Origin of the sequence: Arthrobacter sp. 2RAF6 (genome assembly GCF_052115205.1) — a bacterium.
Taxonomy (GTDB): Bacteria; Actinomycetota; Actinomycetes; order Actinomycetales; family Micrococcaceae; genus Arthrobacter.
The window spans coordinates 1-47,794 of the sequence record NZ_JBFRGF010000039.1; the positions used below are offsets into that span (position 1 = coordinate 1).

Below are 47,794 nucleotides of genomic sequence, written 5' to 3' on the forward strand. Positions count from 1 at the left end.
AGCTACAACACCACCACCAACACCGCCACCTTCACCCCCACCGCGGCCCTGGCCAACAGCACCACCTACACCGCCACCATCAGCGGAGCCACCAACACCGCCGGCCAAACCATGACCGCCCCCTACACCTGGACCTTCACCACCACCGCAGCACCGGCCTGCCCCTGCACCGTGTTCAGCGCCGCMTCCAACCCCGCCACCGTCAACGTCAACGACCCCAGCGGCGTGGAACTGGGCATGAAGTTCCGCTCCGACATCGCCGGCAACATCACCGGCATCCGCTTCTACAAAGGCAGCCAGAACACCGGAACCCACACCGGCTACCTCTGGTCCGGCACCGGATCGCTCCTGGCCTCCGTCACCTTCACCGGCGAAACCGCCACCGGCTGGCAACAAGCCACCCTCGCCAACCCCGTCGCCATCGCCGCCAACACCACCTACCTCGTCTCCTACTACGCCCCCAACGGCTTCTACTCCGCCAACAGCGGCTACTTCAGCAGCGCCGCCGACAACGCACCCCTCCACGGCCTCGCCAGCGGAACCGACGGACCCAACGGCGTCTACAACTACGGCAACGCCGCCTTCCCCACCAACAGCTACAACAACACCAACTACTGGGTCGACGCCGTCTTCACAGCACCGTAGCCGGAGCCCTGTAAGCCGGTAAGAAGGGATGACTCCGCGTGAAAACAGCTCAAGGCCTCAAAGTGATGGCCGCCAAGCTCTTGATTCCGCCAGCCGCCGGAGCCCGGGCCGTGGCCGGCACCATGCCGGCGCTCCACGGCCGCACAGATCACGTTGTTCCTGAAACTCGTGTTTCCCGGACCCGCATTCGTGACCATCGTGTTCCCGGACAACATGTTCCTGAACACCACCCGGGCAACTCCGCAAATGCCCCATCGGGACGGGTACTCCTTGGCGGCGCTGTGGTCGACCTTCTAGGCTTCTCCGAGGCCATCGGCCTAATTTCTGCGCGGGCGACCTCCAGGGAGTTGCCACCGCTGGCGATTGCCTCGGCCAACCTCGACCACATCAACCACTTTGGCGTCGGGAGCAGGTGGGCTTCCGTTCTCGCAAACGGTCGCCCACGGTTGGACGGTTCCCCGGCTATCAATTGGCTCACGCTGCTCGATGGCACCCCCCTGGTGTCCGAAGCGCAGCGCCTGACCGGGCGCAGTTGGCCGCGGCTGGCCGGCAGCGACCTGATCGGGCCCCTCCTGGATGCCGCCACTGACCTTCAGCTCCGGGTCGGCTTCCTGGGCGGGGCAGAGTCCGCGCACGAATCACTGAAGTCGAGGTTCTCCCGCGAGCGGCCGGGGCTTGTGGTGGCAGGCTTCTGGTCTCCCAGCCGCGACGAGCTCACAGATCCTGCGGCTTCGATCTGCCTGGCAACAGCCATCGCGGCAGCCAAGGTGGACGTCCTCGTCGTCGGACTCGGAAAACCAAGGCAAGAGCTGTGGATTGCCGAATACGGGGCGCTCACCGAAGCGCGCGTCCTGCTGGCCTTCGGCGCCGTCGTGGACTTCCTTGCTGGCCGCATCCAGCGGGCCCCGGAATGGGTGAGCTCCAACGGTCTCGAATGGGCCTGGCGCCTCGCGCTGGAACCACGACGCCTCGCCCGCCGCTACTTGGTCGACGGCCCCATGGCCTACGCGTCGCTTCGGTCGAAAAGCTCCGGCCCGGAGGAACTGCCCGGCGACGCGCCACGCGATCCGGCCGAACGACCCGCGCCACCCAGTATCGCGCCACCCCCGGTAGGCAACAGGGCCTTTGCCGCCCCCGGGCAATCCGCGGATGTCGCCGTCCTGGTGGTCACTTACAACAACGCCGACGACATCGAACCGCTGATCGAAAGCCTGCGGTCCGAGGCCGCCGACCAGTGGCTCCGGGTGATCGTTGCGGACAACGGCTCCTCGGACGGTACGCTGGATGCCCTCTCCCGGTACGACGACGTCATATCGTTCCCCACCGGGGGCAACCTTGGCTACTCCGGTGGCATCAACGCCGCCCAACAGCTCAGTGGCGACGTCCAGTACCTGCTGGTGGCCAATCCGGATCTGGTCATTGAACGCGGCTCCGTCGCGGCGATGATCCGTCGGCAACGCCACTCCGGGGCCGGGATTGTGGTTCCCGCGCTTTTGGACGAAGACGGCTCAATCTATCCATCCCTGCGCAGGGAACCGACCCTTCCGCGCGCCTTGGTGGACGCCGCGCTGGGCTCTCGGCTACCAGACCGGCCTGCCTGGCTCTCGGAAATCGACTACGACCGGGTCAGCTACCAGCATGCGCACCCAGTGGAATGGGCCACCGGCGCAGCATTGCTGATCGACGCAGGCGTGGCGACCGAACTCGGGCCCTGGGACGAGCGATTCTTCCTCTACCTGGAAGAGACCGACTTCTTCCGGCGGGCCAGGGAAGCCGGGTCGGAGGTCTGGTTCGAACCCGCCGCCAAAATGCGGCATCGCAGGGGCGGCTCCGGTAGTTCGGCGGCGCTCACCGCCTTGATGGCGGTGAACCGGACCCGCTACGCGGAAAAGCACCACCCTCCTGCTACCGCTGCCGCATTCCGCGGTGCGGCGGTGCTCTCTGAGGCACTACGCGCATACCAGCGCGGCCACCGGCCGGCGCTTCGGGCGCTCCTGAGCAAACGGCTCTGGGAGCAACTGCCCCATGCCGTGCCCGCTCCACAAGCAAACCACGACGACGGCGGTCAACTCAGGGACTTCCCCGCCGGCTCGATCATCATCCCGGCGCATAACGAAGCGGCGGTCATTGACCGCACGCTCAGCGGCCTTAAGCCGCTGGCGGCCACTGGCGCCGTGGAGATCTTCGTGGTGTGCAACGGTTGTACTGACAACACCGCCGAAATAGCCAGCCGCCATAGCGGCGTCCAGGTAGTCGAGGTCGGCGAGCCATCGAAAACCGTCGCGATGGACACCGGCGATGCGTTGGCCACGGCCTGGCCGCGGCTCTATCTTGACGCGGACGTGGAGATAGACCCGGTGGCCATCGAGCAGCTTTTCAGGCGTCTTGCACAAGGCGACATCCTGGCGGCACGGCCGGCGTCGCAGTACGACACCGGCGGCGCCACGGGCCTCGTGCAGGCCTTCTATCGTGCACGGGGCCGCATGGCATCGACCAGGAGCGGCCTATGGGGCGCGGGGGCCTTCGCCCTGACCCGCGAGGCCCGTGCCCGGTTTGGCACGTTTCCGCAGGTACAGGCCGACGATGTATTCGTTGACCGGCACTTTGGCGCCAACGAAAAGGAAATTCTCACCTGCCGGCCCATCACGGTCCACACCCCTAAGGACGCCCGCGCCCTCGTCACGGTTCTGGGACGAAATTACCGGAGCAATGTGCATCTGCTCAATATCCAGCCGGCCGAGGGCGGTAGCGGCACCGGCCAAAGCCTCCGCGAACTCCTCGCTTCAATCCGCGGTCCCCTCACGGCGTTCGACGCCGCCGTCTACGCGGGCTTTGCCGTCGCCGCCCGGCTTCGGAAGGGACCCGCGGCTGCGACTACATGGGAACGGGACGAGAGCAGCCGGCGCTAAGAGCCACCCGGCGGCGCCGGCTACTGGCCGGCGATGCCGCAGGCGTTGCCGCCTTCCACCCGATAAATATGCACCGCGTTACTGTCGGCAAAGGTGTCGGTGAAAGAACCGTCAACCATAGCCAGGGAGCGGTTTTCGCCGAGCACCGTTACGCCGGTTCCGCCGCCACATTTGAGGTTCAAGGCGACAGATTGCGGTCCTGTCTGTGTGGACCCGGCAATGATGTAGAAGCTGCCGTTGTAGGCCTTTACTGCGGTATCGATAAGGCCACTGGTGGTTGCTACACCATCGACAAACGGCGAATTGAGCACCGGGGCCAACTCCGCAAGCTGCTGGTTGACGGCTGTCACCGTCGGGCGGATCGCGGCGCCGCATGCATCCCGCAAAACGTGTTGGGAGATACAACTCCCACCAAAACTATGGTTGAAATACGTGATCCCGCGTGCACCATGAATGATGCTGCTCCACACTGCGGCCCTGATTTCCGGTGCCGTGATGGTAGGAGCGCCAGCTTCCGTGAATGGGTGTCCCAGCTCAACAAAGGCCCAGACAGGCAGGTTCCCCTTTGGGCTGACGAAGGCACGAGTGCGTTCCATGGTCCAGCCGTAATTTGAGGCTTTGCGGCACTCAGAGTCGGTCAAGGCACGGGGAGTCGCCAGCATCACTCCGCCTTCAGTCGGAGCGCAGATGTTGGGATCGGTGAACCAGTAATTGTCGGCGGAAACCACCTGCTGGTAGTTATTGACAAATTGCCCCGCTTCAGCCGTCGACTCCCAGAACGTCACGCCTTTCCCGTAATTCGCATAGACCATGGTGTTGGCCGGGGCTTTACTAACAAGGGTTCCCTGCACCGTGTATCCGCACTTGCTTTCGGCAGGAGCACAAACCGTCCCGGCACCGGGGTAATTTCCGGTCCAGCTGGCAGAGCCGGGCCCGGCCCACATGTCAGACTCGTCCGAGAGCAGGAACCCGGAGGCAAGCGGCGATGTCCAGGACGGGATCGCATAAGACCCGGCGTCCCTGATGTACTGAACATTCGAGTCGGCGGTTAACTCGACGTACAAATTGATGCCCGCTGCCCTGTCCAAGGGAACATCGGTAGGAGCGAGGACGCTTTCGAACCAAATGCCCACGGGAAAGTAGTTTGCAGTGGCGGGCAGGGCGTTGGGAAACTTTCCGTAGTACTGCGGGCCCCCGTCAACCGTGCGGACGGTCACTCCGGCCGGCAGCGGCACAACGGTCGGCACAGTGGAACTCGCCACCGAGGCTGAGAGGGCCAGGAACGCGGCCAACAGGACACTCGTTCGGGCGGAAATGTTGTGCTTCGTCATCGCCATCGGCTCCCGTTGATTCATCGGAAAATTCACAGGCCACTCTTGTGGAGCCCGAAACGGAGACCATCAGCTACGGAGTTCGTCCCAAAAGATACCACCGATCAAGGTGCGGAAAACACCCTTTCCTGCCGATAGAAGTGCCTTCTCGCCGAAGTCGAGTGCTAAGCGAGCCGAGCACGGGCTTCCGGGTGGGAGGTGAGTACCGGACCGTCGCGAATGCGGGTACCAGCCACTCGTGCCTGGCCTTCTACCCCGCAAATAGGCTGAGGCGAGCATTCATGCAAGCGTTCGATCCCGGTTCTCAGGATGAAGGGAAGCAACCACCATGACAAGCAGGAAGCTGCGAGTTGCGCTGATCGGGGCAGGTTACTGGGGGCCGAATTTGGCCCGCAATTTCAGAATCAGCGGGGACTGGGATCTTGCCGCCATCTGCGACCTCGATGCCGACCGGGCCAGGAGGATCTCCGAGCAAGTAGGCAACGTGCCCGTGGTGACGGATCTGGATGAGCTGCTGGCTTGGCCCGACCTCGAAGCCGTCGCTATTGCGACGCCCGCACGAACCCACCACCGGATTGCGCTGGCGGCAATGCTGGCCGGGAAGCATGTGCTGGTCGAGAAGCCGCTTGCGGATAGTCGCGAAAAAGGCGAGGAGATGGTGGAGCTCGCCCGGCAAAAGGGATTGGTGCTGATGGCAGATCACACTTACTGCTATACGCCGGCTGTTCTGAAGATCCGGGAACTCATCGCTGACGGGGCGTTGGGCGACATTCTTTTCATCGATTCCGTCCGTATCAACCTTGGCCTGATACAGCCTGATGTCGACGTATTCTGGGACCTCGCCCCGCACGACCTCTCGATCCTGGACTTCATCCTTCCCGCAGGACTGCAGCCCGCCCATGTGTCGGCGCACGGCGCAGACCCGCTCGGTGCCGGCCGGGCCTGTGTAGGTCATTTGTGCTTCCCCCTGGCAGCCGGAGGATTGGCGCACGTCCACGTCAACTGGCTCAGCCCAACCAAGATCCGGCAGATGGTCATTGGCGGATCGAAGCGGACGCTGGTCTGGGATGACCTGAATCCACAGCAGCGGCTGAGCCTCTACGATCGGGGCGTCAATCTGCAGCATCAGCCCTCCGACGGGGCCAACCGGACGGCCGCTACAATCTCGTACCGGCTGGGAGACACCTGGTCCCCTGCTTTGCCGGAACATGAACCGCTCGGCCAAATGGTCAGCGAGTACGCGGCCAGCATCCGTGAAGAAAGGCTCTCGCGCACCGACGGATCGGCAGGCCTGCGCGTCCTGTCCGTACTCGAGGCCGCTTCGCGGAGCCTGGCCGAGGATGGTCGCACCACTCTGGTTGATGGTGCCGAACTTCAGCTTGAGGAGACGGCATGAGCAATCTGGCCGGAGCACAGGTTCTCGTCACGGGCGGTGCCGGGACCATCGGTTCCACCATCGTGGATCAACTCCTCGACGCCGGCGTCGCCCGCATCGACGTACTGGACAATCTGGTGCGCGGGCGCCGGGACAACCTGAGCGATGCGCTGATCAGCGGCCGCGTCACGTTGGTGGAGGGCGATTTGCGTGACCGGGACCTCGTCCACGATTTGACCAGGGGCAAGGACATCGTCTTCCACCAGGCCGCCATCAGGATTACCCAGTGCGCGGAAGAGCCTCGGCTGGCCTTGGAGGTCCTGGTCAACGGGACGTTCAACGTTTTCGAAGCCGCCGTTGCCCAGAAGGTTGACAAGGTGGTTGCCGCCTCCAGCGCCTCTGTCTATGGCCTCGCGGAAAGCTTCCCCACCAATGAACGGCATCACCACCACAACAACGACACCTTCTATGGGGCCGCCAAATCCTTCAACGAAGGCATGTTGCGCAGCTTCCGCGCCATGGACGGACTGGACTACGTGATACTGCGATACTTCAACGTCTACGGTCCGCGCATGGATGTCCACGGGCTCTACACCGAAGTCCTGGTGCGCTGGATGGAGCGAATTGCGGACGGCCAACCTCCGCTGATTTTCGGAGACGGCCGCCAGACGATGGACTTTGTCTTCACGGGCGACATCGCGAGGGCCAACCTGCTCGCGGCCGCCAGCGACCTTACGGAGGGGGTCTACAACGTCGCCAGCGGAACGGAAACAAGCCTCTTCCAGCTCGCACAGTCCCTGTTGCGCGCAATGGACTCCGGCCTTGCCGTGGAACATGGACCGGAACGGGCGGTCAACGGCGTGAGCCGCAGGCTGGCGGATATCTCCGCGGCCCACTCAGACCTAGGCTTTGCGGCCGAAGTCTCCCTCGACGATGGGCTTCGGCAGTTGGTGCAGTGGTGGCAACCCCTTCGAGCGGAAATTGCCGCTACGCGAACCGCCGGGGTGCCCTCATGACCCGCATCAATGTCATGCAGCCGTGGTTCGGAGCAGAGGAAGTAGCCGCCGTCAGTGCAACGATCGAGTCCGGCTGGGTCGCTCAAGGTCCCCGGGTTTCCGAATTCGAATCGGCCTTCGCCCGCAGCCAACATGCTCCTTTCGCGGTCGCCACCTCGAATTGCACGACGGCGTTGCACCTGGCCTTGGTAGTTGCCTCCATCGGCCCGGGCGATGACGTCGTCGTTCCATCGTTCTCCTTCATCGCCACCGCGAACGCTGCCACCTATGTAGGCGCGCGGCCGGTCTTTGCCGACGTGGACCTAGCCACCGGCAACCTCACCGCAGAAACGGTCCGCGCCGCGTTGACGGACCGTACCAGGGCTGTCATTGCCGTGGACCAGGGTGGAGTTCCAGTTGATCTGGATTCCATCCGTCGGCTGTGCGACCCGCTCGGAATCGTCGTCATTGAGGATGCCGCCTGCGGCGCAGGATCGAGCTATCAGGGCCTGCCGGTGGGGGCGGGGGCTGACGTGACCGCGTGGTCCTTCCACCCCCGGAAAATCCTCACCACAGGCGAGGGAGGCATGTTGACCACACCGCACCCGGACTGGGCTGATCGCGCCCGCCGGCTGCGCGAGCACTCAATGAGTGTCTCCGCGAGCGCCCGGCACGCCTCCGTGCTGGCGCCCGCCGAAGAGTATTTGGAGCCGGGTTTCAACTACCGCATGACTGACTTGCAGGCCGCCGTCGGCTTGGTCCAGCTGGACAAGTTGGCGCAGGTAGTCCGCAGACGCCGGGAAATTGCCTCCGAGTACAGCAAGCAGTTTGCGGATGTCGAGGGGATGCGCGTGGTGCGGGACCCGGCCTGGGGTACCAGCAATTTCCAATCCTTCTGGTTGGAGGTCCTCCCCGGATCCGCCGTCGGCCGTGAAGGCGTACTCGAACATCTGGCCGGGGATGAAATATCAGCCCGTCGGGGAATCATGGCTGCCCATCGTCAGCCAGCGTATCGAGGCCGGGACACAGGAGAGGCTCCGCTCCCCGTCACCGAACGCCTCACGGACAATACCCTCATCCTTCCGGTTTTCCATCAGATGACCGAGTCGGAACAGGCAAGGGTTGTGCACTCCGTGCGCGCCGCGGTAACCGGGGGACGGTGAACCGTGCAGGAGTTGATGCTGATCGCCGCAAGTGGACTGGCCCGGGAAGCACTGGCCGTCATCCGGGGCTCCGATCAGTACCGCGTGGTCGGCTTCCTCGATGATTCCTCCATCATCCAAGGCAGGCTCGTTGGCGGGGTTACCGTCCTGGGCACCATCGCGGACGCCGCGCTGTACAACTACACCCAGTTCCTGGTCTGTGTCGGCTCTGGAACCGCGCGACAGCAGATAGTACAGCGCCTGGCGCATCAGGGCATCACCGGCGAACGCTTCGCGACTGTCCTGGACCCGGGCGTGCGGGTGCCGCCCGGATCCACAGTGGGCCGCGGAAGTATCCTGCTGAGCAATGTCGTGCTGACCGCCGACGTCACGGTGGGGACGCACGTCGTCGCCATGCCGCAGGTAACGCTGACGCACGACAACGTCGTGGAGGACTTCGCGACCATTGCCGCAGGCGTGACCCTGGGCGGCGCTGTGCATATTGGACGTGCCGCCTACCTGGGCATGGCGTCCTCTGTCCGCCAGGGCGTTCGCGTGGGCGAAGAGGCAACCCTGGGAATGGGGGCCGTACTGCTGCGGGACCTTCCGTCCGGTGAGACCTGGGTAGGCGTACCCGCCGCTCCGATTCGCTTGCCAGTCATTGACAACCAACAAGAACAACCCGCATGAAGCCACTGACGGAAGGTAGAGCTGATGGATGCATCCCTGGCGGCGAACATACCCCTGGTTGACCTCGCGGCACAGCATGCCGAGGTCGAGAGCGAGGTCCTCAGCGGCTTGGAGGGCGTGTTCGCGACCACGGCGTTCATAGGAGGGGCCGCCGTCGGGCAGTTTGAAGAAGCCTACGCTGCGTGGCTAGGCGTGGACCACTGCATAGGTGTTGCCAATGGCACCGACGCGCTGGAGCTTGCCCTGCGGGCAACAGGAGTGGGGCCAGGCTGCGAAGTCGTCCTGCCGGTCAATACCTTCATTGCCACAGCGGAAGCCGTGGTCCGGATTGGTGCTACCCCGGTGTTCGTCGATGTGGATCCGGTCCACTTGCTCATCGATCCCGCGCAGGTGGCGGAAGCTGTCGGGGACCGAACGCAGGCCATAGTTCCGGTCCACCTATTCGGTCAGACGGCGCCCGTCGAGCAGCTGCGCGCCCTGGCGGAGTCCTGTGGAGCAGTGATCATCGAGGACGCGGCACAAGCCCAGGGCGCAACCCGGCACGGAAGTCCGGCGGGATCCCTGGGGGCGGCCGCGGGGACCAGCTTCTACCCCGGGAAGAACCTTGGCGCCGCAGGGGATGCCGGCGCGGTTACGACTAACGACCCTGAAATAGCCCGCCGCGTCCGGATGCTTGCCGCGCACGGCAGCGCGACGAAATACGTCCACGACGTTGTTGGCTTCAATTCACGGCTGGACACGATCCAGGCGGTGATCCTCAATGCCAAGCTTCGGCGTCTGTCTGCTTGGAATGATTCCCGCCGGGAGGCCGCGGCAAGATATAGCGAAATGCTCGATGATGTTCCCGGAGCCTCCGCGCCCATCAGTGCTGAAGGCAATGACGATGCATGGCACCTGTACGTCATCCGGGTGGCAGACCGTGATCGCGTCCTTGCCCGCCTGAACGGCGCGGGAATCGGAGCGGGGATCCACTACCCAACGCCCCTGCATCTGAGCGGAGCCTTCGCCCACCTGGGTCTCGGCCCAGGAGCCTTCCCGGTGGCGGAACATGCAGCAGGCGAAATTCTGTCCCTGCCTCTGCACCCGCACATCACAATCGCGCAGCAGAAGTTCGTGGTTGAAACTCTTCGGGCCACCCTGTAGCGTCCGGGCCGCCCATATCCAGCCCCCCGGCCAGGGGCAGCAGCCCCGGAATGCGGCTGTCCTCTCGGTTCGCCGGATCCCGTCATCGCGACGGTTCGCCCACGGACTCTGCCTCAAGAACTTCCCGGGTCTCCCGACCGTGTGGCCCGGAATCCCGACGGCGGCCGCGGACCGCGGGGAACGCGGCGAGTTCGGGACTCAGCCACCCATCCGCGGTGGATCCTCCGTCCGATGACAATGAATCGTGCTCCGGCCTGCCTCCTGCGTCCGACGCCGCACGGGCAAGCAATGCTGCCTTCCGCCGTCGTGCCAATCCGACCCCGCGGGCTGTGGAGACGGCCCCGAACATCAGGACCGCACCGCCCACGAGGACGGCAATAAGGGAGCGCAGCCGGCTTGAAAACTGCTCAGTAGCCTTGTCCGGGGATGCGACGACCAGCGACGAGAAGAGATAGGTATCGTCTGCGCCGTCGATCTTCTGAATAGTGCGGAGATTCTCCGTAAGCAGTTCGCCCAGCCGCCGCGTCGTAGCGATCGAGCGGTCCGGCGTCGAACTGACCCCTGTGATGTCAACGAGGAATGAGTACTGTCCGCCAACCGCATCCCGGGTGACATCATATTGTTTGCTAAGCCCTTCTGCGGTGAGTTCGTCAGCTGTCGAACCGTCCTTGAGGCGCGTGATCAGCACCTGCACAACCAGCGTGGGATCCGATGAACGCAAATAGGGATTGCTTGAATTGAGATCTTTGAGCGCCGGGTTCTTTATTTTGTCGGCCTCGGTCGGAATACTCGGGTTGATCAGGGCATACGTCATCGTGGATTCGTAGGAACGGGGCGCGAACTGGAAAACGTAGATTGACGCAATGAGCGTAATGAAAAGTACAGGCAAAGTAACAGACTTGTAGTGCCAAAGTGTCTTGAGTACTGCTAACGGATCCATCGTCTTCCTTCCGGGGTGGAACGTACCGAAACTGGGGTCTTCCGAAACGGTGGGCCATTCCCCTTGTGGGGTCCGAGCAATTCGATCTCGCGTTTGACCATTATCCAGACGGCGCCGGCCAGCCCGATGAAAAGGGGGTAGGTCAGTGCGAAGACCGGGAACGACAAGGAATCGAACGTCAGCGAGCACACCGCTGCCACCAGGCCGCCGGCTGCCACTGCACCGGCGAGGCCTTTCAGTGCCTGGGAGCGTGCGCGGCGGGCGACGCTCACGGTAATGGCTCCTGGCAAGACAAAGTAGGCGGTGATGGCGACCAGGCCCACCAGGCCCAGGGTGACCGCGGAATTCAGGTATTGATTGTCCAGAATGTGCAAAGCGTTATCCGGTATGTAGTTGCCGGGGCCAAGGCCAAGTATCGGGTTCTGGCCAACCATTTCGATGACACGCGGATAATTGTTGGTGCGTGTGGAAATTGACGGGTCGTTTTCAGCTGTGGTGAAAGAACCTGCGATCGTGGCGATAAGGCCCGGCACCGCGAGGAAGAGACCGGCTGCGGCAACCGGAACGATGACGAATGCCCAGCGCCGGGCCAGCTGCGGCAGGAACGGAATGAAGGCAATCATCCCGACCAGCAGTCCAATAATGCCTGCCCGTGAGATCGTTGCGGCAATGGCAAACACCAGGAGGCCTGTTCCGGTCCAATGCAGCCATTTTCGGCCCACCGGATCAAAGAGGCCCCGCCAGATTGAGAGCGGAAGCAGCATGGCGGACACCACGGCCAGCTCGATGGAGTGAAAGGTACTGCCCGATACACGGACCAGCGTGCCACGGACTTGAAATGTCGTGCCTGCCCCGTTGTCGGTAAATCCAGGCATCGCCAGTTGGAACCAATCCATCGGATTGATGTGGAAAATGAACTGGACCGCAGCGACTGTGCAGCAAAAGAAGGCCCCCGCCAGTACCGCCCGGATCAGTAACAAGACGTCGCCGAGGGTCCGGACGACCTCCGCCGTGACAAGGATGATTCCGGCGCTGGCAACAAGCAAAATCACCCATCGATCCGAGGCCGCCCGCGCCGCTATTGAGCTGCCGCCGGTCAAGCCCAAGTAGAGCGCAACGTAGGAAGCGCAAGTCCCCAACAACAGTAGGGCCAGCCCGATTCTGCCCGGATGCCGGAATTTGAAAGGGTCGTGCAGGCCAAAGAGGACCGAGCAAAACCAGAGCGCAAAGAGGACCAGCGCGAGTATCAGAGGCATCGTTCCCGCGGCCCCTACCGGCGCCAGGACCATGCTCGAGGGAAAGAAGAAGATGCTGAACGCGACGACCCGTAGGAAAAGCGGTGTTCGGCCGGGCTTGGACGTCTGAGGGTCGAAATCGAGCAACGTGACCATGGGAGGTTTCGGGAACACCAATGGGCTCCGGGATGACCGCTTGGCCCTCCTTTGGCTCTTTGTCCCAGACATTTCCTGGCTGGCGTTCACGGGGCGCGATCCCCGTTAAGAACCCCGGCACACGCTGTCTCAATGATGGAAGCGAGCTGCGCCTTGGTTTCTTCCCAGTCCTGACGCTCTCTAGCGGCCACTCGCGCAGCCCTCGCCTCGACGTCGGTGGCCTCCACCGCCGCCGCCAGTGCGTCCGCCATCCCGCACGGGGTGGGACGCCCCCAAACGGCATCATCCGTGGACAAGACAGCCCGGGAATAGGCGGACTCGTTGAGCACCGGGATATTGCCTGCAGACATCAGTTCTTCCGGAACCAACGAAATGTTCGTAAAGGATATGGCCAGACCCGCGAGGGTGCGGTTGTAGAGCTCGTTCAGCTGTGTTGGAGTCAAGTTTCCGTGGTCCGTGACAGGGATGGACCAACCCGATACCTTGTCTCCGTAAACGTGGATCTCTTGTTCCGGGTGTGCCTGGTGGAACCGCTCCAGCGCCAGCTTCGCGAGCAAATAGCCTCTGCGGTCTACGTTTTTCTTTGCGTAGAAGACCACCCCGCTGCGCGATACGGCGTCGCGTTCGGGAAGAATCCGATAGATGTCATTGTCGCAGCCGAACGGAACAATCGCGTCCGGGGACGTCCCGACCTCGTTTTCCATCACCCCGGCGATCATCTTTCCCAGGGCGATGTTCTTGAAACCGAACCGGTAGGTGTCCTCGGCCAAGGCATAGAAGGTGCCGCGCGGGTAGAAAAAGGGCTCGTAGTCCTGAATGAAGTAAAAACGGTGGGCCTTGGTGATCACGCGGGATGCAACGACGTGCGCGGTTGCCCATGAGCTCGCAACAACCGCGTCCACGTCTTCCATGCCTTGGGTGGCACTACGAACCTCTGCTCGCATCCCGGGCCAGTTGCGGCGGATGACTTCTTCGTGTCGCGCCACATCGTCCGCATACCGGTCGTAGAGGAACAAGGTACAGCGATGGCCCCGCTCCTCCAGGCCTTGGACCATCCGAAAGAGCGTCGTGTGCCCGCCGGATCCGGCAGCCGGTGGCGTGCATACCCAGCCGATGTGCAGTTGGTCCTTCGAGATCTGCCGCGGCGCCGGCAAGCGCAGATTGCCGGAGTCCGCGATGTCTTCCTGGCGCAAGGGAAAATCGAATTCTGCCCAGGAGAGCCGTTCACCCAAAGCTTGAAAGAACCGTCGGCTTCCACGCCGGCCGAAACTAGACCACCCTTCATTCCTGAGGTGCGAGATCAACTGGGTTGCATCAATGCGAGAGAGCACGGTCAACTCCTGTTCCCTGTGCGATCAGTGCCGGCCAATACGGGATTCCTGAGGGTGGCCTCGCCTGCCGATGCCTGTTTGATGTCACGGAGCAACGCCTGCGCCCAGCGAAAGGTGACGAGGGCATAGACGACGAGGCCAGCGAACGCTCCGGCCAGAACCGCGAGAAGAGCAAACGGGATCTGGGCCGCTACCAGCCACGCCAGGACGCCGCAAACAGCGGCCGCAGCTGCAGCCGGGAAGCAAGTACCCAAGAGGGACAGGATTCTTGCACCGGTGGATTTCGCAACCAGCACGAGATAAACGGGAATAACGACAAACCAGGTCACCACGACGTGGGCGAACCCGGCACCTGCAATGCCCCATAGGCGCACGCCGACGAGCATTGCCGGAACAAGGGCAAGGAGCCAAATGACCTGGACCCAGAACAGGCCAACGGTCTTGCCGGCACCCACACAGAGATCAGCGAACATCTCTGAGAGGATCCTCGCGGCCCCAAAGATTCCCAAACTGACCATCGCGACGGCTGCTCCATTCCATTTGTCGCCGTAGAAGGTGACGATAAGGGGTGCGCCGAGTCCTGCCAGGAGGGCTGAGACCGGGAAGCCGATGTAGGCAATTCCGGCTGTGACCTTCAACGCCGCCGCGCCGAGAGTTCCGTTTGCATTCAGCCTGCCGAAAGTCGGCACGGCAACGGTCCGGATAACGGCGGTAATCACGCTGCTGGGCATACTCGCCAAGTTGAAAGCCAGCAAATACAACCCGAGCTGCACTGGTCCCAGCTCCCGGCCGATGATCATGTAATCGAGATTCAGGGTGACAAAAACGACCAGATTGGCCATGGCCAGTGGAAGCCCGAGGCGGAGAATCCCCTTGGCTTCCACGATATTGAAACCTGGCAAGTAGCGCTTCGGGCTGATGATCCAGTAACCGATGGTCGCGGTCAGTTGCCCTCCCACCCGTGAGAGCGCCAAAGCCATCGCACCCCAGCCCCACAGCGCCATGGGAACGACCAGGACCAGGGCAACGACAGTGTTCAATACGTCAACCAGGATCCTGCGCTTCTGCAGGAAGTCGCGCCATATCAGTGCAGTAGGAACGGACGTCATTCCAGAGAGCAACACCGTCAGCCCCATGACCTGAACGACCGGGGTTGCACCCGAATCCCCCAGTGCGGCGGCAAGCACGGGTGCCAGCAGGATGACGAGCGCAGTCAGCAGGACGCTCGTGACCAGCGAAATGGTAAAAACAGTCGGAGCGATCTCATCCGGATCACGGTCACCGCGGCCGAGGGCAGCCGTGGCGCCAAGCTCGGCGATGTTCGCGGCAATTACCTGCACGACGAGCGCCACTGCCAAGGCGCCGAAATGCTCCGGCGCAACAAGACGGGCGACCACAAGTGTGGTGATGAATTGGAGGACGCGTGATAGCCCAACATTGAGGGCGCCCCAGAGCGTGCCCCTGCGCAGCCTGGCAGCCAGTGTGCCGGTCCCTTCTCCGAGAGCGCTCATGAAATCCCCACCATCCGCCAAGCACGCCAACGCACGCGGTCCACCTGGGTGCGGAAGATTTCGACAGTCCGCTGCCAGAGCAGCGGCGGTTTGCCCTCATCAGCCCGTACCAAACGCCAGCGGACTCCACGGATCCGGAACGACGCCGGTTGTCCCGGCCAGACTCGCAACGCGAAATCTTGCAGGGCCGAGGCGTCCGTGGCCGAACCACCTGAGTCGAGTGTGCGAGCCGCGAGAATAAGTGCCTCACGACGCAATGCGCGCTGGGCTCGGTCCAGCAGTCTGTCCGCTTGGGGTAACCCGCGCAAGACCTCCGACGTCAGCAGCACCCGGAAGGCCTCGAGCCGATGCCGCAGATCCACCACCATAGTGGCAAACGAGATCAAATGCATATTGGCGCCATGGACCCGGTAGAACGCCTGGATCGGCCCGTTGATCCTGCCAACATCCCAATGGGCCGCGGTACGGAGCCAGTATTCCAAATCCCCGGAATGGGGCAGCAATCCATTGTAAAAGCCCACGTGTTGCAAGACCTCGGTGCGCATGACCACCTCTGGGGACAAGATGAAGCACCTCCCCCGCCAGCAGGCCCAATTGATCCATTCGTGACCCGCCCAAACGGTCCACGACTGCCACCTTGAGCCGGCGGCGCGGGGCAGTTGATGCTCATCGGAGAATTCCAGTGGCCTCCCGTAGACCATCCCCACCCGCGGGTTGGCGGACATCAAGTCTGTGGCCCGGGACAGTGCCCCAGGGGCCAGCAAATCGTCTGCCGAAAGGAGAGCGACGTACTCGGTGACCACGCGCGACAACCCGTCGTTATACGTGGCTATGTGACCCATGTTTCGTTCGTGGACCACCACAGTGATCCGAGGATCGCGTACCGCCAGATCACGGGCCACTTGGGCCGAATTATCGGTCGATGCGTCGTCAACAACGATCACCTGTGCATCGACGCCGGCCTGGGACAATACTGACGAGATGACGGCCGGCAAGTATTGTGCGTAGTTGTAGCAAGGTACGACGATGGTTACTTGAGCTGTGTTCCGGGCGCTGCGCGGTCTCATGATTCTCATGGTTCCCCCGCATCCACGTATTTCATGGTTAGAGCGTCCCCTCCAGTTGAGACCGAGACCGAAAGCCAGATCGAACATTGGCTTCAGCCTATGGATGTCCGCCCCGTGGAGCGCGAGTACCTGTCACTTGAATTGACTTCATCCGCCACTCGTCCGGGCCGGAACGACCACTCAGCAGGAACTCGATCCAGCTCTGATCCTTAAGTTGTTCAACGGTCCCAGCGCCTGTGGGTGCGGCCTAGTATGCGCCCACAGGCCGGATCATCGCCCTTGCCGTCCGCCAGAGAATGATGATGTCGCCAACGATCGACCAGTTTTCGACGTAATACAGGTCCAGCCGGACGCTGTCCTGCCAGTTCAGCTCCGAGCGGCCGTTGATTTGCCACATTCCGGTCAGTCCGGGCTTGATATAGAGCCGACGGTGGACGTGCCTCTCGTAGCCATCGACCTCCCGCTGAAGGGGTGGCCTGGGACCAACGAGACTCATGTCCCCGAGAAGCACATTCAAGAACTGCGGGAGCTCATCGAGGGAATAGTGCCTCATCCATCTACCGACCCGGGTTACCCGAGGGTCGTGTTCCATCTTGAATAGCAATCCGGCCCCCTCATTCTGCTCGAGCAACTCGGTCAGGTCATGCTCCGCGGTCTCCACCATGGAACGGAATTTGAACATCACGAAGGTTTGTCCTCTTCGCCCGATGCGCTCCTGCCGGAAAATTACGGGCCCCGGGCTGTCCCGCCGGATCAGCACGGCGAGCACCGCAAAAACGGGCAACAACACCACCAAGGCGGCGGCCGAGAGAATAATGTCGAGCACCCGTTTCATCGCATGCTTGGCACCGGCATATTGCGGGAGCTCAACGTGCATGAGCGGCAAGCCCTCCACAGGACGCGAATGAATCCTGGGGCCGGCCACATTTGTCAGTCCGGTCGTCAGGATCAGCTCCGTTGAACTTTCCTCCAACTGCCAGCCGAGTTCCTGGATGTACGTACTGCCGCCTTCAACCTGCCCGGCAATGATGACTGCATCGGCGTCGGTCGCCGCGACCGCGTGCACGACCGAATAGATGTCGGCGACGACGGGCACGGCCTTTCCGTTGACCATGAGGCTTGGCGGCTGCTGCGGACCCTGAAGCGCAACGCCAACTACTTTGTAAATCGGTCCGGACTTCTTCTCAATCTGGTTGATGACATATCGAACTTCTTCGGGGGCGCCCAGGACCACGACTCTGGAGAGGTAATGCCCATGAACCCGCTGGCGCGTCAACCACCGCCTCAACGTCCAACGGGACGTCATCAGTCCCAGGCACCCCAACGGAAACACGAGCGCAACGTAGCCGCGCGCAATCTCTATCTCAAAGACAACGCACGCCATGTTGAGCAGCCCGAGAAGGACAATGGTGGCGCTAAAGACGCGTTTGTACTCGTCCGGGCCGATTCCAACGACTTGCTTGTCCCTGCTGCGATAGACACCCAAAGCGACCATCCAAGCGCCGGCGATCGCAAGCGAAATCGGAAAATACCCCACGCGAAAGCCTCCGACAATAACAAAGGCATTTTCGAATCCAAATCGGGCCACCTGCGCGAAAGCAGCGACGGAAAAAACGACTATGGCGTCGACGAGCCACAAAAGACGGTAGTAGCGGCGAGCCCAAAACACACCGGACGCAGCGCCGGCATAACGTCTACCGTCACGCCGGGAACGGTCGAACAATGGATCTTTGACGAAAGATGCACGAAGCCCGAACCCAAGGTCACCCGTTGCAGCTTCTTCCGAGGGGCTCACGGCCGCACCATCTTCGCCTGAAGGGTCTGCCCGCTACACCTAGGGGCTATTGTTGCCACACTTTTCGACACAAATTGGCAGCGCACTATTATCACAACCGTGTTGCAGGGCACATCAACACCCGCTTCTTCCACAAGTTCTTGGTCTGGCTGGCTCGACGTCGGAAATTGCCAACCGAAGGAACTTCAGGCTATGAAAAATCGGCTTCCCCCACACGAGTAACCCCCACCTATCATTTCCAATCGAAGACACCGAAACGCCCGCCGCCGTACCTGCATCGCACTCGAGTACTCTTGCTTTCCAGATCCGGCCGCCAAGCGATGGAACCCCGGCAAAACGAGTAGTGGCCCGGAACCAAAAGGTTCCGGGCCACTACAGTTATTTAAAAGAAAGGACCACCCGAAACGAGTGGTCCTTTCAATATCAGGAACTCGGAGCTTACCGAAACACGGAACACACCCATGTTTCGAACAAGGCCTCCAGAGTGGAGCTGAGGGGACTCGAACCCCTGACCCCCTGCATGCCATGCAGGTGCGCTACCAGCTGCGCCACAGCCCCGAACTTTGCCCGCAGGGACTTCGATCCCCGCCGGAGCAACTCGTCAATACTAAACCACAACGATGTGAGATAGGAAATCGAACACGGCTGGCTCGAGGACAGATGAGGTGCGGTCGATTGCTCGGCCGCACCTCCCCCCATTACTGCCCTTCAACTTGTTGCCGCAAACGCAACGAGCCACTGCACTGAAGTGTAGAGACTGATAGTCAATTAAACAAACCGTTCAACCGGTTTATGACCGATCGAACTCCCGCGGAACTTGGTAAGCGGAAGAAAATTCACCAAGGGCACTGTTGAACGTCTCGGGTTGCCGCCCGGAGATCCGCCAAAGACTCTCAGAGGAATACCAGTGATCCTTCGTCACCAAGTCAATCTGATGGCCGCTGAATCCTGCAGCGCGCAAGGCCGAGCCGGCACGTTCGTCATCTCCCAGGAACTTCGGGTACTCCACTCCGAACACCCGGGCAACGCTCTGCAAGAGGAATGACACCCGAACAGGTTCCGGATATGCAGCATGGAAAGCTTGCCCGGGTTGCCCGGGCGCCAGCGCAAGCCCGGAAAGCAGCCTTCCCAGCGCCTCCACACCAATAAGCGAAAGCAGTGCCGAACCATCACCCGGCCACCCTCCAGCCACCTTCATCAGTTTGAGCAGGCCCGGAACAAACCAGCGGTCCCCCGCGCCGAACACGAGGTTGGGACGAACCACTTCGCCGCCGTAGCCGAGAACCAGCTGCTCGGCGACCGCACGGCTGGCGCTGGCCACCGAGGCCGGGTGATATCCGGCTCCGGATTCAAGGATGCCGCGATGAGGGCCGCTCCCGTAAACACTGCAGGTACTGACATAGATCAGCCGGGCAACTCCGGCTTGCCGGCACTGCTCAATGACGTTGTCCGTGCCGATCTCGTTGATCGCATGGGCGAGACGAGGGTCGGAGCCGACATACGAGGCGGCGTGGATGACAACATCCGTATCGGACAAGAAGGGGATCAGGCTCCCCGGGACGGAAATGTCGGCGGTCGCAATGGTAGCGTTATTGTCTCGTAGTCTTGCAACCGGTTTTCGTGAGAGTGCCACAACGTGCGCCTCTCCGGATCCGGCGAGTGAGGCTACAACCCGGCTTCCAATGAAGCCTGACGAACCCAGGACCAGGACCCGGGGCACACGGTCAACACTTGTTGGCATGGCCCTCACTGATCCTCAGGGTTCGTCAGTTTCATGTACTCAAGTATCCCGGACGCAGAAACCGGAGAGGTCTCCACGCTGATCATGCAACAACGTGCCAAAGCCACCCGAACAGCAGTAATTGAGGGAGCAGCGTCGATCTTTGAAGAGGTCGGCTACGGAAATGCAAGCCTCAGCGACGTCACTGACCGCGCCTCGGTCACCAAAGGCGCGCTCTACTTCCATTTCAAATCGAAGGAAGACCTCGCGCTTGCGGTCATCGCCGAACAGCACAACATCGTGCGTATCGCGGGAGAGAAGATCGCCGCCGCCGGGCTGCCCGCACTGGAGACCATGATTGCCATGTGCCGGACATTCGGGCAACAGTTGCTCGACGAGCCAATCGTCAGGGCTGGAATCCGGTTGACATTTGAAGCTTCGGCGTTCAATGGAGACGTCAAAGGTCCCTACCAGGACTGGGTCACGACCATGGAGATGCTGACGCGCCAGGCTCAACTGGAAGGTGACGTGCGGCCCGAAGTTGATGCCGCAGACTTCGCACGGTATTTGGTTGCGTCTTTCACCGGCGTCCAGATGGTTTCCAACGTGCTGACCGAACGACTTGACGTTCTCAAACGGATCGACGACATGTGGCGTTTCATGATGCCGGCCATCGCGCCGATTCACCCGCAAGGCCCAGGGACCCCGTGAACTAACGCGGCCTTTTGACCCGGGCCAGCAAGGACATGAGGGTCTCTTCCTGGTGCAACAACCGGACCCTCGTCACACCGTGGGCATTATGTGGTTCGAGCTGCGTCACAGCAACATCCACGGGATAGTTGAACTCGACCAACTTCGTGAATTCCGCCTCAAACAGGGCAAAATCGGCATCCGGTCGGGAAGACGCTGCGCGCACAGCCTGCCTGGCAGCCTCCACCAGGAGCATTCCCGGGACGTGGTCCAGCGGATGGTCGAAGAAGATGGGGTGGGTTGGATCAACCCGCAGCGGCCAGACGAAGGGGCGCGAACTTTGCCCGAGCATCACGTTCCGCTGGGTGGCATGCCCGACGTCGGCGCATTCCAGCAAGTCTTCGCCAGCGGCGGGCGGCTCAGTGGGGACCTCGCCGCGGAATCGCTCATACGTGGCAGGATTCACAATGCGGGCAGCCGCCGTACCTTCCCCTATGGGAGTGCCGTCAATAACGAACCGCGCAGAAACCGTCAGGGCCGACAACTGCCCTCCACTGAGCTTCATATCCTTCACGTCGAGCTCGACAGCAACCTGCGCGGGCACCAAGGGATCCAAAACCGCGGCTTCCACGGAGATGCTCATGTGCGGCATGAGGAACTTGTGCTTGAGGGGCACTCCGCACAAATGGGACAAGAAGATCACTGCCTGCCTCAACGTCTCGGCCATGAGGGCCGAATCAGGCGAACCGTCCGGCGATCCATAAAAAACGTGCCATCGCGGCCATTGAGCTCCCGCAACGAACCGCCTGGAACTTGATTGAACAAAGTCAGTCAAGAAGACTTCCGAAACGGAGCGCTTATGTACGAGCTCCCGATTGACTGAAGCCTCGAAGAGCGCTTCATCGCGCATTGGGTCCCCACTCCTCCCAGGATCTGCCAGAGCAACGATCGTTGCTGTTGCGCCCCCATTAAACGCCCAAATCTTACCGGCAAGCCGGGCCCCTGGAGCTACCGGAGGGAGTGAACCGGCCTAAATTGACATACCTACTGGTCGGTTTGTAGTTTGGTCCTATGGAGATCGGCGACACCGGCAGCACGCCCAAGGGCGCAGCCACGCGTAGTGAGATCCTTCGTGTTGCCGCGGATGTTTTTGCGCGCAAGGGTTTCGAGCAGACCCGGATGGACGACATCATCCGCGAAGTCGGGCTTACGAAGGGAGCCATCTATTTCCATTTCTCTTCGAAGGCAATGTTGGCCCAGGCCGTCGTCGACGAGCAAAAGGCGCGTTGGCTGCGTCGCGTCCAAGAGGAAATTCTCAGCAAGAACAACCCTCAGGAGGAGTTGCGCCATCTCGGGGAGTTCATGGTCAGAACAGTCCTGAGCGACTCTTCCGCCTGGGGCGTGGTGCACTTGGCGAATCAACTGGCATCCACGAAAGAGCACCCCGGCGGCACCTCTCCCCTGGCCGCATGGGTGGATCTCGTTGCCGGCATCCTTCAACGGGGCCGCGCAAGCGGCGCTTTGACGTTTTCAGGCGATCCCGGCGACGCGGCAACGGTTATTGTGGCCGCATTCGACGGATTGAAGTCGGTCACCGACGCCCTTGACCCCAAAGACCTCGATGCCTTCGAACGACGCGCGACGCTACTGTTGCAACTCCTCGAACAGCAGTTCATCTCCAGCGAGTAGTGCAGCAAACCACGAGCCCAAGACTTCGACTTTTGACCAAAAAACAAACCGCACAGTCAGTTTATTAGCAGTCAGTTTATTAGGAGTAGAAATGAACATCTCAGCCAAAACAGCCCTCATCACTGGAGCGTCCACTGGCATTGGTTCGGCCTTCGCCCGAAGGCTGTCTGCCGAGGGCGCACGCTTGATTCTGGTTGCCCGCAGTCAGGACAAACTTGACGCGCTGGCGGGTGAACTCCGCGACCACGGGACCGAAGTGACTGTCCTGGCAATGGATTTGAGCCTGCCGGATTCAGCAAAGGAACTCCACCTCGCCACCGAGGCGCTGGGACTCAAAGTGGACATCCTGGTCAACAATGCGGGATTCGGAACACACGGACAAGTTCTCCATGCAGACGCTGACCGCTACGTCGAACAGATCCAGTTGAACTGCTCCACCTTGGTGGGCACCTCCACGCACTACCTGCCCGGAATGGTTGAGCGCGGTAGGGGGGCCATCATCAACATCGCGAGTACGGCCGCATTCCAGCCGATACCCCACATGGCCGTCTACGGCGCGACAAAGGCCTTCGTGCTCTCGTTCACCCAGGCGCTGTGGGCCGAGACACAAGGCACAGGCGTGAAAGTCCTTGCCGTTTGCCCCGGTGCCACCGACACGCCCTTTTTTGAAATCGCCGGCGAGGCTGCAGCCGCTGGATCCATGCGGACCCCGGAGCAGGTTGTGGACACCGCCATGTCCGCGATCCGCGGGAACAAGCCGAGCGTTGTGGATGGCCGGCTCAACTCCTTTGTTGCCCGGGTGGCCGTCAAGCTACTCCCGGAGAAGCTGGTGATCGCGGCCGCGGGACGAGCCGTGCGCCCGGCCAACTAGTCCCCACCGCCAACTAGCTGGCAGTAGGTGTCGTTTTGAGCGCTCAAAACGACACCTACTGCCAGTCAGTTGGGACTGCCAAACGAAGATGACAGTGCCGCGCTCAGGTTCCCTGGATGATTCCGATTTGGACTACCCCTGTGTTGACCAGCGTCTTGGCGAGGTAGACAATCTGGCCGGAGTGCTCCACGGTCTGGGTCAAGATCAGCACAGGGTCCTTGGCATCCAGCTCAAGCAGCTCGCCTCGCGCGACGCCCGGCGTGCCTGCGGCAATATCGGTCTCGCCGGGACCAAAAGCCGGGCCAACAGCCGAGATCAAGTTGGCCAGCAGCGTGGCTTCTCCCCCGACGTCGTCCACAATGGCCTGCGCCGCTTCTGGGTAACGATCAACGAGGCCCCCCTTGTTCGCCACGTGCTCCTGGACCAGGGCAATAGCTGAGCCGTCCCGCTTGAGGACACTCTCGAAGAACCAGGAGGCTTCCTCTTCGCGGATTCCGAGGGGCTCCGCGGTGAACACCGACGAGGACGGGTGCAGCACATGCTGTGTACGGCTGACCTGGATAGCGGAACCGGCCTCGGCCAGAATCTCCTCCATGGGCCTGATCCGTTCAAGGCCGACCCGCGGCAGTCGGGTGGCTACAAAACGCCCAATGCCTCGGCGGGAGCGTACGTATCCGTCTTCCTCGAGGAGCATGAGAGCCTCACGGACCACCGTCCGGCTGACCTTCATTGCCGAACCCAGGTCCGTTTCCGAAGGCAACAGCGACGAAACGGGGAAGTGCCCCGCCCGGATCGCATTCATGATGCGCGAGTACACGGCAACGCGGAGCGGGATGTTGGCGGTGGCATCCAACGGCTCCGAAAGAACGGCCTCAGCACTGCGGTCCAAGATGGCTCCCTTCGTCGATATTGAGAGTTTACGCGATGGGTATTCCAAGCTTGTATAACAAGCGTGTATGATGCACATATAAGCCATCTTGTGCTCTGCGCCACACCTGCATCGAGCCGCCCCGAAGCCGATTGTTTCAAACAAGGAAGTTTGTCCATGACAACCCAAGCCACCAGCACCGCAGGGCTCCCCCTTCGGCGAAAAACAGCCCGATTGCCGGTCCTCATCGCCACGCTGATCCTTTCCATCCTCAGTTACCAGCTCAACGCAAGCCTGTTCTCGGCGGCCCTGCCGGCCATGGCCGCACACTTTCAGGAATCCACCGAAAACGTGGCCAAAGTCCAGTCGTTGTTCTTCCTGACCGGCGCAGTCCTGGGCATGGCATTTTCCCGATGGAGCGACTTCCTGGGGCGCCGCCGCACCCTGCTGATCGTCCTCTCCATGATGTTGTGCGGCACGGTCCTCTGCCTGTTGGCTCCGAACCTGACCGTCCTTCTCGTCGGCCGGGTCCTGCAAAGCGCAACGAGCGCCACGTTCACCATTTCTTTCCTTCTCCTGTCCGAGCGCTTCAGCAAACGCCTCTTCGGCATTTCCGTCGGCATCATTTCGGCAGTAAACGGGGGCATTGGCGGGCTCGACGGATTCCTGGGCGGTTTCATCACCGACACCATCGGCTGGCAGTTCCTCTTTGTCCTGGTCCTCGGCGTGGGCGTTCTGGCGATCGTCTTGGTCGCCGTCGTGGTCCCGAAGAGACCCGCCCGGACACGTGAGGGACGCATGGACTGGTGGGGCGCAGGCGCCCTGGGCACGTTCCTGGTTCTCTTGAGCAACCTGATCGGACAGGCTTCCACGTCCGGATGGGGCGACGTCTGGACCCTCGGCTATCTCGCCGGCACCGTGATTGCCGGGCTGGCGTTCGTGGCAGTGGAAAGGCGGGTTGCGCGTCCGCTGATCGCCATCGAACAATTGCGGTCCCGCCAGGTATGGCCGGTTTTGGCGAGCACGGTGCTGACGCTTGCCGGCATCTTCTCGGCGTTGAACTTCACCGTGATCCTCCTGAGCCAGGACGCCAAAGCCGGATACGGACTGTCCGCCTCCATGTCGGCCCTCCTGTACCTGACGCCGACAGCCTTCGTGGGGGTGCTCACTGCAGTGTTCTCCGGCTGGTTCGCGCAGCGGATCGGTTGGTTCAAGGCCCTGCGGATCAGCAGTGGCCTGATCGTCGTGGCAGCGGTTGCGGTCGCAATCTTTGCCGCAGACCGCTGGATGGTCTTCGCCTTGCTGATCATCATGGGCGTCCTCTATCTCGGCCAGTTCCAGAGCACCGTCAGCGGCATCGCCGTACTGAATTCACCCAAATCGGCGCCGGGTTCCGTGCCCGGCCTGAATGGAGCATGCTTTGGAATCGGAGCCAGCGTGGGAATCGCCGTCGTCGCACCCGCCGTCGCCGCCGGAACCATCGCCGGCTACCAGACTGCCCTGTGGATCTCGGCGGGCTTCGCCCTCGCGGCCTTTGCTGCTTCCCTGATCCTCCGGCCGGTGGCTGCGAGCGCCGCTCCGGCACCCGCCGTCGTCGTCGCCCATGCCTAAGCCCGAATCCGAATCCGAGTCACCCAACCCACGAAGGAGCACCATGACCACCACCACACCGCAGCCGTTCTATCTCGATTGCGACACCGGCATCGACGATTCCCTGGCAATCGCCTATCTTCTGGCGAGCCCTGAGGTGGAGCTGGCCGGGATCGGAACCGTCAGCGGCAACGTCAGCGCCGCAGTCGGTGCCGTCAACACGTTGAACCTGCTCCACGCTGCCGGGAGGGCCGGGATCCCGGTTGCCGTGGGTGCACACGATCCGCTCACGGGCACGTTCGACGGCGGAGCGCCGCACGTTCACGGCGACAACGGCATCGGCGGGATCACCTTGGAAGGCTCCGCACAGACGTCGGAATCAGAGACTGCCGCGGAGATGCTCGTGCGGCTCGCCAACGAGCACCCAGGCGAACTGCGCGTCATCGCCGTCGGTCCGCTCACCAATCTGGCCCTCGCACTGCAACTGGACCCGAAGCTCCCGTCGCTCGTCCGCGATGTCACGATCATGGGCGGAGCCGCGTTCGTGCCGGGCAACATCAGCCCAGTCGCCGAGGCCAACATCTTCAACGACGCCGAGGCAGCCGCCGTGGTGATGGAGGCCGATTGGCCGGTCACCATGGTTCCCTTGGACGTCACCATGAACCACCGCTTCGATGAGGCCCACCGCGCGGCGCTTGCGACAGCCGGACACCCGGTGGCCAGCGCACTCTCCGGGATGCTCGTTCAGTACTTCGCCTTTTACAACACGATTTTCGGTGAGCATTGCGCCGCCCTCCACGATCCGCTGGCGGCGGCCATCGCCGTGGGTGCCCTAGAGCCCGACGACGCCCCGTATGTCGGAATTTCCGTGGACACGAGCAAGGGTGCGGTTCACGGCAAGACCCGCTGTGAGCGGCTCGATGGCGGAGCCGCCGGCGCGCGCCCGGTGCCGGAACGGGCGTCCCGGGTTGTGCTGTCCGTCAAGGGAGACGCCGCTGCGCATCTCCTGGAGCGGATCCTGTCCTTGCCGGCCGCGAACTGAAGGGACTTTTGATGAACACTTCTTCTTCACCCACCGGGCCCAGCCAGGCCGACCTCGAGTTGCTGCACCGCGCCGTTTCCCTCGCGCAGGCGGCCCGGGATCGCGGCGACCACCCGTTCGGCGCACTCCTGGTGGCTCCGGACGGAACCATTGTCGAAGCCATGAACACCGTCAACACGGAACACGATCCCACCGGGCATGCAGAGACCAACCTGGTCCGCCTGAGCGCCAAGAAGCTCGATGCCGGCGCGTTGGCCGGCAGCACCTTGTACACGAGCACCGAACCGTGCGCCATGTGCACAGGCGCGATCTACTGGGCTGGAATCGGACGCGTGGTCTATGCCTTGTCCGAGAAGGACCTTGCCTCGATTGTCACCGAGCAATCGGGCGTGCCCACGCTTGACCTCCCCTGCCGCGACGTCCTTGCACACGGCGGCAGCAAGGTCAGCGTGACCGGCCCCGTTCCGCTTCCCGCCGCAGCAGAAGTCCATCTTGGCTTCTGGCACTAGACCGGAAACCCGACACCGCAATCCAGCACCACCAAAAGGACCGCTCATGCCCATCCCCAGCACGCTCACCGTTGTCGGCAGCCTCAACGTCGATCTCACGTGCCGCGTCCACCGCCTACCCTCCCCCGGTGAAACCATAGGCGGCGGCACCCTCACCCGTCAGCCCGGCGGAAAGGGAGGCAACCAGGCCGCGGCTGCTGCGCGGCTGGCCGGGGCCGCCCGTATGGTGGGCGCCGTCGGCGCGGATCCGGATGGCTGGCTTCTGACGGAGGCCCTGGACCGCGCAGGGGTTGATATTTCGGCAGTGCAGCAGGTTTCCTCCCCGACGGGGACCGCGTTGATCGTGATCGACAGCGAGGGCGAAAACCAGATCGCCGTTGCGCCTGGAGCAAACGCCGTGGTCTCGCTGGATCGCGCCGATTTCTCCGATGGCGGGCCGGTACTGGCCCAGCTGGAGATCGCCGTCGACACCGTGCTGGACGCCGCGCGCCGGACCACCGGGTTCTTCGCCCTCAACGCGGCCCCTGCCCAGGCACTCCCGGCAGAGCTTCTGGAACGGTGCGACCTGGTGATCGTCAACGAGTCCGAGTACGAACTCATCCCCGAGCTCCGAAGCGCCGAACGCGTAGCCGTCACCTACGGGGCAGGCGGCGCCTCGATGTACACACAAGGGGTCAAGACCGCCCATGCGCCAGCGACAAAGACGAGCGTCGTCAACAGCGTGGGTGCCGGTGACGCCTTCTGTGCGGCGCTCGTGCTGGCACTCGCGTCGGGCCTGGATGACGAAAGCAGCCTCGCGGCGGCTTGCGCGGTGGGGGCCGCCGCCGTCGCGAGCGAGCTTTCCCAACCGGAGTTCGAGCGGCTGGAACACTACCTGGCTTGACGTTCCGCAAGGTGCGGTACCGCGAAAGCGGAACTAAGAATCCGCGCTTGAGATCCGCCCGATGTGCTGGACACCGCCAGGCAGCAGCGAACCGCGGGCCGCACCTACCATGCCTTCCACTGCGCGGGCGAGGTGCGTACCGCGGTCGCTGACGCCGTCCCAGCGCACCAGCGCCTGGGCATTCAGGCCGTCCACCATACCCAGGATCTGCCAGGCAACAGACGGAGCGTCGAACGTCTCGAACTCGCCGGCGTCGATCCCCGCTTCGACGACGCGCTGCACCACGGCTTGCCATGCATCCATCTGCTCACGGACGCAGGCTGCGAGCGCCTCGTTCCGCCGCCCCAGGGTCCACGCCTCCACCCAGATGGCCGTGACATCGAGGCGGCTGCCGTCCATGAGCGTTTCGAGGAGCATCCCGAGTTGTTCCAGGGGAGTCGGCAGCCTCTCCAGAAGGCCCGCGACCTCCTCGGTCTCCGCCGCCACGATGGTCGCAAAGATGCCTGCCACGAGGGCCTCCACGTTGGGCTGGTAATGCGCGACAAGCCCCGAGGCCACACCCACCCGTGCTGCCACGTTGCGCAGGGTAATGGCGGAAAGCCCCTGCTCAAGCGCTATTTCCCTGGCGGCCTCGGCTATTTCGGCCGCGCGTTCGGCCGGCGTCTTCCGCGCAGCGCGTTTCTGTATGGTGCTTGACATCACACAACAGTCTAAAGTAGCTTTCTTCTTATTGATCACACGATCAATAAGAAGACGCCGAAGGGCAAACACCCTGCCGCACGCCAAGGCAAGGACGCCCTGGCTCCCGCGACTACCACCTCACAACACAGAGGAGACTTCCATGGCCTGGAGAATGCCAGCCGAAACCGCACCCCACGAGCGCACCTGGATGGCGTTCCCCCGCACTGGCCTGACCTTGGGCGACGATCCCGCTTCGGCGGAAGAAGCGTACGCAGCCTGGACCGCCGTCGCCCATGCGGTGTCCGAGTTCGAGCCCGTCACCATGGTGGTAGACCCCAGCGAACGGACCCGGGCCAGCCGCATGCTCGGCGCCGGAATCGAACAGCTTGAGGCTCCCCTCGACGAATTCTGGATGCGCGACGTCGGAGCCACGTTCGTCGTCGACGACGAGCGTCCCGGCGTGCTCGGCGCAGTTGACTGGATCTTCAACGGCTGGGGCTCCCCGGCCTGGTCCGAATGGGAGAAGAGCGCCGGCATGGCCCGCTTTGTCGCCGAAGAGTCCGGCGCGGAACTGGTCACCTCCTTGCTGGTCAACGAAGGCGGCGCCATCCACGTCGATGGTGAAGGCACTGTCCTCGTCACCGAAACCGTCCAGCTGGATCCACGCCGAAACCCTTACGCGGACAAGGCACGCGTCGAGGCGGAACTGTCACGCACGCTGGGCACTACTCACACCGTGTGGGTACCGCGAGGCCTCACGCGTGACTACGAGGACCTCGGCACGCGCGGCCACATCGACATGGTGGCCACACTTCCCTCGCCCGGCCGGGTCCTCCTGCACTCGCAGACCAACCCAGGTCACCCCGATTTCGAGGTCAGCCGCACCCTCCAGCGGTTCTTCGAAACCCAGCAGGACGCCGCGGGCAAACCATTCGAGATCACTATGCTTCCCGCGCCTGAAACCCTGCACGACGAGGAAGGCTTCGTCGACTGGAGCTACGTCAACCACCTCGTGGTCAACGGCGGCGTGATCGCGTGCGGCTATGGCGAGAAGCGCGCCGACGCCCTGGCCGCGGAAATCCTGGCGGAAGCCTACCCGGGCCGCCGCGTCGTCACCGTGGACGCCCGGCCAATCCTCGCCCGGGGCGGAGGAATCCACTGCATCACGCAACAGCAGCCCAAACTCAACAGCCAGGCCGGACGATGAGCCGCTTCGACGTCGTCGAGGCCTCAATTGCGCAGTTGCGCGCCGCACTGGAGGCCGGCGAGGTAACCAGCGAGGAACTCACCCAAGCCTATCTGGACCGCATCGACGCCTACGACCGCAACGGCATCAAGCTGAACGCACTGGTTGTCATGAACCCCCAAGCGCTCGCAGATGCCCGCGCCTCCGACGAGCGCCGGGCACGCGGCACCACCCTCGGGCCCCTCGACGGCATTCCTTACACCGCCAAGGACAGCTACCTGGCCAAAGGACTCACGGCCGCCGCGGGCTCCCCCGCGTTCGAAAACCTCATCGCCCAACGCGATGCCTTCACGATCGAACGCCTCCGCGCGGCAGGCGCGGTGCTCATCGGCCTGACCAACATGCCACCCATGGCAAACGGCGGCATGCAGCGCGGTGTCTATGGACGCGCCGAGAGCCCTTACAACGGCGATTTCCTCACCGCGGCTTTCGGGTCCGGGTCCTCGAACGGCTCGGGCACCGCTACCGCGGCGAGCTTCGGGGCCTTCGGCCTGGGCGAGGAGACCTGGTCCAGTGGCCGCGCACCGGCGTCGAACAATGCCTTGTGCGCGTACACACCGTCGCGCGGAGTCATCTCGGTGCGCGGCAACTGGCCACTGGTCCCCACCATGGACGTCGTGGTGCCCCACACCCGGTCCATGGCAGACCTTTTGGAACTGCTGGATGTCATTGTTGCCGACGACGCCGAAACCCGCGGCGACTTCTGGCGCGCGCAGCCGTGGGTGGAGATCCCGGCCGCGTCCCGGGTCCGTCCGGCTTCCTACCCGGCACTGGTGCCATCCGGCGTCGACGACGCGCGCTCGGCACTGAAGGGCAAACGCTTCGGGGTGCCGGCCATGTACATCAACGCGGACCCCGACGCCGGTACCAGCAGAACTCCTGGCATCGGCGGCCCGACCGGCCAACGAATCCAGACGCGCGAATCCGTGATCGAACTGTGGGAGGCCGCCCGGCGCGAGCTCGAAGCCGCCGGCGCCGACGTGGTGTTGGTGGATTTCCCCGTGGTGTCCAACTACGAAGGCGACCGCCCGGGCGCACCCACGATCGCCACCCGCGGAATGGTGAGCCCGGAATTTCTTCAACGGGAGATCGTCGATCTCTCGGCCTGGGCCTGGGACGACTTCCTCGCAGCCAACGCCGATCCGGCGCTTGACAGCCTGGCCGACGTCGACGGCGCCACGATCTTCCCGCACCCGGACGGCGCGCTTCCGGACCGCTATGACGGGTTCGACGACGACGTCGCCGACTACCCGGCGCACATCCGCGCTCACTGGGTTGCTTCCGTCACCGACATCCCGTCCCTCGAAGAAGGCCTTCGCGGACTCGAAGAGACCCGGCGGGTAGACCTCGAGGAATGGATGGACGGTCTCGCCTTGGATGCAGTCATCTTCCCGGCCGCCGCCGACGTCGGACCAGCCGACATGGACGTCAACGAATCCTCAGCCGACCTCGGCTGGCGCAACGGCGTCTGGGTGGCCAATGGCAACCTCGTTCCGCGGCATCTGGGGATCCCGACGGTCACCGTGCCGATGGGAACCATGAGCGATATCGGCATGCCCGTGGGACTCACGTTCGCCGGCCGCGCCTACGACGACACCGCACTGCTGGCCCTGGCCGCGGCCTTCGAAGCAACAGGCGAGCGCCGCACCGCTCCCCCGCGCACACCGCGCCTCGACTAACGGATCAGGTGGACTCGTCGTCGAAAGGAGCCTTCTGCCCGGCCGCCAACCGCACAACCGGGCGGGCAGGAGGCTGCACCGGGGCGGGGACGACCGGCTCAGGAAGCGGCTCGTCCTCCAGGAGGGCTTCGCGGATAATGCGGCGGGGATCGTATTGACGCGGATCCATTTTCCGCCAATCGATGTCCTCGAATTCCGGGCCGAGCTCCTGGCGGAGCTTTTCCTGCGCGCCGGAAGCCATGCGCCGCAGTTCGCGGATAAGCCGCCCCAGCTTCCTCGCATACTCCGGAAGCTTGGTTGGTCCAAGGACCAAAACGGCAATAATCAGGAGAAGTGCTACCTTCTCGACCGAAATATCGATCATGGCTCCATTCTAAATCCACCGCCCGGTCGCTCCGGGCGGCAGGGGTTTAGGAGATCGGGCTTAGGAGATCGCGTACAACGCGACGGCAAGTCCTGCTGCCATCAGCGCCTCGCGGACACCCTTCAATCGGGGCGCAGCGTGTGATTTGCTCTCGGCCGGCATCGCGAACGTGCCCAACAGCCACCCCGTGGCGGCGAAGAGCATGAGCAACGCGCCCATGATGTCGCCAAGGATGATGCCCAGTTGATGTCCTGGATGATCCGTCACCGATCCGGCTCCACTTGACGCGGATAGCAGCACCCAGCCCGAAAGGGCTGCCACCGCTGCGCCATAGATCGCCGACCATCGCCCTGTCCCGGCTGTTCCCGACCCTTGGTACACGATCCTCACGACGGACAGGAGGAAGACAAGGCCAATCGCCGCGCCTAGAGGGACCACACCGAGCGGAGCCCATCCCAGCCCTACCGCCGCCATGGCCGCGGCCAATATCCCCGCTGCGGCGGCGTCAGTCCGGGCGGCCACACTCTTGGGTCGGAAGATGGCTCCGAACCCCAACACAGCCGCTGCCCCGAAAAGCAACACCAGAGCGCCCACTACAAACCAACCTCGGAACATACCCTGCCAATCCTCCTGCGCTTCCGGTTGAAACCCACCCGCAGTCATATCAGTTCCGGATGGGAAAACCCTGCATGGCGTGTAACTGCCGGACCACACCGGCTGGCGCCATCGACCCGGCCGTGGCAGCATCGGACGATGACTACCGATACCCGTCCGTACGTCGAGCCCGAGCGGGTGGAACCTGCCGTTCCGCTACTCGGCGGGGACGTGACAGAGGGGCTCGTCCGGGTGGGCGATACAGTGCGGCGCCCTGCAAGCGACGCTTCCCAGCGGGTGCGCCGCCTCCTGGATTTCCTGGACTCGGCCGGATTCCAGGGCGCGCCCCGCTTCCTGGGCATCGACGAAAGCGGCAGGGACACCCTGAGTTTCGTTCCCGGTGACACGGCCGGCCGCCCCTGGCCACGCTGGGTCGCCGATGAATCGAGCGCCATCAGCGTCGCGCTCTTGGTGCGGAGCTACGATGACGCCGTGCAGCCGCTCGGTGTTCCTGACTGGGCACGCACGGGTGAGAATGCCGGCCCCCACGGGTGCCCGAGCTCGATTGCGGGACCGGCGACATTCCTCGCCCACATGGACATCACCCCGGAGAATGTCGTCTTCCGGGACGGAACCGCCGTCGCCCTGATCGACTTCGATTTGGTGCGCCCCGCAACCCGGGCGGAAGAAGTCGCAAACTTGCTCCTCTGGTGGGGCGCCTGGATGCCCGTCACCGACCGCGATCCCGTCATGCGCGAGGTCGACGCCGCCTCCCGGGCTGCTGTGCTGGTGGACGCCTATGGCCTGGGTCCAATTGATCGCGCCAAGGTAGTTGACGTGGCCCGGAACGGCGCCGACCGTTCCTGGCATTTGATGCGGCACAGGGTGCTCACCCGGGGCGGCGGCTGGAAGAGGATGTGGGACGAAGGCGTCGGTGACAAGATTCTTCGCCGCCAAGCGTGGCTGGCCGAAAACGCCGCAGTTCTCCACGCCGCGATAACGTGACCGGCCTTTAATCTTCGTCGAGGTGGCGCAGGAGGAAAGGAAGGGTCGCGCGCATAGTCCGGAGATCGCCGTCGCTGGCTGCTTGCTCCCCAAGGTAGTCCCCATGGTTTCCCGGCACGATCATCAGGCGGCTCCCCGGGATGGCCCGGACCATCTGCACCCCGTGCTCGGGCTTGATCACGTCACGGTCGGCGAGCACCACGAGGGTCGAGGCCGTGATGGAGCCCAATTGTTCGTCGGACCATCCGGGAAACGTCAGCATTCGCTGGCTGTCCAGGACAAAGAGTTTCTCAAGGTGTTGAGGGTCCGGGTTGAGCTTGCGGTCGGCCTGCCGGTAGACCTCGGGCATGTCCGCGGAGGTGGCGTTCTGGAGTCCGTCCCAGAATCCATCCACCATGCCGTCGCGTGCGGCCATGGACGACGCGATGATCAACTTTCGTACCACCGCAGGATGTTCCATGGCGAAGGCGAGCGCGGTGTGGCCGCCGGCGCTGAAGCCGAGCACATCCGCCAACGGAACGTCCAGCTGACGAAGGACCGCCGCGACGTCTGCGGCCGAGTTTTCAGCCGTGAGAGGGCGGTCGATCGGCGCAGTGTGGCCATGGCCTTCCTCTTCGACGGCAATGACTTGCCTCGTCCCGGTCAGCAGCGGGATGAGCTCCCGGAAGTTCGACTCGATTGTGGAACCGCCGCCATGGATCAATAGCAAGGGCGTGCGGTCCAGCCGGGGTTTGCCATGAACCTCGTAATACATCCGCAGGGAGCCGTTGTGCGCGTAGCCGTGCTCAAAGTCCACGTCCCCACCCTAACCGCCGACTGTAGCTGCTTGGCAAGAGGTTGAGGAACTCAATGCGCCTCAACATTTCGCTTAATGAGAATGAGTATTGATAGCATCAATACTCATTCATCGCTCCTATCCGAGAGTTCCCCATGCACCCTGCCCTCCTGGTTCAAGACTTGCGCGTGTCCCTCCGTGGACGCGCCCTGATTGAAGGAGTCAGCTTCGCTATTGACCCGGGTCAAAGACTGGCTCTTCTCGGAGCCTCGGGTTCGGGCAAGTCCCTGACCGCGGCAGCCCTCCTGGGACAGCTTCCAGCCGCGATGAGCGCTTCCGGACGGTTGCAGATCAACGGAGTGGACGTGCCGCTGTCCACCAGGCGAAGCAGCCGCGCCGGGATCACCGCAATCCATCAGGACCCGATGTCAGCGCTCAATCCCTTGGTGCGCCTGGGAAAACAGCTTGAGATCCCGCTACGGTATGCCGGCCTCTCGGCCTCCATGGCACGGCAACGGGCACTTGAGCTGCTCGCGTCGGTAGGAATAGAGGAAGCCGGACGGACGATGGAAAGCTTCAGCGGCGAATTGTCCGGCGGTCAGCTGCAACGGGTCTGCATCGCCCTCGCCCTGGCATGCCGTAGCGCCGTCCTGGTAGCGGATGAACCCACTACCGCGCTGGACATGGTCAGCCAGGCCAAGGTCCTCGATGCCTTGTCCCTATCTTCGGAATCGGCTCATTCCACATCCGCGCATTCCACATCCGCGGGTTCTACAGCCACTGGCGCGATGTTGTTCATTACGCATGACCTCGCTGTGGCTGCGGCCTTTTGCCACCAGGCCGTTGTCCTGGGTTCCGGCCGGATCGTCGAGCAGGGATCGATGCGGTCGCTGGTAGAGCGGCCCAAGCACGATTACACGAAGCAGCTGATGGAAGCCGCCTATGTCGGCTTTGATGCCCTTCGCCTGGAAGCCACCGCATGAATGCAGTATTGAGCGCAGACAAGCTGGGTCTCAGCTACCCAGGCAGAGGGCTCCTGAAGCAGCGGCCAGACCGGCCCGCATTGCAGGACGTCTCCCTCAGCATTGCCGCCGGGGACAGCATCGGCCTCGTGGGTGGCTCGGGCGCCGGAAAATCTACGCTCCTGCGGATCTTGCTTGCTTTGGAGAAGCCGAATGCCGGAACCGTCACTTTCAATGGCACCCCGGTTGTGCCCGGCCCGGCCTCGTCCTTGAGGTGGTATCGCCGCGCGGTGCAATACATCCCGCAGAATCCGTCGGCGAGCCTTGACCCGGCCATGAGCGTGGAGCGCCTCCTCCTGGAACCCCTGAGGCAACTGCGCATAGACGGAGACCGCCGCGGGATGATCCTGAATGCCCTGCAACGAGTCGATCTCGATCCGGGCATGCTTACGCGCCGGCCCCGGGAGCTCTCCGGCGGGCAAAACCAACGCGTGGCCATTGCGCGCGCCCTGGTCCCCGCGCCGAGCATCCTCCTGGCGGATGAGCCGGTCAGCGGGCTCGATCTTCCCCTCAGGAACACGGTCTTGGCCCTCATGGAACAGCTGGTCCATCGGGACGGGCTGGGGCTCCTGTTCGTCTCGCACGACCTGTCGGCCGTCGCCCTTCTGTGCTCCCAAACCCTGGTTCTTTCCAGGGGACGCATCGTGGAACAAGGACCCACCGCGGCCGTGTACGCCAAGCCACAAACCCTGGAAGCCAAGGAGCTCGTAACCTCCATCCCCCGGCTCATCAGGTACAAGGAAACCGACAGGGACAAGCCGTGAAAGATGTGAACTCACGCAACAACCCCACCCCGTTTGATCCACTCACACCCACAAAAGACAGGCACCCGTCCATGGCTATTCCACGTCCAAAAGCACTTGCCGCGATACTCCTCTCCTCCGCAATGGCAGCCGCACTGAGCGCTTGCTTCGCCCAGGGCAACGCATCATCGGCCAGCAGCAGTACCGACTCCCGAATCAAAGTAGCCATGTTGCAGCCACCCCGTTCAGGACTCACTCCCCTGAGCGACGATGCCTTCAAACTCTCACGCTGGAAGACCGCCGAGACACTGGTGGTCCTCGATGCCCTCGGCGATGCCCAGCCATCGCTTTCAACAGCCTGGAAGCAACTGGACAGCAAGAACTGGCGCTTCGAACTCCGCGCAGGCGTGAAATTCCATGACGGAACGGCTCTGACGGCGGAGCAGGTGGCGGCATCGTTGACGGCGGCGGCCAACGCGAAGCCCAAGCCGCGGATCCTCGACGGCGTCCAGCTGGGCGTCCGCACGGACGGCGGGAACGCCGTCGTCGTCACCACCCAAACAGATGATCCGCTGGTTCCGCAGCGGCTTTCGAGCCCCCAGCTTTCCATCCTTGCCGCGTCCGCCTACAAGCCCGGCGGCGTCGTCAGCCCCATCAACGCCGGAACGGGCCCCTACGTCCTTGCGTCTGCGGACGGCACCAGCTCAGCAACACTCAACCGCTTCGCTGACTACTGGGGCGAAAAGGCGGCGAGCAGCGGCGTCGACGTCCAATACGTTCCCGACGGTACGGCGCGCGCGGCCGCGCTGAGGACCGGAACTGCCGACGTCGTGGAGGCCATTCCCGTAGGCCAGGTCGCCCAGATCAAGGCGGACTTGATTCACGAAGTCCCCATGCCCCGGACCAATACCCTCTACCTGAACACCAAGGCGGGTCCTTTCGCGGATCCGTCGGTCCGGGCGGCGGCACGCACCTCGCTCGAACGGGCCACCATTGTTGACCGGGTCTACGAGGGACGTGCGGACATCGCCGAAGGCCTCCTGGGTCCGGCTCTCCCCTGGGCGGCCAGGGAGCGGCAAAACACCTCATATATCGAGACACTGAAGAAGCGGGCGGAAGCAGCACCGGCCAATGGCCGCCGCATCAAACTCGGCACGTTCACGGACCGGGCCGAGCTGCCCGAGGTCGCCGTGCAGCTTGAGCAGCAGCTCGAAGCCGCCGGCTTCATCGTGGAGCAGGAAGTCCGCGAGTACCAGCACATCGAGGCAGACGCCCTGGCCGGAAAGTTCGATGCCTTCATCCTGTCCCGGGCCACGGTCCTCGACTCCGGCGACCCCGTCGCCTACATGTTCAGCGATTTCTCCTGCAAAGGCTCCTTCAACATCTCCCAGTTCTGCGATGCAGAGGTGGACGCAGCACTAAGCAAGGCCGCAGCCATTCCGGCAGGCCCGGAGCGCCGGGCGGCAATTGCCGCCGCCGAGGCGCTGATCCTCTCGAAGGATGCGGCCGTGCCGCTGCTGCACGAACGCGTTATCCAAGGCGAATCAGCCAGGATCCGCAATGTGGAACGTGATCCCCGCGAGCGCGCCCTGATCACCAGCAAGACAGGAATCGCCGGCTGATGCGGGGCCCGGCGTTCATCAAAACCGCGGCTTCCCGGGCCGTGGCACTCTTCGCCGTCGTTGTGCTGATCGGGCTCTTGCCGTGGCTTTCGGGACAAAGCCCGGAGTACACCATCCTGCGGGCCCGGTACGCCGACCGGGAAGCGACTGATGAAACGCTGGGCATGATCCGCACGGAGCTCGGACTCGATCGAGGACCACTGCACATCTTCCTCGACTGGGCAGGAGGCCTTTTGAGCGGGGACATGGGAAATTCCTGGATTACCAACACCACTGTTGGACCCGGCACCGTGGAAACCCTGAGAGTCTCCGTCACCCTGATGGCCTGCGCGGTGGCCGTTGCAACGGTGGTGGCCACCGCACTGTGCGTTCCTTCCGTGATGCGCGGGCTCGCCGGGAACCCCGGGCGAGGCTCCGGCGTCGTGGCTGCGGCCATGACTGCGCTCCCCGAGTTCCTCCTCGCCGCGATGCTCCTTGTCGTCGGCGCGGTGTGGCTGGGCTGGTTCCCGCCCTACGGCTGGCAGGGCCTGGACCACGCGGTGTTGCCGGCGCTCGCCCTCGGCCTGCCGGCCGGCGGGCTCATCGGGCGGCTGCTTTCCGACGCCATCAGCCTGGCGTTCGCCGAAAAATGGGTGGCCACGTGGGCCATGGCCGGAGCCAGCCGCGCCAGGCTCACCGCGGCGGTGCTCCGCCGGGCCCTGCCATCGGTGATGAGCCAGATCGGGCTTGTCCTCATTGGCCTCACCGGCGGGGCGGTTGCGGTGGAGAAGGTCTTCGCGATTCCCGGTTTGGGGCGGGCGGTCCTGGGCGCGGCGAGCGCCCAGGACATACCCGCCCTGCAGGCAGGAGTACTTGCCCTTCTCATCCTGGCCGTCGCGGCAGGTTCCCTCAGCGCCGCGGCCCGATACCTTCTGTTGGGAGCGGCACTGCGTTCCGGGACAGTTCCGGTTCCGGACTCGGCGGGAGAATCACGACGGCGGGATGCCACCGTTCCGCTCGTTGCGGCGGGAGCGCTGCTGCTCGTCGTCGTCGTGGGCTTGCTTCGTGATCCATTCACCTCGAGCCATCCACGGCTTGCCGGCCCGGGCCTTGAGCTGCCCTTCGGGGCCGATGCCAGCGGACGGGACCTCCTTGCGCGGGTGGGACACGGTGCCGTGTCCACGTTGGGAACGGCTCTGCTCGTGGTGCTGGCTTGCCTTGTGATCGGGATCGTCGTCGGGCTCTTCCCGCTCGCGGCGACCGGTCCCCTTGAGGTAGCCAACGCCGCTCCGCCCATCCTGGCCGGCCTGATCGTTGCCGTTATGACCGGTCCCTCGGCCGAAGGTGCGGCGATAGCCGTCACCCTGGTCAGTTGGGCACCCCTGGCCGCCCACACCGCGGCCTTGGCGCAGGAAGCCAGGGCGCAGCCCCACGTGAAGATCCTTCCGGTCCTGGGTGTAGGAAGGGTCCGCATCCTCTGGCGCTATCTCCTCCCGGCGATCATCGGCCCGGTGTTCAGGCATTCGATGCTCCGGGTACCGGGAATCGCGCTTGCCTTGGCTGCCCTGGGATTCCTCGGGCTCGGCCCCCATCCGCCGTCGCCGGAGTGGGGCCTCATCCTTGCCGAGGGAATCAACTACGTGGAGCGTGCCCCCTGGGCCGTTGCCGCCCCGGCGTCGGCGTTGATCCTCGCCTCGATCCTGGCCGTTTCACTGTCCAGCGTGCCGTGGTCGCGCTCGCAGATGGATCCGGCCAGCAATTGACTCATTCGAATATATGTTCGAAAATTGAACCATGTCACCTCGCCTGTCTTCCGCTTCGCCGGCTTCGCTGCGCGATGACTTGCAGGCGCAGATCCACCTCATGCAGGGCAAGCGCGGAAGCGAACGCTCGCTGCCCGTACTCCCCTCACTCAGCAGGCTCCTCCCGGGAGGACTGCGCCCGGGAGCGGCGTACTCCATACAGGGATCCATGTCGCTGGCCATGGCATTGTTGGCAGGCCCGTCACGCAATGGCTCATGGTGCGGAGTAGCCGGGCTGCCTGACTTCGGGGTCGAGGCGGCAGCAGGTTTCGGCATTGCGCTCGACCGGCTGGTGCTGGTGCCTGACCCCGGGAGCAGCTGGACGCCGGTGATAGCCGCCATGGTGGACGTGCTCTCAGTGGTGCTCGCGCGTGCTCCGGAAAGAGTCGCACCCGCCGAGGCTGCCCGCTTGGGAGCCAGGCTCCGGGAGCGGAGTTCCGTCCTCCTGGTCCTGGGACCATGGCCGCAGAGTGAAGCCGTCTTGCAAGTGAATGGATACGAGTGGGCGGGACTCGGACAGGGCCACGGACATCTCGCCAGGCAGGAGCTCGAGCTCGAAGTCGCCCTGCGGGGCAGTTCCCGCAGGGCCTCAGTGGACCTTGCGGACAGCGGCCCGGTAGACCTGTCCCGCCATCGGATGGGAGCATGATGCTGTTTCAGCTTGAATCCCCGGTGCGCGCCTTGGTGACCTGGTTCCCGGATTGGCCCCTTGTCGCCGCCCGCTTGGCAGATACCCTGCCTCCTGATGTACCTGCGGCAGTCATTGGCCAAGGCGTCATAGCTGCTTGCTCCGCGGAAGCCAGGGCAGAGGGAGTGGTCCGGGGCCTGCGGCTGAGGGAGGCACAAACCCGTTGTCCTGAGCTGGTGGTATGTGCCGTTGATCCGGTACGGGATGCGAGGGAATTCGAGCCTGTGGTCTCGTCACTCGAGGAACGGACTCCTGGCGTGGAAGTGCTTCGCCCCGGCCTGTGCGCTATCCGGGCCAAGGGTGCCGCCCGATATTACGGCGGAGAAGAAGCGGCCGCAGGTGCCGTGCTGGAATCGGCGGACAGCCTCGGCGTGGAAGCCCGGGTGGGGATCGCCGATTCCGTGTTCGCCGCCGAGCAAGCAGCCCGGAGCACCAGCGAACTCTCTGCCGTTCTTGTGCTCCCGCCGGGTTCTTCCCGGGATTTCCTGGCTCCATTTCCGGTGGGAGTACTAGACCAGCCGAAGCTGGCTTCCTTGCTCAAACGCCTTGGCATCCTCACCTTGGGGAATTTCGCCAATCTTCCCGCTGCAGATGTCCGGGCCCGTTTCGGGGCTGCCGGAATCACTGCGCACGCCCTCGCAAGCGGACAGGATCCCCGCAAAGTGATCCCCCGGACTCCCCCGCGGAAACTGGATCAACGGGCGGAATTCGAACCCGGCCTGGACCGGGTTGACCAACTCGCCTTCCAGCTCCGGGCCACGGCAGCCGCCTTCGTGGCCGGAGTGCAGACGGAAGGCTTGGTCTGCACGGAGCTGAGGGTTCTGATCATTGACGAAGCAGGAAGCCGCTCCGAACGGACGTGGGGCCACCCCCGCCACTTCACGGCCAGCGACGTCGTGGACAGGGTACGTTGGCAGCTTCAGTCACAGCCCCCTGCCCGTGCCAACGGTGGAACAGCCGACGGCGGAGCGGTCAACGGGGGCACAACCGACGGCGGAACGCACGACGGCGGCATGGCTCGCGGCGGGCTGTCGTCACCTGTCACTCGGGTCGAGTTCGTCCCCGTCCGGGTGGACTCCATCGCCCATCATGGGCGGGCGCTCTTTGGAGACGGAGCCGAGGAGCAGATCCATCATGGACTCAGCCGGATCCAAAGCATGCTGGGACATGAAGCCGTAGTAGTGCCTGCGGTCTCCGGAGGCCGGCTGCTGGCCGAGCGGCGCCGCCTGGTTCCTTGGGGAGATGCCTTGCCCGCGGGAACGGCAGCCCTGGCCACCAGACCGTGGCCCGGAAGGATTCCAGACCCGCAGCCCGCCACGGTGTTCGCTTCCCTCATCCCTGTCCTGCTTCTTGATGCGAACAAGGAAAAAGTCCGTACAGACCATCGTGGCGGATTGCTTGCACCGCCAATGTGGTTCTGTCCCACCGGAGACCCCGCACGACGGCGACTCGTAGCTCAGTGGGCAGGACCCTGGCCGCTGCGGCAGAGATGGTGGGACGCCGACCATCGCCTTGAAGCGGACCGGTTCCAGCTTGTGGACGGAAACGGAGAAGCATGGCTCCTTCTCCTGGACGAACAGAACTGGTGGGCAGAGGCCCGCTACGACTGAACACCAGGGTCGAACACCGAACTTTTAGTCAGGAAAAGACAAAATGGCTTGGAACAACCCGTCAATCCCGTGGTCGGAGTTCGAACGCACGCTCTCGGACCGGCGAGTGCCGGAGATCGGCAAGGCCAAAGGAGACGGGGGTGACAGCCCCGCCTGGTCAAGGAAACGCGGGCCTTACCGTCCGGTCCCCCTCGATCCCGCAAGGGTCGCGTCCAGGGCGGGTACCGCCGTCGTGCCTTATGCCGAACTGCACGCGCATTCGCACTACAGCTTCCTGGACGGCGCCTCCTCACCCGAGAAACTGGTTGAGGAGGCGGTCCGGCTGGGCATCCATGCCCTCGCACTGACCGATCACGACGGCTTCTACGGGATCGTGCGAATGGCGGAGGCCGCCGAAGCCTACGAGCTGAAGACAGTGTTCGGCGCTGAGCTGTCACTCGGACTCAGCAAACCCCAGCAAGGGGAAGCCGACCCCGAAGGTGACCATTTGCTCGTCCTCGCCCGCAAGGAAGAGGGCTACCACCGCTTGGCAGGGGCAATGACGTCCGCGCATCTGGCTGCCGATGCCGAGAAGGGCCACCCCATCTACGACCTCGATGCGCTGGCGCATTCCCTGAGGGACCACTGCCTGGTGCTGACCGGGTGCCGCAAAGGCTCAGTCCGGAGAGCCCTTCTTAGCGACGGCGAGCAAGCCGCTGCCTTTGAGGTGGAGGGTTTGATCGAGAGATTCGGACGGGAAAATGTGGTGGTGGAGCTCTTCGATCACGGGAATCCCCTCGACAGCAGCCACAACGACGCCCTCGTCCGCATTGCCGACCGGGCGGGCATACCTTTCATCGCCAGCAACGCCGTACATTATGCGTCCCCGGAGGGATACCCGCTGGCAACGGCCATGGCGGCGGTCCGGGCACGCCGCAGCCTGGAGGAACTTGACGGGTGGCTGCCCGCAAGCAGCGGCGCCCATCTGCGGAGCGGTTCCGAGATGGCGGCGCGGTTCGCCCGCTACCCCGGCGCGGTCGAACGGACTGTCGGGATCGCCGACGAGCTTGCGTTCCAGTTACGGGCCGCCCGCCCGAGGCTCCCCAAACTTGATGTTCCTGCAGGGCACAGCCTTATCACCTGGCTCCGGCAACTTGTTGAAGAAGGCGTCAGGGACAAATACCCGGATGCCGACGAACGGGTCCATAGCCGGATCGAACAGGAACTCGCAGTGATCGAGGCGAAGAACTTCCCCGGCTATTTCCTGATTGTTCACGACATCGTGCAGTTTGCCCGTTCCCGCGGCATCCTCTGCCAAGGCCGGGGTTCCGCGGCGAACTCGGCCGTCTGCTACGCGCTGGGGATCACCGCCGTCGACAGTATCTTCTACAACCTTCCGTTTGAGCGTTTCCTCTCCAGCCTCCGCGAGGAAGAACCGGATATCGACGTCGATTTCGACTCGGACCGCAGGGAAGAAGTCATCCAATACGTCTACCGCAAGTACGGACGGTTCAACGCGGCCCAGGTAGCGAATGTCATCAGTTACAGGCCGAAGAACGCCGTCAGGGACATAGCCAAGGCGCTCGGCTACAGCCAGGGCCAGCAGGACGCCTGGTCCAAGCGGCTCGACCACTGGGGAGACCTCAGCGATGGCAAGACCAATAACATCCCGGCCCCGGTCCTGGACCTTGCAGATCAAATACTGGGCTTCCCCCGGCACCTGGGCATCCACTCCGGCGGCATGGTCCTCACCGAACGGCCTGTTGGCGAGGTGGTGCCCATCGAGCGTGCCCGGATGGAAAACCGCACGGTCCTGCAATGGGACAAGGACGATTGCGAATGGATGGGCCTGGTCAAGTTCGACCTTCTCGGCCTGGGCATGCTCGCCGCCCTGCAGTACTCCTTTGATCTGATCGACAAGCATTTCGGGGAGCGTTGGACGATCGAGACCATCCCGCGGGAAGAACCGGCCGTCTACGACATGCTCTGCCGGGCCGACTCGATCGGGGTCTTCCAAGTGGAATCACGGGCCCAGATCAGCACGCTGCCTCGGCTGAAACCGAGGGAATTCTACGATCTGGTGGTCGAAATCGCACTGATCCGCCCAGGTCCTGTCCAAGGCGGTGCCGTCCACCCGTACATCCGACGCCGCGCACGCACGGAAAAAATCACGTATCTCCATCCATTGCTGGAGCCCGTGCTTAAGCGGACCTTGGGTGTGCCTTTGTTCCAGGAGCAGCTGATGCAGATGGCAGTTGCCGTGGGTGGCTGCACCGCCGAGGATGCGGACCTGCTCCGCCGCGCGATGGGCTCCAAACGGGGCCGGGAGAAGATCGAGTCTCTGGAGGCCAAGCTCTATGCGGGGATGGCGGCCAACGGGATCAGCAAGGATGACGCCGACGCCATCTACGCCAAGATCCAGGCCTTTGCGAACTTCGGTTTCGCGGAATCCCACTCCTTGAGCTTCGCAGTGTTGGTCTACGCGAGCTCGTGGCTGAAGCTGCACTATCCTGGCGCTTTCCTCGCGTCCCTGCTTCGGGCACAACCCATGGGCTTTTATTCCCCTCAAACCCTCGTGGCGGATGCCCGCAGGCACGGGGTCCATGTGCTGCGCCCGGATGTTCTCCGTTCCCTTGCCGAAGCAACACTTGAAGTGCTCGATGAGGCTGCGAGGACCGAAGCGGGCCAGGTGGGCGGCATGGATTCCTGCCTGGAATTCCACCAGCCGGAGATCGGCCTGTTCCAGCAGGATCGACCACCCGAGGACCACCTGCACCGGCGGGATGGCTCACACGCGGTGCGGCTGGGGCTCGACGGGGTCACGTCCATCGGGACCGAGGTGGCGAAGCGGATCATCGCCGAACGCGAAGAGCATGGCGCCTACCGGGACATGGCGGATCTGTCCCGCCGCGCGAACCTCAGCGCGGACCAGTTGGAGGCACTCGCGTCCGCCGGTGCACTCGATTCGCTGGGCATGAACCGCCGCGAAGCACTGTGGCAGGCGGGCGATGCCGCGCTCGAGCGGGAAGGACAATTGCCCGGGACCCACGTCGCCGTCCAACCGCCGCTGCTGCCCGAGCTCTCCCCCCTGGAAAATGTTGCCTACGACATGTGGGCCACAGGAATCAGTACCGATGACCACCCGATGCGCCATGCCCGCGGGGACCTGGATTCCAGAGGGGTACTGCGGGTGGACCGGCTTTCCCGGGTCGAGTCCGGCACGCGTGTTGAAGTGGCCGGGGTCGTGACCCACCGCCAACGCCCCCAGACCGCGCAAGGGATCACCTTCGTCAATCTGGAGGACGAGAGCGGCATCCTCAACGTCATCTGCAGCGTTGGCCTCTGGAAGAGGCATCGGCGCGTAGCCCGGGAATCATCCGCACTGATCGTCCGGGGTTTCCTTGAACGATCGCCGGAAGGAGTCACCAATCTCGTGGCGGACAAGCTGGAACCCTTGGTCCTGACAGTGAAGTCCAACTCCCGCGATTTCAGGTAGCCAGGAGTGCCGCACGAGCGAGTTCCCGGTCGTGTTCATCCGGGAGGGGTACGTGTTGACCTTTACTCAGGACCGTGATGCCAGAATCCGTGACGTTGTAGCCGCGCCGTCGATCCTGGTCCGGATCCAGGCCGATGGTTGCGCCGGCTGGAACCTTGATGTTCTTGTCCAGGATGGCCCGCTTGACCACCGCCCCTTCGCCGATGGTGACGTTGTCCAGGAGCACCGAGTCGATAACGCGAGCACCGCTGGAAATGAACGCATCGTTGGAGAGCACCGAATTTTCCACGAGACCGCCCGATACGATGACGCCGTTGGAGACAATTGAGTCCTGGGCCGTGCCGACGGTGCCGCCTTCCCCGCGAACCATCTTGGCCGGAGGCGATGCGCTTTGCCGTGTGTAGATCGGCCAATCGGAGTTGTAGAGATTGAACACCGGTTCCGGCGAGATCAAGTCGAGGTGTGCCTCGAAGTATGAGTCGATGGTACCGACATCGCGCCAATAGTTGCGGTCACGATCCGTGGCCCCGGGGACATCATTGCTTGAAAAATCATAGGCGAACGCTTCGCCACGGGAAACGAAATAGGGGATGATGTCACCGCCCATGTCGTGCTTCGTGTCTTGCCGCGTGGCGTCGTGCTCAAGCGCCCCCACCAAGGCATCGGCGTTGAAAACGTAATTCCCCATCGATGCCAGGAACTGGGAAGGGTCTTCAGGAAGTCCGCGCGTCGATGCTGGCTTTTCCACAAATGCTGCGATCCTCTTGGCCGTGCCGTCGCCCGCATTATCGGAACCAGCGGCCTGCTCCACCTCGATCACGCCGAACTGGTCGGCCATGGCCAGAGGTTGACGCACGCCTGCCACAGTGGCTTTTGCGCCGGAGCTGATGTGGGTGCGCACCATGTGCTCGAAATCCATCCGGTAGACGTGGTCGGCACCCACTACGACGACGATGTCAGGACGGGCGTCTTCGATGAGGTTGAGCGACTGGTAGATCGCATTGGCGCTGCCTAGGAACCAGCTCTTACTGACGCGCTGTTGAGCCGGCACCGACGCGACATAGTTGCCCAATTGTGCAGACATACGCCACGTTTCGGAAATGTGCCGGTCCAGGCTATGGGACTTGTACTGGGTCAACACCACAATCTGCCAATAGCCTGAGTTGGTTAGATTGGACAGGGCGAAGTCGATCAGCCGGTAACTCCCTGCGAACGGGACCGCTGGTTTGGCGCGATCTCCGGTCAGCGGCATGAGTCGTTTTCCCTCACCGCCGGCCAGCACAATCGCCAAGACTTTCTTCGAACCCATCGTCACTCCCTTGTGTTTGATGTTGGCTGTGGATCTACTCATCGCGCGTTGGCGATGAAGCTCAGGGTGGAACACGCCCCCGCTGCTCGAGCTGCAGCGGGGGCGCGCACACTATCAGGCGTTGGCGATCAGCCCCAGTTCGGCCTTCGAGGCCAGGGAGGGGTGCTTCGGGAAGACCCGGACGGTGTAGCCGAAGGATCCGGAGCGGTTGATCAGAATGGAACCGGTGAACAGGTGGCGCCCGTTGCCGAGATCCTCTGTTTCGGTCAGCTCGACCAGGGCGACTTCCTCCAGTTCGTCTCCGTCCTGGGCCCGGCCATATGCCACTTCAACCGACACGTCCTCGGGCGTGAGTTCGTGGAGGGCGATGTAGGCGTTGACCTGGAGGGTGTCCCCGATCTGGGGTTCTTCGGAGACGCCGATGGAATCGACGTGTTCCACGATCAGCTGCGGCCAGGCGCTGCGGACCTTGGTGGTCCAGGCCGCGAGTTCCTTCGCTTCCTTGAACGATGCCGTTCCCGCCTGCCTGCCGGCGACAGCTGCCGGGCGGTAGAGGGTGTTGACGTAGTCCTGGAGCATGCGGTCGGCCGAGACTGCCGGGCCGAGATGGGCCAGGGTGTGCTTGATCATGGACACCCAGTGCGTCGGGACGGCTTCCGGGCCGGACTGCGAGGGCCCGGCGGCGCCGGCGTCCGCGGAGACCGTGGAGCCGTAGAAGCGCGGGGCCACCTGGGTCTCCAGGAGCTCGTAGAGGGCGGCGGCTTCGATGTCGTCGCGTTCGGTCGGGGACGCGTCGTTGTTCGCGGTCGGGATCGCCCAGCCGTTCTCGCCGTCGTACATCTCATCCCACCAGCCATCCAGCACCGAGAGGTTCAGGGAGCCGTTGATGGCCGCTTTCATGCCGGAGGTCCCGCAGGCCTCCAGGGGCCGGAGCGGGTTGTTCAGCCACACGTCGCAGCCCGGGAACAGGGTGCGGGCCATGGCGATGTCGTAGTTGGGCAGGAACACGATCCGGTGCCTCACGGCGGGGTCGTCGGTGAACTTCACCAGGTCCTGGATCATTTTCTTGCCGG

At 63.4% G+C, this 47,794-nt stretch carries 39 protein-coding genes, 1 tRNA gene and 1 pseudogene; 24 read left to right on the forward strand and 17 right to left on the reverse strand.

Annotated features, from left to right (window positions below; genetic code table 11):
* Positions 1-645 (forward strand): DUF4082 domain-containing protein (locus AB4Z38_RS21025; protein WP_441431496.1); only part of this gene is annotated, 645 nt, incomplete at its 5' end.
* Positions 646-683: 38 nt separating this feature from the next.
* On the forward strand, positions 684-3,554 hold the full coding sequence (locus AB4Z38_RS21030) for a WecB/TagA/CpsF family glycosyltransferase (protein WP_441431497.1): 2,871 nt from the start codon (positions 684-686) through the stop codon (positions 3,552-3,554).
* Positions 3,555-3,574: 20 nt separating this feature from the next.
* On the opposite strand, the gene AB4Z38_RS21035 is transcribed toward AB4Z38_RS21030, so the two are convergent.
* The gene (locus tag AB4Z38_RS21035) at positions 3,575-4,885 is read right to left on the reverse strand and encodes a hypothetical protein (protein ID WP_441431498.1); all 1,311 of its coding nucleotides are present in this window, start codon (positions 4,883-4,885) and stop codon (positions 3,575-3,577) included.
* Positions 4,886-5,213: 328 nt separating this feature from the next.
* Between AB4Z38_RS21035 and AB4Z38_RS21040 the strand changes: the two genes are divergently transcribed.
* The 5 genes from AB4Z38_RS21040 to AB4Z38_RS21060 are packed head-to-tail and all read left to right on the forward strand — an operon-like array spanning position 5,214 to position 10,230.
* Positions 5,214-6,281 (forward strand): Gfo/Idh/MocA family protein, encoded by a 1,068-nt coding sequence (locus AB4Z38_RS21040; protein WP_441431499.1) that lies wholly within the window; start codon positions 5,214-5,216, stop codon positions 6,279-6,281.
* Positions 6,278-7,276 (forward strand): NAD-dependent epimerase/dehydratase family protein, encoded by a 999-nt coding sequence (locus AB4Z38_RS21045; protein ID WP_441431500.1) that lies wholly within the window; start codon positions 6,278-6,280, stop codon positions 7,274-7,276. The genes AB4Z38_RS21040 and AB4Z38_RS21045 overlap by 4 nt, the downstream gene beginning before the upstream one ends.
* Positions 7,273-8,418 carry a DegT/DnrJ/EryC1/StrS family aminotransferase gene (locus tag AB4Z38_RS21050; protein WP_441431501.1) on the forward strand — a complete coding sequence of 382 codons (1,146 nt, stop codon included), beginning with the start codon at positions 7,273-7,275 and terminating at the stop codon, positions 8,416-8,418. The genes AB4Z38_RS21045 and AB4Z38_RS21050 overlap by 4 nt, the downstream gene beginning before the upstream one ends.
* Positions 8,419-8,433: 15 nt before the next feature.
* The gene (locus AB4Z38_RS21055; protein WP_441431502.1) at positions 8,434-9,087 is read left to right on the forward strand and encodes an acetyltransferase; all 654 of its coding nucleotides are present in this window, start codon (positions 8,434-8,436) and stop codon (positions 9,085-9,087) included.
* Between the two features lie 24 nt (positions 9,088-9,111).
* Positions 9,112-10,230: a DegT/DnrJ/EryC1/StrS family aminotransferase gene (locus tag AB4Z38_RS21060; protein ID WP_441431503.1), complete on the forward strand. Its 1,119-nt coding sequence runs from the start codon at positions 9,112-9,114 to the stop codon at positions 10,228-10,230.
* 82 nt (positions 10,231-10,312) lie between these two features.
* Here AB4Z38_RS21060 and AB4Z38_RS21065 read toward each other — a convergent pair whose 3' ends face one another.
* The 8 genes from AB4Z38_RS21065 to AB4Z38_RS21100 form a co-directional block, all read right to left on the reverse strand.
* Positions 10,313-11,170, reverse strand: coding sequence for a chain-length determining protein (locus AB4Z38_RS21065; RefSeq protein WP_441431504.1), 858 nt, complete (start codon positions 11,168-11,170; stop codon positions 10,313-10,315).
* Positions 11,158-12,561, reverse strand: a complete 1,404-nt coding sequence (locus AB4Z38_RS21070; RefSeq protein ID WP_441431505.1) for an O-antigen ligase family protein — start codon at positions 12,559-12,561, stop codon at positions 11,158-11,160. The genes AB4Z38_RS21065 and AB4Z38_RS21070 overlap by 13 nt, the downstream gene beginning before the upstream one ends.
* A gap of 86 nt (positions 12,562-12,647) precedes the next feature.
* Entirely contained in the window at positions 12,648-13,892 is a 1,245-nt protein-coding gene (locus AB4Z38_RS21075) for a rhamnosyltransferase WsaF family glycosyltransferase (RefSeq protein ID WP_441431506.1), read from the reverse strand.
* 2 nt (positions 13,893-13,894) lie between these two features.
* Positions 13,895-15,403, reverse strand: a complete 1,509-nt coding sequence (locus AB4Z38_RS21080) for a lipopolysaccharide biosynthesis protein (RefSeq protein WP_441431507.1) — start codon at positions 15,401-15,403, stop codon at positions 13,895-13,897.
* Positions 15,400-16,479, reverse strand: coding sequence for a glycosyltransferase family 2 protein (locus AB4Z38_RS21085; protein WP_441431508.1), 1,080 nt, complete (start codon positions 16,477-16,479; stop codon positions 15,400-15,402). The genes AB4Z38_RS21080 and AB4Z38_RS21085 overlap by 4 nt, the downstream gene beginning before the upstream one ends.
* A 238-nt stretch (positions 16,480-16,717) precedes the next feature.
* Positions 16,718-18,265: a sugar transferase gene (locus AB4Z38_RS21090; RefSeq protein ID WP_441431509.1), complete on the reverse strand. Its 1,548-nt coding sequence runs from the start codon at positions 18,263-18,265 to the stop codon at positions 16,718-16,720.
* Between the two features lie 485 nt (positions 18,266-18,750).
* A tRNA-Ala gene (locus tag AB4Z38_RS21095) sits at positions 18,751-18,823 on the reverse strand.
* A gap of 232 nt (positions 18,824-19,055) precedes the next feature.
* Positions 19,056-20,006, reverse strand: coding sequence for an NAD-dependent epimerase/dehydratase family protein (locus tag AB4Z38_RS21100; RefSeq protein WP_441431510.1), 951 nt, complete (start codon positions 20,004-20,006; stop codon positions 19,056-19,058).
* A 33-nt stretch (positions 20,007-20,039) separates the two neighbouring features.
* On the opposite strand from AB4Z38_RS21100, the gene AB4Z38_RS21105 reads away from it, so the two are divergent.
* Positions 20,040-20,696, forward strand: a complete 657-nt coding sequence (locus tag AB4Z38_RS21105) for a ScbR family autoregulator-binding transcription factor (protein WP_441431511.1) — start codon at positions 20,040-20,042, stop codon at positions 20,694-20,696.
* 1 nt (position 20,697) lies between these two features.
* Here the strand turns inward: AB4Z38_RS21105 and AB4Z38_RS21110 are convergent, their stop codons facing one another.
* Positions 20,698-21,585 (reverse strand): ScbA/BarX family gamma-butyrolactone biosynthesis protein, encoded by an 888-nt coding sequence (locus tag AB4Z38_RS21110; protein WP_441431512.1) that lies wholly within the window; start codon positions 21,583-21,585, stop codon positions 20,698-20,700.
* Positions 21,586-21,746: 161 nt separating this feature from the next.
* Between AB4Z38_RS21110 and AB4Z38_RS21115 the strand changes: the two genes are divergently transcribed.
* On the forward strand, positions 21,747-22,364 hold the full coding sequence (locus tag AB4Z38_RS21115) for a TetR family transcriptional regulator (RefSeq protein ID WP_441431513.1): 618 nt from the start codon (positions 21,747-21,749) through the stop codon (positions 22,362-22,364).
* Positions 22,365-22,455: 91 nt separating this feature from the next.
* The gene (locus AB4Z38_RS21120) at positions 22,456-23,235 is read left to right on the forward strand and encodes an SDR family NAD(P)-dependent oxidoreductase (RefSeq protein WP_441431514.1); all 780 of its coding nucleotides are present in this window, start codon (positions 22,456-22,458) and stop codon (positions 23,233-23,235) included.
* 103 nt (positions 23,236-23,338) lie between these two features.
* On the opposite strand, the gene AB4Z38_RS21125 is transcribed toward AB4Z38_RS21120, so the two are convergent.
* Positions 23,339-24,124 carry a GntR family transcriptional regulator gene (locus AB4Z38_RS21125; protein ID WP_441431515.1) on the reverse strand — a complete coding sequence of 262 codons (786 nt, stop codon included), beginning with the start codon at positions 24,122-24,124 and terminating at the stop codon, positions 23,339-23,341.
* 156 nt (positions 24,125-24,280) lie between these two features.
* On the opposite strand from AB4Z38_RS21125, the gene AB4Z38_RS21130 reads away from it, so the two are divergent.
* The 4 genes from AB4Z38_RS21130 to AB4Z38_RS21145 are packed head-to-tail and all read left to right on the forward strand — an operon-like array spanning position 24,281 to position 28,127.
* Positions 24,281-25,714 (forward strand): MFS transporter, encoded by a 1,434-nt coding sequence (locus AB4Z38_RS21130; RefSeq protein WP_441431516.1) that lies wholly within the window; start codon positions 24,281-24,283, stop codon positions 25,712-25,714.
* A gap of 43 nt (positions 25,715-25,757) precedes the next feature.
* Positions 25,758-26,735 (forward strand): nucleoside hydrolase, encoded by a 978-nt coding sequence (locus tag AB4Z38_RS21135; protein ID WP_441431517.1) that lies wholly within the window; start codon positions 25,758-25,760, stop codon positions 26,733-26,735.
* A gap of 11 nt (positions 26,736-26,746) precedes the next feature.
* A complete protein-coding gene (locus AB4Z38_RS21140) occupies positions 26,747-27,244 on the forward strand; it encodes a nucleoside deaminase (protein ID WP_441431518.1) in 498 nt (165 codons plus the stop codon).
* A gap of 46 nt (positions 27,245-27,290) precedes the next feature.
* Positions 27,291-28,127, forward strand: a complete 837-nt coding sequence (locus AB4Z38_RS21145; protein WP_441431519.1) for a PfkB family carbohydrate kinase — start codon at positions 27,291-27,293, stop codon at positions 28,125-28,127.
* A gap of 33 nt (positions 28,128-28,160) precedes the next feature.
* Here the strand turns inward: AB4Z38_RS21145 and AB4Z38_RS21150 are convergent, their stop codons facing one another.
* A complete protein-coding gene (locus tag AB4Z38_RS21150; protein WP_441431520.1) occupies positions 28,161-28,826 on the reverse strand; it encodes a TetR/AcrR family transcriptional regulator in 666 nt (221 codons plus the stop codon).
* A 142-nt stretch (positions 28,827-28,968) separates the two neighbouring features.
* Between AB4Z38_RS21150 and AB4Z38_RS21155 the strand changes: the two genes are divergently transcribed.
* Together AB4Z38_RS21155 and AB4Z38_RS21160 are read left to right on the forward strand one after the other, a co-directional pair.
* Positions 28,969-30,015, forward strand: coding sequence for an agmatine deiminase family protein (locus AB4Z38_RS21155; RefSeq protein WP_441431521.1), 1,047 nt, complete (start codon positions 28,969-28,971; stop codon positions 30,013-30,015).
* Positions 30,012-31,733 (forward strand): amidase, encoded by a 1,722-nt coding sequence (locus AB4Z38_RS21160; RefSeq protein WP_441431522.1) that lies wholly within the window; start codon positions 30,012-30,014, stop codon positions 31,731-31,733. The genes AB4Z38_RS21155 and AB4Z38_RS21160 overlap by 4 nt, the downstream gene beginning before the upstream one ends.
* 4 nt (positions 31,734-31,737) lie before the next feature.
* Here AB4Z38_RS21160 and AB4Z38_RS21165 read toward each other — a convergent pair whose 3' ends face one another.
* On the reverse strand, positions 31,738-32,097 hold the full coding sequence (locus AB4Z38_RS21165; RefSeq protein ID WP_441431523.1) for a sec-independent translocase: 360 nt from the start codon (positions 32,095-32,097) through the stop codon (positions 31,738-31,740).
* A 60-nt stretch (positions 32,098-32,157) separates the two neighbouring features.
* The gene (locus AB4Z38_RS21170; RefSeq protein ID WP_441431524.1) at positions 32,158-32,712 is read right to left on the reverse strand and encodes a hypothetical protein; all 555 of its coding nucleotides are present in this window, start codon (positions 32,710-32,712) and stop codon (positions 32,158-32,160) included.
* A 138-nt stretch (positions 32,713-32,850) separates the two neighbouring features.
* Between AB4Z38_RS21170 and AB4Z38_RS21175 the strand changes: the two genes are divergently transcribed.
* Positions 32,851-33,696, forward strand: coding sequence for a phosphotransferase (locus tag AB4Z38_RS21175; protein WP_441431525.1), 846 nt, complete (start codon positions 32,851-32,853; stop codon positions 33,694-33,696).
* Between the two features lie 7 nt (positions 33,697-33,703).
* Here AB4Z38_RS21175 and AB4Z38_RS21180 read toward each other — a convergent pair whose 3' ends face one another.
* A complete protein-coding gene (locus AB4Z38_RS21180) occupies positions 33,704-34,492 on the reverse strand; it encodes an alpha/beta fold hydrolase (protein ID WP_441431526.1) in 789 nt (262 codons plus the stop codon).
* 167 nt (positions 34,493-34,659) lie between these two features.
* Between AB4Z38_RS21180 and AB4Z38_RS21185 the strand changes: the two genes are divergently transcribed.
* From AB4Z38_RS21185 to AB4Z38_RS21215, 7 genes are all read left to right on the forward strand, one after another.
* A complete protein-coding gene (locus tag AB4Z38_RS21185) occupies positions 34,660-35,454 on the forward strand; it encodes an ATP-binding cassette domain-containing protein (RefSeq protein WP_441431527.1) in 795 nt (264 codons plus the stop codon).
* Positions 35,455-35,462: 8 nt separating this feature from the next.
* Positions 35,463-36,257, forward strand: a complete 795-nt coding sequence (locus AB4Z38_RS21190) for an ABC transporter ATP-binding protein (protein ID WP_441431528.1) — start codon at positions 35,463-35,465, stop codon at positions 36,255-36,257.
* A 71-nt stretch (positions 36,258-36,328) separates the two neighbouring features.
* Positions 36,329-37,858, forward strand: coding sequence for an ABC transporter substrate-binding protein (locus AB4Z38_RS21195; RefSeq protein WP_441431529.1), 1,530 nt, complete (start codon positions 36,329-36,331; stop codon positions 37,856-37,858).
* Entirely contained in the window at positions 37,858-39,600 is a 1,743-nt protein-coding gene (locus AB4Z38_RS21200; protein ID WP_441431530.1) for an ABC transporter permease subunit, read from the forward strand. The genes AB4Z38_RS21195 and AB4Z38_RS21200 overlap by 1 nt, the downstream gene beginning before the upstream one ends.
* 31 nt (positions 39,601-39,631) lie before the next feature.
* Positions 39,632-40,288, forward strand: coding sequence for a hypothetical protein (locus AB4Z38_RS21205; RefSeq protein ID WP_441431531.1), 657 nt, complete (start codon positions 39,632-39,634; stop codon positions 40,286-40,288).
* Positions 40,285-41,937, forward strand: coding sequence for a DNA polymerase Y family protein (locus AB4Z38_RS21210; RefSeq protein ID WP_441431532.1), 1,653 nt, complete (start codon positions 40,285-40,287; stop codon positions 41,935-41,937). Before AB4Z38_RS21205 ends, AB4Z38_RS21210 begins: the two co-directional genes overlap by 4 nt.
* 43 nt (positions 41,938-41,980) lie before the next feature.
* Positions 41,981-45,412: an error-prone DNA polymerase gene (locus AB4Z38_RS21215; RefSeq protein WP_441431533.1), complete on the forward strand. Its 3,432-nt coding sequence runs from the start codon at positions 41,981-41,983 to the stop codon at positions 45,410-45,412.
* On the opposite strand, the pseudogene glgC reads toward AB4Z38_RS21215, so the two are convergent.
* A pseudogene (gene glgC / locus AB4Z38_RS21220) lies at positions 45,408-46,727 on the reverse strand (glucose-1-phosphate adenylyltransferase); the annotation flags it as partial. The gene AB4Z38_RS21215 and the pseudogene glgC sit on opposite strands and share 5 nt — an antisense overlap.
* Before the next feature lie 108 nt (positions 46,728-46,835).
* A partial coding sequence (gene glgP, locus AB4Z38_RS21225; protein ID WP_441431534.1) for an alpha-glucan family phosphorylase occupies positions 46,836-47,794 on the reverse strand: 959 nt, incomplete at its 5' end.

Coding starts and splice junctions, on each gene's coding strand:
- AB4Z38_RS21130 (WP_441431516.1), top strand. CDS start 24,281: ATGACAACCCAAGCCACCAGCACCGCAGGGCTCCCCCTTCGGCGAAAA.
- AB4Z38_RS21100 (WP_441431510.1), bottom strand. CDS start 20,006: ATGCCAACAAGTGTTGACCGTGTGCCCCGGGTCCTGGTCCTGGGTTCG.
- AB4Z38_RS21105 (WP_441431511.1), top strand. CDS start 20,040: ATGTACTCAAGTATCCCGGACGCAGAAACCGGAGAGGTCTCCACGCTG.
- AB4Z38_RS21080 (WP_441431507.1), bottom strand. CDS start 15,403: ATGAGCGCTCTCGGAGAAGGGACCGGCACACTGGCTGCCAGGCTGCGC.
- AB4Z38_RS21140 (WP_441431518.1), top strand. CDS start 26,747: ATGAACACTTCTTCTTCACCCACCGGGCCCAGCCAGGCCGACCTCGAG.
- AB4Z38_RS21035 (WP_441431498.1), bottom strand. CDS start 4,885: ATGACGAAGCACAACATTTCCGCCCGAACGAGTGTCCTGTTGGCCGCG.
- AB4Z38_RS21110 (WP_441431512.1), bottom strand. CDS start 21,585: ATGCGCGATGAAGCGCTCTTCGAGGCTTCAGTCAATCGGGAGCTCGTA.
- AB4Z38_RS21055 (WP_441431502.1), top strand. CDS start 8,434: ATGCTGATCGCCGCAAGTGGACTGGCCCGGGAAGCACTGGCCGTCATC.
- AB4Z38_RS21155 (WP_441431521.1), top strand. CDS start 28,969: ATGGCCTGGAGAATGCCAGCCGAAACCGCACCCCACGAGCGCACCTGG.
- AB4Z38_RS21160 (WP_441431522.1), top strand. CDS start 30,012: ATGAGCCGCTTCGACGTCGTCGAGGCCTCAATTGCGCAGTTGCGCGCC.
- AB4Z38_RS21145 (WP_441431519.1), top strand. CDS start 27,291: ATGCCCATCCCCAGCACGCTCACCGTTGTCGGCAGCCTCAACGTCGAT.
- AB4Z38_RS21040 (WP_441431499.1), top strand. CDS start 5,214: ATGACAAGCAGGAAGCTGCGAGTTGCGCTGATCGGGGCAGGTTACTGG.
- AB4Z38_RS21170 (WP_441431524.1), bottom strand. CDS start 32,712: ATGTTCCGAGGTTGGTTTGTAGTGGGCGCTCTGGTGTTGCTTTTCGGG.
- AB4Z38_RS21120 (WP_441431514.1), top strand. CDS start 22,456: ATGAACATCTCAGCCAAAACAGCCCTCATCACTGGAGCGTCCACTGGC.
- AB4Z38_RS21070 (WP_441431505.1), bottom strand. CDS start 12,561: ATGGTCACGTTGCTCGATTTCGACCCTCAGACGTCCAAGCCCGGCCGA.
- AB4Z38_RS21115 (WP_441431513.1), top strand. CDS start 21,747: ATGGAGATCGGCGACACCGGCAGCACGCCCAAGGGCGCAGCCACGCGT.
- AB4Z38_RS21165 (WP_441431523.1), bottom strand. CDS start 32,097: ATGATCGATATTTCGGTCGAGAAGGTAGCACTTCTCCTGATTATTGCC.
- AB4Z38_RS21060 (WP_441431503.1), top strand. CDS start 9,112: ATGGATGCATCCCTGGCGGCGAACATACCCCTGGTTGACCTCGCGGCA.
- AB4Z38_RS21175 (WP_441431525.1), top strand. CDS start 32,851: ATGACTACCGATACCCGTCCGTACGTCGAGCCCGAGCGGGTGGAACCT.
- AB4Z38_RS21085 (WP_441431508.1), bottom strand. CDS start 16,479: ATGAGAATCATGAGACCGCGCAGCGCCCGGAACACAGCTCAAGTAACC.
- AB4Z38_RS21195 (WP_441431529.1), top strand. CDS start 36,329: ATGGCTATTCCACGTCCAAAAGCACTTGCCGCGATACTCCTCTCCTCC.
- AB4Z38_RS21215 (WP_441431533.1), top strand. CDS start 41,981: ATGGCTTGGAACAACCCGTCAATCCCGTGGTCGGAGTTCGAACGCACG.
- AB4Z38_RS21135 (WP_441431517.1), top strand. CDS start 25,758: ATGACCACCACCACACCGCAGCCGTTCTATCTCGATTGCGACACCGGC.
- AB4Z38_RS21065 (WP_441431504.1), bottom strand. CDS start 11,170: ATGGATCCGTTAGCAGTACTCAAGACACTTTGGCACTACAAGTCTGTT.
- AB4Z38_RS21050 (WP_441431501.1), top strand. CDS start 7,273: ATGACCCGCATCAATGTCATGCAGCCGTGGTTCGGAGCAGAGGAAGTA.
- AB4Z38_RS21150 (WP_441431520.1), bottom strand. CDS start 28,826: ATGTCAAGCACCATACAGAAACGCGCTGCGCGGAAGACGCCGGCCGAA.
- AB4Z38_RS21205 (WP_441431531.1), top strand. CDS start 39,632: ATGTCACCTCGCCTGTCTTCCGCTTCGCCGGCTTCGCTGCGCGATGAC.
- AB4Z38_RS21200 (WP_441431530.1), top strand. CDS start 37,858: ATGCGGGGCCCGGCGTTCATCAAAACCGCGGCTTCCCGGGCCGTGGCA.
- AB4Z38_RS21045 (WP_441431500.1), top strand. CDS start 6,278: ATGAGCAATCTGGCCGGAGCACAGGTTCTCGTCACGGGCGGTGCCGGG.
- AB4Z38_RS21210 (WP_441431532.1), top strand. CDS start 40,285: ATGATGCTGTTTCAGCTTGAATCCCCGGTGCGCGCCTTGGTGACCTGG.